The organism is Gimesia sp., assembly GCF_040219335.1.
GTDB lineage: Bacteria > Planctomycetota > Planctomycetia > Planctomycetales > Planctomycetaceae > Gimesia.
Window position 1 is genome coordinate 1 of the sequence record NZ_JAVJSQ010000037.1, and the last position, 57,671, is coordinate 57,671.

General features: G+C 53.6%; 49 protein-coding genes (1 of these 49 running past the window's edge). 29 read left to right on the forward strand and 20 right to left on the reverse strand.

The features are described from left to right. Positions 1-137 precede the first annotated feature (137 nt). Both RID21_RS27785 and RID21_RS27790 read right to left on the reverse strand, forming a co-directional pair. A complete protein-coding gene (locus RID21_RS27785) occupies positions 138-788 on the reverse strand; it encodes a hypothetical protein (protein WP_350194657.1) in 651 nt (216 codons plus the stop codon). Further along, positions 785-1,177, reverse strand: coding sequence for a BlaI/MecI/CopY family transcriptional regulator (locus RID21_RS27790; protein WP_145438348.1), 393 nt, complete (start codon positions 1,175-1,177; stop codon positions 785-787). Before RID21_RS27790 ends, RID21_RS27785 begins: the two co-directional genes overlap by 4 nt. A 212-nt stretch (positions 1,178-1,389) precedes the next feature. Between RID21_RS27790 and RID21_RS27795 the strand changes: the two genes are divergently transcribed. After that, a complete protein-coding gene (locus RID21_RS27795; protein ID WP_145438349.1) occupies positions 1,390-1,752 on the forward strand; it encodes a BlaI/MecI/CopY family transcriptional regulator in 363 nt (120 codons plus the stop codon). A gap of 14 nt (positions 1,753-1,766) precedes the next feature. Then, complete coding sequence (locus tag RID21_RS27800) at positions 1,767-5,465, forward strand: M56 family metallopeptidase (protein WP_350194659.1); 3,699 nt, start codon at positions 1,767-1,769, stop codon at positions 5,463-5,465. Here RID21_RS27800 and RID21_RS27805 read toward each other — a convergent pair. Then, positions 5,448-6,782, reverse strand: a complete 1,335-nt coding sequence (locus RID21_RS27805; protein WP_350194661.1) for a hypothetical protein — start codon at positions 6,780-6,782, stop codon at positions 5,448-5,450. The two genes, RID21_RS27800 and RID21_RS27805, sit on opposite strands and share 18 nt — an antisense overlap. A gap of 351 nt (positions 6,783-7,133) precedes the next feature. Between RID21_RS27805 and RID21_RS27810 the strand changes: the two genes are divergently transcribed. The 6 genes from RID21_RS27810 (at position 7,134) to RID21_RS27835 (ending at position 12,064) form a co-directional block, all read left to right on the forward strand. Further along, positions 7,134-7,508, forward strand: a complete 375-nt coding sequence (locus RID21_RS27810; RefSeq protein WP_350194663.1) for a hypothetical protein — start codon at positions 7,134-7,136, stop codon at positions 7,506-7,508. A gap of 91 nt (positions 7,509-7,599) precedes the next feature. Further along, on the forward strand, positions 7,600-8,322 hold the full coding sequence (locus tag RID21_RS27815) for a DUF434 domain-containing protein (protein ID WP_350194665.1): 723 nt from the start codon (positions 7,600-7,602) through the stop codon (positions 8,320-8,322). 109 nt (positions 8,323-8,431) lie between these two features. After that, positions 8,432-9,379 carry a DUF1559 family PulG-like putative transporter gene (locus tag RID21_RS27820; RefSeq protein WP_350194667.1) on the forward strand — a complete coding sequence of 316 codons (948 nt, stop codon included), beginning with the start codon at positions 8,432-8,434 and terminating at the stop codon, positions 9,377-9,379. 268 nt (positions 9,380-9,647) lie between these two features. Then, a complete protein-coding gene (locus RID21_RS27825) occupies positions 9,648-10,463 on the forward strand; it encodes an RDD family protein (protein ID WP_350194669.1) in 816 nt (271 codons plus the stop codon). 146 nt (positions 10,464-10,609) lie between these two features. Continuing rightward, positions 10,610-11,194 (forward strand): sigma-70 family RNA polymerase sigma factor, encoded by a 585-nt coding sequence (locus RID21_RS27830; RefSeq protein ID WP_350194671.1) that lies wholly within the window; start codon positions 10,610-10,612, stop codon positions 11,192-11,194. 102 nt (positions 11,195-11,296) lie between these two features. Next, a complete protein-coding gene (locus RID21_RS27835) occupies positions 11,297-12,064 on the forward strand; it encodes a phosphatase PAP2 family protein (protein WP_350194673.1) in 768 nt (255 codons plus the stop codon). Between the two features lie 11 nt (positions 12,065-12,075). Here the strand turns inward: RID21_RS27835 and RID21_RS27840 are convergent, their stop codons facing one another. Further along, positions 12,076-12,537, reverse strand: a complete 462-nt coding sequence (locus RID21_RS27840; RefSeq protein ID WP_145438359.1) for a nuclear transport factor 2 family protein — start codon at positions 12,535-12,537, stop codon at positions 12,076-12,078. A gap of 679 nt (positions 12,538-13,216) precedes the next feature. Here RID21_RS27840 and RID21_RS27845 point away from each other — a divergent pair. The 3 genes from RID21_RS27845 (at position 13,217) to RID21_RS27855 (ending at position 14,597) form a co-directional block, all read left to right on the forward strand. Continuing rightward, positions 13,217-13,747, forward strand: a complete 531-nt coding sequence (locus tag RID21_RS27845; RefSeq protein ID WP_350194675.1) for a hypothetical protein — start codon at positions 13,217-13,219, stop codon at positions 13,745-13,747. Positions 13,748-13,941: 194 nt separating this feature from the next. Continuing rightward, positions 13,942-14,259 carry a DMT family transporter gene (locus RID21_RS27850; RefSeq protein WP_155364467.1) on the forward strand — a complete coding sequence of 106 codons (318 nt, stop codon included), beginning with the start codon at positions 13,942-13,944 and terminating at the stop codon, positions 14,257-14,259. Positions 14,260-14,360: 101 nt separating this feature from the next. After that, positions 14,361-14,597, forward strand: a complete 237-nt coding sequence (locus RID21_RS27855) for a ribbon-helix-helix domain-containing protein (RefSeq protein WP_350194677.1) — start codon at positions 14,361-14,363, stop codon at positions 14,595-14,597. A 214-nt stretch (positions 14,598-14,811) separates the two neighbouring features. On the opposite strand, the gene RID21_RS27860 is transcribed toward RID21_RS27855, so the two are convergent. Then, positions 14,812-14,973, reverse strand: a complete 162-nt coding sequence (locus tag RID21_RS27860; RefSeq protein ID WP_350194679.1) for a hypothetical protein — start codon at positions 14,971-14,973, stop codon at positions 14,812-14,814. A 70-nt stretch (positions 14,974-15,043) separates the two neighbouring features. Continuing rightward, positions 15,044-15,595 (reverse strand): hypothetical protein, encoded by a 552-nt coding sequence (locus RID21_RS27865; RefSeq protein WP_145180060.1) that lies wholly within the window; start codon positions 15,593-15,595, stop codon positions 15,044-15,046. A gap of 1,389 nt (positions 15,596-16,984) precedes the next feature. Between RID21_RS27865 and RID21_RS27870 the strand changes: the two genes are divergently transcribed. From RID21_RS27870 to RID21_RS27885, 4 genes are all read left to right on the forward strand, one after another. Next, positions 16,985-20,692 carry a PVC-type heme-binding CxxCH protein gene (locus RID21_RS27870; protein WP_350194681.1) on the forward strand — a complete coding sequence of 1,236 codons (3,708 nt, stop codon included), beginning with the start codon at positions 16,985-16,987 and terminating at the stop codon, positions 20,690-20,692. A 61-nt stretch (positions 20,693-20,753) separates the two neighbouring features. Next, entirely contained in the window at positions 20,754-21,668 is a 915-nt protein-coding gene (locus RID21_RS27875; protein WP_350194683.1) for a hypothetical protein, read from the forward strand. Positions 21,669-22,047: 379 nt separating this feature from the next. Then, positions 22,048-23,862, forward strand: coding sequence for a GspE/PulE family protein (locus RID21_RS27880; protein ID WP_350194685.1), 1,815 nt, complete (start codon positions 22,048-22,050; stop codon positions 23,860-23,862). Positions 23,863-23,937: 75 nt separating this feature from the next. Then, positions 23,938-24,597 (forward strand): CvpA family protein, encoded by a 660-nt coding sequence (locus RID21_RS27885; RefSeq protein WP_350194687.1) that lies wholly within the window; start codon positions 23,938-23,940, stop codon positions 24,595-24,597. Between the two features lie 43 nt (positions 24,598-24,640). Here the strand turns inward: RID21_RS27885 and rdgB are convergent, their stop codons facing one another. Both rdgB and RID21_RS27895 read right to left on the reverse strand, forming a co-directional pair. Then, positions 24,641-25,261: an RdgB/HAM1 family non-canonical purine NTP pyrophosphatase gene (gene rdgB, locus RID21_RS27890; protein WP_350194689.1), complete on the reverse strand. Its 621-nt coding sequence runs from the start codon at positions 25,259-25,261 to the stop codon at positions 24,641-24,643. A gap of 173 nt (positions 25,262-25,434) precedes the next feature. Further along, on the reverse strand, positions 25,435-26,505 hold the full coding sequence (locus RID21_RS27895; protein WP_350194691.1) for a hypothetical protein: 1,071 nt from the start codon (positions 26,503-26,505) through the stop codon (positions 25,435-25,437). Between the two features lie 368 nt (positions 26,506-26,873). On the opposite strand from RID21_RS27895, the gene RID21_RS27900 reads away from it, so the two are divergent. Continuing rightward, positions 26,874-27,587 (forward strand): metallophosphoesterase family protein, encoded by a 714-nt coding sequence (locus RID21_RS27900; protein ID WP_350194693.1) that lies wholly within the window; start codon positions 26,874-26,876, stop codon positions 27,585-27,587. A gap of 4 nt (positions 27,588-27,591) precedes the next feature. Here RID21_RS27900 and RID21_RS27905 read toward each other — a convergent pair whose 3' ends face one another. After that, positions 27,592-29,016, reverse strand: a complete 1,425-nt coding sequence (locus RID21_RS27905) for a class II fumarate hydratase (protein ID WP_145180073.1) — start codon at positions 29,014-29,016, stop codon at positions 27,592-27,594. A gap of 139 nt (positions 29,017-29,155) precedes the next feature. Next, the gene (locus tag RID21_RS27910) at positions 29,156-32,158 is read right to left on the reverse strand and encodes a PVC-type heme-binding CxxCH protein (RefSeq protein WP_350194695.1); all 3,003 of its coding nucleotides are present in this window, start codon (positions 32,156-32,158) and stop codon (positions 29,156-29,158) included. 289 nt (positions 32,159-32,447) lie between these two features. Between RID21_RS27910 and RID21_RS27915 the strand changes: the two genes are divergently transcribed. Next, complete coding sequence (locus RID21_RS27915; RefSeq protein WP_350194697.1) at positions 32,448-33,374, forward strand: SMP-30/gluconolactonase/LRE family protein; 927 nt, start codon at positions 32,448-32,450, stop codon at positions 33,372-33,374. 75 nt (positions 33,375-33,449) lie between these two features. Here the strand turns inward: RID21_RS27915 and RID21_RS27920 are convergent, their stop codons facing one another. After that, entirely contained in the window at positions 33,450-34,604 is a 1,155-nt protein-coding gene (locus RID21_RS27920; RefSeq protein WP_145180079.1) for a type IV pilus twitching motility protein PilT, read from the reverse strand. A 77-nt stretch (positions 34,605-34,681) separates the two neighbouring features. On the opposite strand from RID21_RS27920, the gene RID21_RS27925 reads away from it, so the two are divergent. Continuing rightward, positions 34,682-34,858: a hypothetical protein gene (locus RID21_RS27925; protein ID WP_350194699.1), complete on the forward strand. Its 177-nt coding sequence runs from the start codon at positions 34,682-34,684 to the stop codon at positions 34,856-34,858. Here the strand turns inward: RID21_RS27925 and hisF are convergent. Continuing rightward, positions 34,845-35,639: an imidazole glycerol phosphate synthase subunit HisF gene (gene hisF / locus RID21_RS27930; RefSeq protein WP_350194701.1), complete on the reverse strand. Its 795-nt coding sequence runs from the start codon at positions 35,637-35,639 to the stop codon at positions 34,845-34,847. The two genes, RID21_RS27925 and hisF, sit on opposite strands and share 14 nt — an antisense overlap. Before the next feature lie 513 nt (positions 35,640-36,152). On the opposite strand from hisF, the gene RID21_RS27935 reads away from it, so the two are divergent. The 7 genes from RID21_RS27935 (at position 36,153) to RID21_RS27965 (ending at position 43,156) form a co-directional block, all read left to right on the forward strand. Beyond that, positions 36,153-37,211 (forward strand): DUF1559 domain-containing protein, encoded by a 1,059-nt coding sequence (locus RID21_RS27935; protein ID WP_350194703.1) that lies wholly within the window; start codon positions 36,153-36,155, stop codon positions 37,209-37,211. Between the two features lie 47 nt (positions 37,212-37,258). Next, the gene (locus tag RID21_RS27940; RefSeq protein ID WP_350194705.1) at positions 37,259-37,429 is read left to right on the forward strand and encodes a hypothetical protein; all 171 of its coding nucleotides are present in this window, start codon (positions 37,259-37,261) and stop codon (positions 37,427-37,429) included. 635 nt (positions 37,430-38,064) lie between these two features. Then, positions 38,065-39,048: a DUF1559 domain-containing protein gene (locus RID21_RS27945; RefSeq protein WP_350194707.1), complete on the forward strand. Its 984-nt coding sequence runs from the start codon at positions 38,065-38,067 to the stop codon at positions 39,046-39,048. A 336-nt stretch (positions 39,049-39,384) separates the two neighbouring features. Next, positions 39,385-40,362 carry a DUF1559 domain-containing protein gene (locus RID21_RS27950; protein ID WP_350194709.1) on the forward strand — a complete coding sequence of 326 codons (978 nt, stop codon included), beginning with the start codon at positions 39,385-39,387 and terminating at the stop codon, positions 40,360-40,362. A gap of 173 nt (positions 40,363-40,535) precedes the next feature. Then, positions 40,536-40,994, forward strand: a complete 459-nt coding sequence (locus RID21_RS27955) for a carboxypeptidase-like regulatory domain-containing protein (RefSeq protein ID WP_350194711.1) — start codon at positions 40,536-40,538, stop codon at positions 40,992-40,994. 575 nt (positions 40,995-41,569) lie between these two features. Further along, positions 41,570-42,574: a DUF1559 domain-containing protein gene (locus tag RID21_RS27960; protein ID WP_350194713.1), complete on the forward strand. Its 1,005-nt coding sequence runs from the start codon at positions 41,570-41,572 to the stop codon at positions 42,572-42,574. Positions 42,575-42,712: 138 nt separating this feature from the next. Next, positions 42,713-43,156 (forward strand): carboxypeptidase regulatory-like domain-containing protein, encoded by a 444-nt coding sequence (locus tag RID21_RS27965; RefSeq protein ID WP_145438374.1) that lies wholly within the window; start codon positions 42,713-42,715, stop codon positions 43,154-43,156. 358 nt (positions 43,157-43,514) lie between these two features. On the opposite strand, the gene RID21_RS27970 is transcribed toward RID21_RS27965, so the two are convergent. Continuing rightward, entirely contained in the window at positions 43,515-44,042 is a 528-nt protein-coding gene (locus RID21_RS27970; RefSeq protein WP_350194715.1) for a carboxypeptidase regulatory-like domain-containing protein, read from the reverse strand. Positions 44,043-44,177: 135 nt separating this feature from the next. Further along, a complete protein-coding gene (locus RID21_RS27975; protein WP_350194717.1) occupies positions 44,178-45,119 on the reverse strand; it encodes a DUF1559 family PulG-like putative transporter in 942 nt (313 codons plus the stop codon). A gap of 706 nt (positions 45,120-45,825) precedes the next feature. Between RID21_RS27975 and RID21_RS27980 the strand changes: the two genes are divergently transcribed. Further along, a complete protein-coding gene (locus RID21_RS27980; protein ID WP_350194719.1) occupies positions 45,826-46,992 on the forward strand; it encodes a sialidase family protein in 1,167 nt (388 codons plus the stop codon). 172 nt (positions 46,993-47,164) lie between these two features. Then, complete coding sequence (locus RID21_RS27985) at positions 47,165-48,511, forward strand: right-handed parallel beta-helix repeat-containing protein (protein WP_350194721.1); 1,347 nt, start codon at positions 47,165-47,167, stop codon at positions 48,509-48,511. Positions 48,512-48,553: 42 nt separating this feature from the next. Here the strand turns inward: RID21_RS27985 and RID21_RS27990 are convergent, their stop codons facing one another. Both RID21_RS27990 and RID21_RS27995 read right to left on the reverse strand, forming a co-directional pair. After that, on the reverse strand, positions 48,554-49,792 hold the full coding sequence (locus RID21_RS27990; protein WP_350194723.1) for an aminotransferase class I/II-fold pyridoxal phosphate-dependent enzyme: 1,239 nt from the start codon (positions 49,790-49,792) through the stop codon (positions 48,554-48,556). A 265-nt stretch (positions 49,793-50,057) separates the two neighbouring features. After that, positions 50,058-51,158, reverse strand: a complete 1,101-nt coding sequence (locus RID21_RS27995) for a peptidylprolyl isomerase (protein ID WP_350194725.1) — start codon at positions 51,156-51,158, stop codon at positions 50,058-50,060. Positions 51,159-51,741: 583 nt separating this feature from the next. Between RID21_RS27995 and RID21_RS28000 the strand changes: the two genes are divergently transcribed. Then, a complete protein-coding gene (locus RID21_RS28000) occupies positions 51,742-52,851 on the forward strand; it encodes an SPFH domain-containing protein (protein ID WP_350194727.1) in 1,110 nt (369 codons plus the stop codon). 89 nt (positions 52,852-52,940) lie between these two features. Continuing rightward, positions 52,941-54,110 (forward strand): glycosyltransferase family 4 protein, encoded by a 1,170-nt coding sequence (locus tag RID21_RS28005; protein ID WP_350194729.1) that lies wholly within the window; start codon positions 52,941-52,943, stop codon positions 54,108-54,110. A 7-nt stretch (positions 54,111-54,117) separates the two neighbouring features. Here the strand turns inward: RID21_RS28005 and RID21_RS28010 are convergent, their stop codons facing one another. The 4 genes in view from RID21_RS28010 to RID21_RS28025 are tightly spaced (at most 19 nt apart) and all read right to left on the reverse strand, a layout consistent with a single transcriptional unit that may run on beyond the window. After that, entirely contained in the window at positions 54,118-55,335 is a 1,218-nt protein-coding gene (locus RID21_RS28010; protein ID WP_350194731.1) for an FG-GAP repeat domain-containing protein, read from the reverse strand. Beyond that, positions 55,335-56,441 carry an NHL domain-containing protein gene (locus RID21_RS28015; RefSeq protein WP_350194733.1) on the reverse strand — a complete coding sequence of 369 codons (1,107 nt, stop codon included), beginning with the start codon at positions 56,439-56,441 and terminating at the stop codon, positions 55,335-55,337. Before RID21_RS28015 ends, RID21_RS28010 begins: the two co-directional genes overlap by 1 nt. Before the next feature lie 19 nt (positions 56,442-56,460). Next, positions 56,461-56,799 carry a hypothetical protein gene (locus tag RID21_RS28020; protein ID WP_350194735.1) on the reverse strand — a complete coding sequence of 113 codons (339 nt, stop codon included), beginning with the start codon at positions 56,797-56,799 and terminating at the stop codon, positions 56,461-56,463. Beyond that, positions 56,799-57,671 carry the 3' portion of a DUF1559 family PulG-like putative transporter gene (locus tag RID21_RS28025; protein WP_350194737.1) on the reverse strand. Its footprint extends 42 nt past the window's final position, so the window shows 873 of its 915 coding nt (coding positions 43-915); its start codon lies beyond the right edge, outside the window; its stop codon occupies positions 56,799-56,801. Before RID21_RS28025 ends, RID21_RS28020 begins: the two co-directional genes overlap by 1 nt.

The following is a 57,671-nucleotide window of genomic DNA, read 5'->3' on the forward strand; positions in this document are numbered from 1 at the left end:
CTGGGCTACAGAGCCCCGGTACCGGAAGCGAAGCTGTTCTGCTCGCCTGCTTCCGCTCCGCTCCAACAGGCGAGCAGAACAGCCATTGACACAAAAGAACACTGAGTCTTGTGACTGGTGTCATTCGTGGGGGCACGTCAAATCCGTTGAGATTCGAGTACACTGACCGGTTCCCGGAGCCCCGCCTGGCGAGACAGTCGCTTGACGAGCGATCGTGTGTCTGGTGTTGTGACAGGCAGTCCTTCCAACCGTAAACGCCGCAACTGGCGGAGTTGATACAGAATCAGCATTCCCCCTGAGAAACATGCTGTCAGAAAGATAAGACAGCAGACCGAGCGGATGATCCAGCCGTGCGCGGAACCCGAAGGTGACTGTCTGCTTGACGACTCCTGGGTTTTTGCATCCACTGCTGCGAGTGCGGGGGCCGCGGTCGCGTTATCGCGGGAACCTCTCGCATATTTCCCCTGAGTTTCAGGCATCAAAGCTGAGTTCAATAAGTCATCCCTGTCCCGCTGATGATCGGTCTCAGCGGGTGAACTGGATGCTTCCGTTACAGAGGTGATCGACCATTGCCAGCCGAAGTGGGGTAAGTAGTCGAGTGTGACGATCAGGCTGGAAAGCAGGGGGCCGAGCAGGGCGACTTTCAGGAACGTGACGCGGGTTTCCGTTCTGATGCGCGGCCCGTACTTGAAGGCCAATAAAACCAGGAGACCCAGGAGGGTGGAATGAATCAGGTATGTGACCAGGAACGAGAACAGCCCGTTGGCAGCGGTCAGGAATTCTGTCATGAGCGATCCCCTTTCTTTTTGGGTTTCGTTTTCTCATGTTTGGAGACCAGTCGTTTAATGCGGTCGAGTTCATCGGGGTCGACCTGATCGCTTTCCAGCAGATGGCTGACCAGTGCAGAGGGACTGCCGCCAAAGATGCGATCGACGAGTTCATCGACGAGCGAAGTACCAATGCCATCCTCGGTGATTGCCGGCTGATAGTAGAACACGCGTCCCTGGGCCCGATGCCTGACCAGCCCTTTCTGTTCCATCCGCGAGAGCACTGTCGCCACGGTGGAATAGGCCAGCGGCCGTTCCAGATCCAGTGATTCCTGAACGTCCATGACCGTGGCTTCGCCACGATCCCACAACACACGCATAATGGCTAATTGCCGTCCACCGAGTTTCACGGAATGCTCCTCAATCAGGTCTACTACAAAATCTACAAGTGTAATACTACAAATTGTAGATGAGAGGTCAAGCAGAAAATCGCCGCGGAAAAGATTTTTTGTGAGGCTTGATTTTTGTCTGATTGAGGGACGGCTGTCTATTTTCTAGCAAGAAAAAGCTTGCCAGCGCGATCAATGTGCAGTATTATCTGCACATTGGAGGGGGAAGTCCGATGTCGCGTTTTACACCAGGCGAACTTGCTGTGATGCAGATCCTGTGGGAACAGGGTGAGCTGAAGCCGAGCGAGTTGCAGCAGCATTTTCCGGAGCCGATCAAAAATCCGGCGCTGCGTTCCTACCTTGCGATCCTCGTCGAGAAGGGGCACATCTCACGTCGCAAGGTCGGTAAGGCTTACTATTACAAGGCGATCACGCGTCGCAAGGCGGCGTTTCGTTCGACGATTCGTCAGATTGTCGATGCTTACTGCGAAGGTTCCGCCAGGAAACTCATTCTGGATCTGATTCGCGCAGAGAAGCTGAGCCAGGACGAGTTACTGGAACTCAAACGGCTGGCAGATGATCCCCAGCAAAAATGATTCGGGAGGCGAAGATGTCATCCACCTTGAACTGGTTGATGGGCAGCAGTGATGCTTTACCAAATAGTGCCCTGCTGATTCTGATTCGATTGACGTTGATTCTGATGGTGGCCTGGCTCTGTCACTGTGCCTGCAGCCGCTGGAATCCCCGGCTGCGAATTTTACTCTGGCGGATGACGGCGGCCAGTCTGATAATCGTGACGGTCTTGAGTCTGTTTCCTTACCGATTGCAGCTGGCACTGCTGCCTGCGGCCTCCCCTGTTATGGAAGTGGATGAGGTCGTCGAACCTCCTGATCTGAATGTAACGGCTGCTGACATAGAGCTGACTGTGCCTTTGAGTGGTCCCTTATCCCGGGAGGTTGAACTCTCTGACACAGGATTAATACCGCTGAATGAACGGCCGCCGATCGAGGACACCGCCGCCACGCAGGCATCTATTGTTGAGAATGCGGGGACGCAGGAGACGGCTCTCACAGCAGGTTGGTTTCCCACTGGTTTGTCGGGTTATGCCTGCGTTATCTGGGGCCTCGGCGTGGTGCTGCTTACATTGAGCTGGTTGGGCGGCGTGCTCAGACTCGTGGCACTCTATCGACGTGCGACACCAGTGCCTGCCGCAATTCAGGATCAGGCCGATACGATTGCTGCACAGCTCGGGTATCTGAAATCGATTGATGTCCGTTGCAGTGAGGAAGTGCAAACTCCCTTTATCGTAGGGGCATGGCGACCCGGGGTATTAATACCGGTGCAACAATGCGCTGCTGCAGAACGCCAGGAATTACAGGCGTCTTTGGCACATGAGATCGCCCACTGCCGGGGGAATGACCTGCGCTGGCATCATCTTTTCACGCTGTTACAGATTCTGCTCTGGTTCCATCCGCTGATGTGGAGAACCCGCGTCGTGCATGCGGACGCCTGCGATGAACTGTGCGATTTAAAAGCCGCCGGCTACCTGGGTGACGACAAATTGTATGGGCGTCTGCTGGCGGGGCTGGCGTTACGCGTGGCAGAGCGAAACAGGAGTGCCGCCCTGGCGATGGCCCGTCGATCACAGGTGCGTAAACGAATTGAAGCCGTGAGTCGTAACCGGGCCAGCAGGGGATTGAACCGCTGGCAGGCGGGCAGCATGCTGACGACGGCGGTCGCGATGGTGGTTCTCCTGGGAGTGGTGCGCATCAGTCGCGCTCAGGAACAGCCGACGGAGGCTAAAGAACAACCACAGGCAGTGCAGGTCCAGGAGAGTGAGCAGGCTCAGGGTGTCAAAGAGACGCTCTCCGGAACCGGCGAACCGGGGGCGAGGGTGAAGCTTTATCGTTATCCCGAAGGGTATGCCAAGCCTGTCTTCCAGGGGGAGACAACCATTGATGACCGTGGTCACTTTAAATTTAAAGATGTGCAGATGCCTGGTGAGGGGGGCCGCCTGACCATGGTTGCCACCAAGGCTGGTTATTCGTCGGCGATGTGGTCGATGTGGCCAGAGTACCAACGACCTAAGTTATCCTTGCGCATGAAATCAGACACCGCTGCCTTGAGCGGTACAATAACTGATGAAAACGGAAATCCGGTTGCTGATGCGGTGGTCACGCTGCAGCCAGATCAGTATCCAATACCGGACTTCCTGATGGCCAAAACCGACAGCCAGGGGCGGTATACCATTAAGGACCTGGCTGCCTCGAATTCAGATAAGTCGAACACAAAGTCCCCGTCGAGCAAAAAAGGGTACACGGTCACGCGATGCTTGTTCCGGGTGCATCACGCAGATTATCCGATCACGATCGCGTCGTATTCGCAGCTTCCGCAAACCGTTGACGTTACATTGCATCCCCCGGCGATTGTGGAAGGGCAGGTGGTTGATCTGGTGACGGGAGAACCGCTGGCCGATGTTGAGGTTCATGCGCAAGGGATCGCCCGATATGGTGGTTTCACAACCAGGACGGATGCCAACGGAAACTACAAACTCCGCATGACGACCGATTATTACAATATCTGGGCCGTCGCACCGGAGCGGATGCCCCTGGCGATCAAAGCCCTGAAAGTGATGGAGGGACAGCGGCAGGCGGGCAGAGATATCCCGATGGCCCGGGGTGGCTATGTGACCGGGAAAGTGATTGATCCGGCGACGGACCAACCCATTGATGGCGACAAGCTGAAGATGCAAGTGGCCCATCATGGGCCGGCGCGACCGATGACCGGGGCTGCAGTCACTAGCACCAGAGTACAGGCGGATGGAACCTATCGTCTGCACGTGGCTCCGGGACGAAACTACATTTACCTGATGAACGGGAGCTCTACCCCGGGTTATCTGAATGTCGGCGATGGTCAGACCGTGCACCGTGATATTGTCATCGGTGAGCTGGCGGAGAAGCCGCAGGTTCCTGACCCGGACCTGATGTTACGGAGTAAGTTAATGAGAGCCGCGTTAGTGGATGATCAAAGACAATCCCCACCTGTCGCTACCGAGGAGGATGAGGCAAAGTTGCCTTCCAATAAATCCGTTGAAAAACTACTGGCGGAACTCAAGGAGATGAATTCAGGGTCGGACCGGTTCAGCGATGAGTGGGCCAATCAACTGCGGAAGATCGCGGTCCTCGGACCTGACGTGGTGCCGGAACTGGTTGCTGAACTGGATCAGACATCGGATGATATGATGCTCCGTTGTCTCGGTTTTATCTTGCGTGCGATTGGTGACAAACGCGCGGTTCCCGGCCTGATCCGGGCAATTCCCAAAACGTTAATTCGCCCCGGTTCCGATATGGGTTTGCAGATTCGGGAAACCGATGTCGCACTGCTCAAGTTCATGCAACAGCACGACCTGAGTCAGCAACACAGAGGCAGTGAATATGGATTTGGGCGGCCTGTCCGCGAAATCTTTGGTGCCCTGGAGTCGCTGACCGGTCAGAATTTTGGTGATCAGGAACTGAATCACATCTTTCTAAATGAGTACGATTTCCCCAGTCAGAAACAGGCCAAGGCGGCGCTGTTCCACCAGGTTGCCACACGTTGGGCGCAGTGGTGGGAGAAGCACGCACAGGAATTCACTGATGCCCCCGCGTTTTATCAAGTGAACCTGCCCCCGTTGCCTGCTCCGGCAGCGCCTGATTCCATTCCGTCCTCCGCGCTGTTGAAGACGGAGAGTGGCACGAGCGGCTGGGTGCTGCAGTCGATTCGTAGCGCACCGGAGGGGCTCGTGTTTTATGATCTCGATACCGGACGGGCGACCGCATTGCCGAAACGCTGGCGTGATCAGAAACTGTCAGACGAGCTGTTGAAGGAAATCCGGGAATGGGCAGCCGGGCAGGGTTACGATATGCTGGGGGACGAAATCAAAGGAGAAGAGGGGCAGACTCAGTTTGTTCTGCGGCCCATCGGTCTCCGGACATGGGAGTTGCCCAAGTCGCGGTGGAAAGAAACCTTGGACCAGACTTCCATCGATGCACTGCGGGCGGAAGGACGCGTCAACCAACAGGATCTGCTGGTGAGCTTCGATCCGGAGACCAGCAAAGCCAGACCGCTGGATACCGTCACGTTCTTCTACATCACGCGTGAAGGAACGCCGGGGATTCTGTATGTGGGGATCGAAGTCCAGGACGACAGTCTGAAGCCGGGTGGTTTTATGACTGGCGATAATGAGTTGAACCCGGTTGCCTTCCGGAAAGGACGTCGGTTTGGACTGAATCGTCTGGTGACGGGAGCGAATTTATTCCGCGGGAGGTGAGACTGGTTCTTCCTCTTCTTGCTGGACGACGATTTTCGGGCGGAGCAGCAGGAAGGTTCGCGTCTGATCGGCGCTGGTCTGCTTGAAGACTTTCGCGTCGGCCGCATTGTCTGAAACGGGGACTCCTGTCTGGTTGGTCTTCTGCGCGACGAGTTCGATGAGGACGGCTTTGCCATCGGGGACGGTCGTGACGTAGGTCTGCAGATTCGAATCGGCTGACTGTTGATCGCTGACCCGCAGGTTGAGGCGGACTTCACGACGATCTGCGGAAATCACCGGCTGCAGATAGAAGGGACGCTGCAATGGGTGCGGCTTACCTCCCGCCTCATACTCGGTTACATGGGCGGTGTAGCCGTTCAACAAAGCAACTTCAGGCGGCTGGATCAGATTGGTCCGGCTGTGATTTTGTGCCGCTTCCAGAAGCGACTTGACCTCTTCGTCGTTGAGCAGGACTCCCCCCAGCGGACCTTTGTTTTGTTGAGTACGGGCAGTCAGACTGTTGGCATCCAGATCGAGGCCCAGACGTTCCCAGGCTTTGTCCGGCAGGTTTTCCAGGATGCGGGTTTCTATGGAAACGTGAAAATCCCGCTGCCGGCGGAGTTCTGTGAGTAGTGTTTCGATTTCCTGGTGCGCCTCTTTCGACTGCCGGATGACGAGGCACATCGTGGGATCAAACGCGCGAATCGAACCTGTGCCACCGATCCGCTCCCAATCGACAGGTTGCACCGAGGCTTCAATGACTTCGATCAGCGAGTTGAAGTCGACCGAGTTTCTGTTGACGACCGGAATTGGTTCATCAGCGGAAACCGGACCGGTCATGGGAATGGGGATCACTAAATCGGCGACGGGATAGGTGCGTGTGGTGCGCTCACCCTGGGCCCGCGTCTTGCTGGTAATGACGAGAACTTCATCTTTGACGGTATACGCGAGATCCAGTGGTAACAGCATCAGGTTGAGCACGCTCTTTAACTGGATGCCTTCGACTTCGATGGTGACGGGATTCTCAGGGATTATGCCGACTTCATTCAGACCCCGAGTATCGACGAAAACGTTGATGCCGAGATCCCGGGAGAGCGTAAGCAGCACGTCGGCCAGCGGTTTCTTTTCGGCCTTCAGTGTAACGGACTTTTTGAGTGCCTTCCGGATCGTTAATTCGGAGGGAGTGGCATTCGCTGGTGGATTCAAAGCCTGTGGTTGTGTCGCGAAGGATGCCTGTTTAATCGGCTTGTCCTGCGACTGTTCTGCAGGATCGTTGGCGAGGGCAAAGCCCTGGATTAACAGGAGTGTCAGCAGGGTCAGCGTTAATTGATATCGCATGGTTCGATTCCTTTCGCGAGAGCGCGGCCCCGGGTCGAGGCGATTGATTCCGTTCCTCATCAGCTCGATGAGGCGACAATTTCGGGGCCCGCAGGGGCACTGTCAGCCGGGGTGGGGCAGTGGCGTTTGCTGACAATTGTCTACTACCAGAGTCGCGGCACTCTAACTCGTAACCCCGAAATCTGTCAAGACGAACCAGTGGGGTGGCAGCGGGCCGAGGCGCATTCACACTGAAATGCAGACTCATCCTTGAAAAACGGCGAAGAATAAACGTAAATACACTATGTGGTTGCGGGTATTCTATCCGTCGCTTTTACGCCGATTTGATTCCAGACAAAAACGAGGTCGACCATGGATGAGAAGTATTTTTCCCGTAAGGCGTGCTGGCATACGATGGAGGGGCAACTGGTGGTACACGACAGCTTCAGTGAGCATGCGCCGCGGATGATCACGATGGAACCCTGGTATGCGGTGGTATTCATGTCTGCCGATGGCGAACATACGGTCGATGAATTTGTGATACAAATGGCTGCCCAGTACGAAGCGGGGGAACCGGCGGGGCTGCGGGAGCAGATTCACGAAATCATGGGCACCTTGATCGAGGAAGGAATTTTACGTCTGCATGAGGAACCAGAACCGTTGCCAACCTACTTTGCGGAGGAGTACTTCGAGCAGGATGCGGAAATCCGAAACCAACAGATGCAGGCGGATGGTCTGATAGAGTAAGCTCTTTTCCTGAAAATCAGTTCCTGCAGAGCTATCTCATGAATCATGCAATCTACTACAGTCTGTCATAACAGAAGCCGGAGGAAAGACGATGCCTGACCGGCGGAATCATCGGGGCGCTCATCCCCAGGATCGGTTGCTGTTTGCGCGCGATGCGGAGCCTGATCTGTGCCGGGCGACGTCTGATCTGAACTGGCTGTTGACCGGTGGGTATGCTTCGGTCTCTGCGCTCAAACTGGTGGGGGATCGCTATGCGTTGAACGCGCGGCAGCGGCTGGCGGTGGGCCGCTGTGCCTGTAGTGAGGAGGACGCGAACCGGCGGCAGATGTATCAGGTCGAGACGCCGGACCTTGCGGGAGCGGAACTGTGGATTGACGGGTATAACGTGTTGACGTCGCTGGAGGCGGCGCTATCGGGCGGGGTCATTCTACTGGCCCGCGATGGCTGCCTGCGGGACATGGCCAGTATGCACGGCAGCTATCGTAAGGTAGCTGAGACGATCCCTGCGATTCAGATCCTGGGCGAACTGCTGGCAGAGTGGCAGGTGGCCGGTTGTCGCTGGCTGCTGGATCAGCCGGTCTCCAACAGTGGTCGTCTGAAGACGATGCTGCGGGAACTCAGTGAGGAGCGGGGCTGGAACTGGGAGATCGACCTCGTGCCTGACCCCGACCCTGTGTTGAGTGCCGCCGACCAGATCGTGGCTTCCGCGGACAGCCAGATTCTCAACCAGGCCGGGCGGTGGTTCAACCTGGCGCGGACCGCTGTCGAAGAGCGGGTACCCGAAGCGTGGGTGGTCGATCTATCGGGTTGCTGATTTTTTCGTATCGGGTCGGGTGCGGATCTGTTAGACTGGTGTTCGTACTTCTACTGCTGAGTTTTGGACCTGACTCTGTCCCAGAGTCTCCAGCGAGAAAGAGACCATCATGGCCAACTGGTATGTGAAACGTGGTGACCAGACAGCAGGACCCTTAACCCGGGAACGGCTGATTGAACTGGCGGCGCAGGGCAAAGTGCAGGAGTCGGATCTGGTGAGAGAAGGGGAGGCGGGTGAATTCCGACCTGCGGGTCAGATACCGGGGCTCTTGCCGGCGGAGACAGTCAGCAGTGGGGGCTTCGACTTTGAACAGACGAGTTCCGCTTCCGCCAGCCCGAAGAAAAACAACACAACGCTGATTCTGGTCCTCGCGATTCTGGGAGGCGGGGGCATTCTCGTCGTCCTGGTGCTGGTGGCTCTGCTGCTACCTGCCGTTGAGCAGGCGCGCGAAGCTGCCCGGCGGTCGACTTCCAAAAACCATCTGAAGCAGATCGGCCTGGCGATGCATAACTACCATGACACGTTCGGAGTGTTTACCCCGGGGGGGACAACCAACGTGGAAGGCAAGCCGAACCACAGCTGGCAGACGTTCATTCTGCCCTTTATGGATCAGGCGGTGTTGTACAATCGGATTGACATGGATCAACCCTGGACGACGCCGGAAAATCGGAAGCATTTTACCCAGGTCATTCCAGACTATCTGCATCCATCCGTTGAGGAAACCGTTTCTCCAGACGGGTTGGCGCTGTCGCATTACATCGGAAACGAACTGTTGCTGGAGACCAACGGGAACACACGGTTTCGTGATATCACCGATGGCGCCTCGACTACGATCATGGCGATTGAATCGGGAGAGGGCTTCAAGCCGTGGGGCGATCCGACCAATATCGATCATCCTGCCAATGTGATGCGAGAGGGGAGGAAGACGTCGATGGTGGGCGGTAATCATGTGCTGCTCTCCGACGGGGCGGTGCGATTTGTTTCGGAGAATATTGATCCGGAAGTGTTAAAAGCGATGAGTACCCCCAACGGTGGTGAAGCCATCGGTGAATTTTGAGCGAACGTCAGACAACCAGCAAAAGAAGAATGGGGCAGGTCTCAACTTAATGAGACCTGCCTTTTTTTATTTCAACGCTGTTACGAATGCCTGTTTGATAATCGCTGGTTCTGGCCTCTCCTTTTTTCGGAATTGTGCATTTCCGCCGCCAAGTTTGCGCCGTGCTGTCGCTTGAGAGGTTGAGCACTGTTCGTCAACTGACGTCAGTATTCCCTCTTTTGTCTTTGTCTGACACATGGTTTTGCAGTTTGAATAATGAGGTATCTCTATGAATTCCAGTGATTTATGTCAGAGGTTGCGCGTTTCGGAATCGCAGTTTCGCAAAATCTGCCAGCACCTGAAGATTGCGGCCGCCGATGATAATCAGAGGACCTTTACGCCCCGGGAGATTCAACGGCTGCAGCATTTTGTAGAGACGCGGCGGTCTGCGGCCGGGAAAAAGAATGCGACAAAGATCCAAAGCGGAACATCGACCCGCGATTCAACAACGCCCCCCAAACCGAAGTCATCTGAGAAACCACGGGTTGTTGAGCAGACCGCGTCAACGAAACCTGCCCCCGCTGAAAAGCCGGTTGAGAGCACCGCGTTACCAGCCCGGACCAGCACTGAGCCAGAGTCGAAGACGCCTGAAGTGGTTGCCGGTCTGCCGGAATCCGAGACGGCTCCGGTTCTGCTGCGGGCGATCGCTTATGTGATCGATGCGTTGCTGACGCTGATCCTGGGGCCGCTGGTGTTGATTCCGATCCTGGGGCAGATTCTGATCGGCCTGATGCTGTGCTGCTACTGGCTGTTCCGCGATGCGGCAGGCGCCAGCCCCGGGAAACTGCTGCTGGGATTACAGGTGTCAAATAACAGTGCCGACCCTGCAAGGGTCGGACCGCGAATCTTGCGAAACATTCCGTTGTGTATCGGGCCGTTCCTGTTTTGTATTCCGATAATCGGATTCGTGATTGGCGTGCCGGTCGCCATTCTGGTGGTGCTGACCGAAGTGGGGATGTTGCTGGTTACAGGGAGACGGATCGGCGATTTGCTGGGTGATACTTCGATCAAAACCGTTCCCAAGGTCAGACTGGTCAGTGAATAGCAGGCAGCCCGTCGACTGTTGACTGCTGGCTATGCAGTCTGGTTAAGAAATCGTTGAGAATCAGTTTTATTCCGGGGTGCAGATGTGCATAATGAGAGAGACTCTTCCAATTCTGTCTACCGATCGAGATCTCTCAGGATACGGGCATGCGCAACTCGGAATACCAGCGACTTCTCAACGAATCGCTACAGGGCAACCAGGAGGCGATCGGACAATTACTGGATCGCCACCGGCCCTATTTGAAAATCATCACGCAACGGGCGCTGGACGGTCGGCTGCAGGCACGCGTGGATGATTCGGATATCGTGCAGCAGACCTGTCTGTCGGCGCTACGGAACTTTCAGCAGTTCGACGGGAAAGAAGAGGCGCAGTTTGTTGCCTGGTTGCAGAAAATCCATGAACGGAATATTCAGGATACGATACGTCGACACGCGGGCGCAGAGAAGCGGGCCGTTGGTAATGAAGTCGCGGGCTCGCGTCTGGAGGGGCTGTTTCACCTGGAAACCCTGAGTCCCTCACAAAGGGTGATGCAGGCCGAGGATGCGGTGCGGCTGGCTGAAGTGCTGGCGTCGATTCCCGCAGACCAGGGGGAAGCGGTGCGGTTAAGGCACATTGAAGGCTGGTCGCTGGCGGATCTGGAGCAACACTTCGGTCGTTCGGAAACGGCGGTGGCCTCCCTGATCAAACGCGGACTCGAAAATTTACGCAAACGACTCAACGGGGATGCCTGAGTCCGTGAGAGAGTCGGCCCTCTACCGTCGATAGAAGAGGTGTAAGCATAGAGTTTTCTTCGTGCTTTCTGCTAAACTGAAATCATGTCTGAAACCGGATGGATGAAATTGTTCTCTCGGCGGCTGCTGAAATGGATCGAGTTTGCGATGAACTGGCTCAAAGGTCGCGAACCGGTGCTGCTGGTCTTTTTTCTGATCCTGGCCGGCTCTACCTGGGCGTTCATTGAGCTCACCGACGAGGTGCTGGAACAGGAGACCCAGGCGTTCGACAAGTGGGTCATCCGTTCCATGCGACGGGCCGACGATCCGTCGATTCCCATCGGGGCACCCTGGGTACAGGAGATGGGCCGCGATCTGACTGCGCTGGGGGGCGTGGCGACGCTGGTTTTCTTTACGACGGTTGTGGCAGGCTATCTCTGGATCGAAGGAAAAAAACGGGTGATTCTGTTATTGCTGTTCGCTTCCCTCGGAGGGCTGCTGCTCAGTTCTGCGCTCAAGCATTTCATCAGCCGTCCCCGCCCGGATGTGGTGCCGCATCTTTCGTATGTTTATACCAGCAGCTTCCCCAGTGGCCACTCGATGCTTTCCGCGGTGATCTATCTCACGCTGGGGGCACTGCTGGCGTCGGTGATCCAGCAGACCCGGGTGAAGATTTATGTGCTCTGCGTGGCGCTGCTGCTGACGCTGTTGATCGGGCTCAGTCGGATTTACCTCGGCGTGCATTACCCGACCGATGTGATTGCCGGCTGGACCGCGGGGCTGGCGTGGGCGCTGTTCTGCTGGATTCTTGCCCGCTGGTTACAACAGCGGCACCGGATTGAAGCTGCCAGCCCGACCTCGGAATCTGCTGCTGCCGACTCCGAGGTCTGACTGTCAGTCGATCAGGCGACATCCGGAATGCCTGCGTGCATCAGTGGCCGGGGACCGGAGGTGGGCCAGTGAAAACGGCGCTGGTCTGCGGGGATGGGGACGTCGTTGATGCTGGCTTCGCGGCGGCGCATGAGTCCTGCTTCGTCAAACTCCCAGAGTTCATTTCCGTAGGCGCGAAACCATTGGCCGTCTGCATCGTGATACTCGTACTGAAAGCGAACGCCGATGCGGTTTTCCGAATAGCTCCACAGCGATTTGACGAGCCGGTAATCGAGTTCCCGCTCCCATTTGCCAGCGAGGAATTCCCGGATCTGATCGCGTCCCTGCAGAAACTGATCGCGGTTCCGCCACTCGGAATCCGGGGAGTAGGCCAGGGAGACCGTTTCAGGGTCGCGGCTGTTCCAGGCATCTTCCGCAGCACGAACTTTGGCGGTAGCGGTGGCGAAATTGAACGGGGGTTTGATGGCAGTCATGTGTGTCTCCTGTGTTGGGTTGAAGCTGTTATAAACAGACAGGTCTGTATAATATGTCCTAAAAAAGAGAACGAGGCGGACCTCATTCGATGGCGTGTGACTCTGGTACCAGTTAGTTCGTATTTATTACGATTATCAGCGAAGACACCTGACCGGGGCGAATACCCTGCGGCTGATTTGTCTTTGCAGTTGTCACATGTCTGAATAATATAAGTATACAGATCTGTCTATTTCTGTCAAGGGGGTGAATTCGGGTTTCCTGTGGAGATTATTTTCGTGGAGCCCTGCTCATTGGGATTATGATTCTGTTCTGCTGGTTTTCTGAGCTTAGAACGCGTCCCCAGAGCCTGAATCTGTCCCCCTCTTTGCTTACCGTAACAAATATGCATAGAATTATTTCACTTGATCGGGGTTGATGATGAATCATTCAGAGTCGAATTTATTCTCAAGTGGATGTGTTGTTGAAAGTATGATGCTAACTCTGTATCGCGTCCAACTGACCGATGGACGCATTCTGGAGGCAGTTTTAGCTCCCGAGTTTCGACGTGCCGTTTCAAGAATCAGAAAACCTCTTAAGATCAACCCCGGTCAGAAAGTTGAAGTGGAACTGAGTCCCGATTGGGAAGAGGATAACCGCTGCCGAATAATCAAACTCATTGATTAAGAATCAAGAGCCCGGTTGCAACTGGGCCTGCCTCCTTTTCAGCAGAAACCAATGATTAGAACTCAAGAAGACCTGCTTCAGGTTATTGACCAGTTTTCATTCCCTGAAGTCTTCCGAGAGATCATTTCAGGTTCAATCCCGGAAGGATTGTCAGGTATTTGCGATCCCCCACTGGAATTTTCATATCCCATTTTTTTCAGACATCCAGAAGCATTTCCTGAGCCAGGGCAGTTATTGATTTTGTGGGACACGAATCAGTCCTCCATAACGGGGTTCTTAATGGATGATCAAATCTTTATCAAATCATACTTAGAGGACGGACCTGAAGTTGATTCCGTGATTGCTGATAATTATCAACAGTTTGCCTGTCATATTATTCGGCAGTATTTCAATTCTTTTTCAAGTGTTGAAACCGCTGGGCTGCTAGCTCAACGATTTGAATTTAAATACTGGGAGGAAATGCTGCAGGTTTATACTGAAGCGGCGCATCACCCCGTCAGTGAATTGACAGAACAACTCGATCTATTTTCAGCCTCGCTCAAATAAAACAGAGAACGGTTCTGCACACCTTGGGCTACACCGGCTTTGAGAGAAGTGGTTATCAAGATGACCGAAGAACTCTAGCCGCTTGTCCCGGCGGATGTGGGGCTTATAATGCCGGGAACACTCCCATTGCAGGACGACCTGCATGTTTTTCCCGTCGGCGGGGACGACCCTGCCATAGCAGTGACAGGTGCGTTATGGCATGGGTGATTCTTTTGGTGGCGGCGGTGCTGGAGATCGGCTGGGCGGTCGGGATGAAATACACGGACGGTTTCACACGGTTGTGGCCCAGCGTGCTGACCATTGGCATGATGGCGGCGAGCATGTTCCTGCTGGCCCTGGCGGTCCGCACGATTCCGGTGGGCACCGGTTACGCGGTCTGGACGGGGATCGGCGCATTAGGGACGGCGGTGCTGAGTGCCTTCCTGTTTGGTGAACCGGTCACGATCTGGCGCGGGCTCTGTCTGGTGTTGATCGTGGGTGGCGTGCTGGGGTTGAAGCTTTCGGCTTCGTGAGTGGCGGGAGGTATCCTGCAAGCAGAGATTCTCTTTTTGACATCTCAGCAAACTTCATGGTATGATCATGTGATCGCTACTTTCCCAGTCAGGAGACAGTCATGTCAACCGGTTATCCCCCAGAGATTCTCAAGTTCATCGAAGAAGAAATGGCCAGCGGTCATTATGAAGATGAAAGCGCCCTGGTTACAGAAGCGCTGGAGGTCTTTCGGGAGTTGAAGCAGAGACACGCCGAGCTGAAGCAGCAGATTCAGCAGTCTCTGGAAGCCGAGAGAGCAGGCCGGGTGATGCCCCTTGATATCGATGCAATCGTTTCAGAGCTGGAATCGTGTAGTTAACGCTGATTGGCTTTCGGTTTTCAGTGTTGTATCGTTTCAGATGTTCGCAAGAGTGCTCTGGGACCTCCTGTTCGCTGCGCTCACCCCGAATTGCATTCGGGGTTACCCGGTTAATTTGGATTTGACTTCTGATATCACTCCGGGTTTAAGTACCTCCAAACGCCTGGCCGTCTTCGCGGAGGTTTTGCAGTGCGCGGTCGACGATGCGGCGGAACTACTGTTCCAGTTCGTCGATATTGCGTTTGTCATCAGGGAGCATCATCCAGCACAACATCAGTGCCTGACGGACGGACTGGTCTACCTGCGCCGGGCTGAAGAGATCGCGCATTTTGTCGAACGATTCCTCGTCGTCGGGGTTGAATGCCTGAAAGACCATGGGGGTTCTTCCTACTAAATAGTTGAGGTGTAAAGTGCCGGCGCTGCTGTCACAGTTTGCAACCTGTGTTTTACTGTTCAGAAATGGGAGGAGTCTCCTGATCCAATAACTCCAGGGCTTTAGAACAATTGGGATATAAATTGACCAGATCTTTGATCAGTTCTCGAATGCTTTCCGTTTTGTCGGCTTTCTCCAGAATGTATTCCGGGATGATTTCGAGATAGTCAAAGGCGGTTGACATTCTCCTGTCACCAGCCATACCTGCATTGTTTTCCATCGAGACAAAAAATACGTGAAGCGCATACATGGCATGCCGGTATTTATCTTCTCTGATCATGGCATCCCTCTCGATCTGACCCAACTTCAATAAAGGTGGTTCCTCTTCGTCAAATGCGTCCAATGCCCTGGTGCTCATGCAGTCTACCTGTACGGCATTGATGATGAGCTGCCGAATGGCCTCTGTTTCATCTTGATTACTCGCTAGAAGAAGGGGGAGGTCTTCAAAAGTCTTCAAGAAATCCGCGAGTTCCCTGTGATTCGTTTGAGTCGCTTCCGATTTCATTTGAACGATTATTGTATGCAGCGCATACATAAGTTGCGGGAGTTTCTTACTGTCGAACATCGGTCACAGCCTCAGACATCAGAATCCTTGAGATGGGGTACGGGTTCTAAAGGAAGTTGCCATCTGCTTACAGCGTGTCGGCATCACCAGGAGAGTGCGCTTTCCTACAGCTTAACGATTTTCAGCTACGGGGGTGAGTTTCTTTTTTGTAAAATGGGGGGATTGGTTTTCTTGGAAGACGCTGAGTTGATCTACCACGAAAGACACGAAAGAGGATGGCGGATGGAATCCGGTATTGCCGGAGGCGACAGGAGGTCGATGTGTGGTGGCTGGCTGGTGATGCGTTGTGACTGGTTCGGTTCGTTGTTCATGAAGAGTTGTTGCTGAGATTGGGGGCATGCGTTGTGTCCTCCTGCTCGCTGCGCTCGGCTTGAATTGCATTCGGGCTCACCCGATTCTGTTCGTGGAATATCATAGAACATGTTTCTTCATTCGGATGTTTTATACCAAACTCGTTTCAACCGGGGCTAATGCCCTGCGGCTAATTTCTTTTCTGCTTTGACGCTGGTTAGCAATGGGACGATTCTGATTTTTAAGTATGGATATCGGCGGCTGGTGGCTGGCTGCTTATTTTTATTGGGGGTGGTGATGTTGATGTTGGATTTTGTTGAACGGCGTGTGGGGGTCAAGGGGAATGCTTGCTTTGAGTTTGTTGCGAGTTCCTCTGAGATGGGGGCGAGTGGTCTCTCAAATGCTGTGAGAGTGCTCCGAAATGATTTGAAATTATACGGGACATGTGGAACCGGTTCATTTTGTTTCAGTGAAAACCGGGGGAAATCGACGGCGATTCAGGTGCTGCTGTGTTACTGGTGGGCGGTGTTCCAGTGCTCGGATCATCCGCCTCGCGCGCAAAGCACAATTGCGACAATTTATGATTCGGGAGGCACGGATCAAGGGCAATCTTTTCAGTGAAAACAGGTGATGGTCAGTCGTGCACAAAGCGCACCAGTGATGATGGACGCGGGACGCGACCTGTCTCATGATGGCGGACGGGGTCCGGGAAAATTATCTCAAAAAAATCCGGAGTGGGTTCCCGGCGGGACGGCCGATTTTCTTAAGTTTGTATATATATGACATAAGTATCTTGATTACAGGATGTTAGTAGAGATGAATGACAGACCAGGGGGCTCAGGAGAGATTAATCGGCCCCAACTCGTTTCTGGGTTTCAGATTAGAACAAGTGCAGAGACTCAATTGACGGTCCCCTGCAGGGCTCGCTATTGTGGAAGAAAACGCCTGGATGTTGAGACGCGGGCGACCACTGCTCCGCGTCTGGCGTACTCGCTCTACTACAAAGTTTCTGAAATATCGGAAACGATTTCCCGCCTCGTATCGTAGTAAAACGGTACCACTCCCCACGAAGCTAATCAAACTGAAAAGGAAGATGGAATGCGACTTTGTCTGGTAATTGCCGCTCTGATTCTGTGCAATCTGCATTCGACAGTAAGGGCCGACAAACCTTTTGAACTCAAGAAAAACGAACGCATCGTGGCGGTCGGAAACGCGCTGGCAGAACGGATGAATCTGTTCGGGCAGTTCGAGACCCTGATGCAGACCCGGTACCCCGAGAAGGAAATCATCTTCCGGAACTTCGGCTGGCCTGCAGATGAAGTGGGAATTCAGCAGCGTCCGAGTAACTACACCACGATCGATGATCCGCTGGAAGTCTTCGGACCGGAAACGTTTTTCTGTTTCTTCGGTTTCAACGAATCGTTCGCCGGGGATTCGAAAGAGAGCCTGGACGCCTTCAAGCAGAACTACCGGAACTACATCGCCGAACAGACAAAGCGTTTCACCAAAGATGGCAAACAGCCGCGGTTTGTGCTGATCAGCCCGATTGCCTTTGAATCGACGGGCGATCCGCTGCAGCCTTCCGGTGAAGAAGAGAACAAGAATCTGGCCGCTTATACGGCTGCCATCAAAGAACTGGCGGAAGAAGACGGTCACCGTTTCGTCGACCTGTTTACGGAAACGAAAGCCAAATTCGGTGCAAAGCCGGGTAACCAGTATACGGTTAACGGAGCGCATGCGAATGAGCAGGGTTACCGGGTCATTGGCCAGCTGCTGGACGGCAGCCTGTTCGTGTCAGAGCATCCGCTGGGGATGGGGACGTCGAAGTTCAACGAGATCCTCAAATGGGTGAATGACAAATCGTGGTTCCACGCACAGGACTACCGGATGCTGAATGGCTGGTATGTCTATGGGGGCCGCCGTACCTGGGACATGGAAACCTTCCCGGGCGAATATCAGAAGATTCGTAAGATGGTCGCCGTGCGTGACCGCTATATCTGGGAGATGGCTGCGGGGGGTGAAGTACCCGATCAGCCGGACGATTCGAAGACGGGTGAAGTATTCATTCCCGAAACGATGTTCGGCAGCCGCGATGAACGCTTCCGCGAAATGCGCGAGCCGAAAGAGCTGAAGTATCCGACGCCGGAAGAGTCGATCGAGATGATGACCGTTCCCGAAGGGTTCAAGGTCGAGCTGTTCGCGTCGGAGCGGGAGTATCCCGAACTGGCGAATCCGAACCAGATTGCCTTCGATAACAAGGGCCGTCTGTGGGTTTCCTGCATGGCAAACTATCCACAGTGGATGCCCGGTGCAGGGAGACCCAGCGACCGTCTGCTGATTTTTGAAGATACCAACGGCGACGGTAAAGCCGATAATTGTACTACGTTCTACGACAAACTGATCTGCCCGACCGGATTTGAATTCTGGAACGGCGGCGTACTGGTAGTTGATGAGCCGCGAATTCTGTTCCTGAAAGACACCGATGGCGACGACAAGGCCGATGTGGTCCAGCAGATTGTCGACGGGATTGCGACCGACGACACGCACCATACGGTGGGTGCCTGGGAATATTCAAACGGCGGACTGTTACACATGCTGGAAGGTGTTTCGCTGTCGACGACGCTGGAAACACCATATGGTGCCTTCCGCAATAAAGATACCGCCGGCTGCTATACGCTGGATCCCCGTACGTTGAAATTCCGTCACTTCCGCACACCCGGCTACGGAAACCCGTGGTGTCTGGTGTTCGATCAGTGGGGTAACGGGATGGTTGGTGATGGAACCAACGCCAAGCAGCACTGGACGAGTCCGCTCTCCGGTCTGGAAGTCAACACGCGGCGTACGCTGGAGCCCAACTTCGATAACCAGGGAATGCGTCCCGCGGTAGGGAACGAATTCCTGATTTCGCGCCATCTGCCTGAAGACGTGCAGGGCCAGTTCATCTATGCCTGCGTGATCAACATGCACGGCATGCCGCGATTCAATCTTCGTGATCAGAAAGATGGTTCGGGTTTCGAAGGGGAACGTGTGGAAGACCTGCTGTCTTCGACCGACATGATTTTCCGTCCCGTCGATCCGAAGATCGGTCCGGATGGCGCGGTTTGGTTTGGGGACTGGTGTAACGCGTTGATTGGTCACATGCAGTACTCACAGCGTGACCCGAACCGCGATCACAAGCATGGCCGCGTTTATCGTCTGGTCAATACAAAGAAACCACTGCTCAAGCCGGTGACACAGGCCGATAAGTCGATTGAAGAACTGCTGGAGCAGTTGAACGCCTACGAACTGCGGACCCGTTATCGTGCCCGTCGCGAATTGTGGGACCGTGATCGGGATCAGGTCCTGGCGGCTGTGAACAAGTGGGTTGAAGGTGTGGATGATCCGAAGCAGCTCTGCGAAGCGATGTGGCTGCAGGAGAGCTTCCGGGCCGTGGATACCAAGCTGGTCGATCGGATTCTGGCGAGCGATGTTTACCAGGCACGTGCTGCCGCGATTCATACGCTGGTCAATGAAAAGGATCGTCAGCCCCAGTTGAAAGAATACCTGGCGAAAGCAGTTAACGACCCGAACCCGCGGGTACGACTGGAAGCCGTCCGTGGTCTGAGCTTCTTCGGAACCGTGGATGCGACTCAACTGGCACTGCAGGCTGCCAATCATGAGATGGATTACTGGATCGATTACACGCTGGAGCACACGCTGCATGCGTTGAAGCCGGCCTGGGAAGTGGCAGAATCGAAGCCCGATTTCCTGGAAGGTTCATCCACGGCCGCGAAGAAATATCTCGACCGTTATAAGAAGATGACCGGACCGGGCGGAGCGGCTGTGAAACCGCTGGAGATTGCCGGTTCCGAGGAAGCTTCGGAAAGCAAACGTAAAGCAGCGATTCGTGATCTGGCCAAGATGAGTGGCGGTAATTACGAGCGGGGCGAAGGCGTGTTCAAGCAGGTCTGCTCTGCCTGTCATATGGTGGGTGACCTCGGCAAGAAGTTCGGTCCGGACCTGAGCGACATTGGTCAGCGGGTGAGCAAGATCGAAATGATGACTTCGATCCTGATGCCCAATGATAAAATTTCCAAAGGTTTCGAGACAGTCGCGATTGTGACGATCGAAGGTGAAGTGCATACCGGCTTCATCCTGGCCGAAGACGAGAAAATGATTTCACTCGGTCTGGCGAAGGGGAAGAAGATCGACATTCTCAAAGACGACATCGAACTGCGTAAGCCGATGAAGTCGAGTTCAATGCCCGAGGGATTGATCAAGACGATTGCCCCGATCGAGTTTCTGGACCTGGTGGCCTATCTTTCCCGGCAGCGGCAGATCGCCGCGGTAGAGGATCAGGAGGGCTGGATCAGTGCGAAGCAGAAAACGGTCAAGCTGCGGAAGAAGAATGGCTTCAAAGAGATCTCCCGCGATGCTGCTCTCAAGTTTGGCGGTAAGTTCGGGAACAAGACCTGGAACAAGGACGCGTATCTGTTTCTGACCGATGTTCCTGCGGAGCGGTTTGATTTCGCGTTCCATTCCGATCTGGATTCCGAGTCGCCTTACGTCACGATTCGGCTGAAGGACGATTCTGAAATCCGTTCGATCTGGTTGAAGAACCGGAAGGGACTGCAGGAGCGGGCCGCAGGTCTGACGGTCTGGATCTCTTCTGACGGGACGAATTTCGAGAAGGTCTGGACGGCTGAAAAAGTGCAGCCCGAGTGGACCATCGATCTGCCCGAAGGGACACGTGCGAAATTCGTCCGCGTGGGCCTGGAAGGGGAAGGGACGCTCCACCTGCATCAGGGCGCGATTTTCGGTCGATAAGGCTGAAAAGGCGATATCAAACACGCTTTTTCGGAGCGATGGTAAAGGAGTGATTTTCTAAGTGGTTGCAGTCAATATCTTAAGACTGAGATTCAAACAACTGGGGGATTACTCCTTTTCTCTCGCATTCTGTCTCTTGCTGGTAGCGGGGTGTGCCGAAAACTCCTCTTCCTCATCGAAACCTGAGGAAGTAGTGGATGAAAAAAGTGGCACTCCCGCGAAAATCAGAGATTTCTGTCCAAGGGATAAGTCATACGATTTTCTTGAATATCGTATCGCAGGCGTACCTGACGAAGAAGTAGTCTGGTCAGGCGAAGAGATGGTGGAAGCAGTTCGCGGACTTTATTCACTGAATCTGACGAACACTGAGAGGTTGCCGCGATATGAGAGCGAGATGTCTGGAGAGGTGTTTTCCCGACTGACGGCGAGCGAAAATCTCAAAATGTACCAAGACCAAAGTTTGTCTCTCGATCAACGTTTGTCTGATGCATTGAAGCATTTGAAATCTGTGAATGAGATCATGGAACTTTATGTGATTGCGTTTGAAGAGCAGGCCGTCGGTGACAATGAAATGATCGAATTGTTTGGGGCACAATTGCGGGTGATGACTACAACCCTCGATCTATTAATCGAGTTCCTTGCCACCATCGACAAGGATGATCCTACCTATGATGTTCGAGTGCAAGGTATGGTACGAGCCAAGGAAGGTGCTTACGGAATGGTGGAAACACTTCTGGAATTATTAGAGGATTCTCAGGACTATCGGCCTGATGTCCGCAAGCGCCTGTTAGGGTATATGCAGGACAGTCTACCACTTCTGATACCGTTACTGACACAGGAGCAACAGGCTCACTTGCAGGAGCTCATGCACGCTTGTCAGAAGGATCCCCAATTACAAGAATTGCAGCCTGAACTGGGGGATTTGCTGAAGGCTCTTGAGGAGCCGAACGAGGTGATTCCGTCTGAGAAACGTTGATGGTTCAGCTCAAAATGCCTGTCTGGGGGGTAAATCTCTGCAGCATGACCTTTGAGAATGTCGGGGAATGTGAACAAAATGCATCTCAACTTTAAATTTCCCCCACGCTTGCGCTGAATTTTACCTTTTCTTTTTCGGGTGACTGCCGTTAGTATGTGTGGTATATACTTGTATTGCATGGAGGCGAAAAACAGACACATCTGATGGTAAAGCAGGGAAAAAACGGATCTCACTGTTAAAAAGTGGAGAATGTTGTTCCTTCCGCATTACTTTTTGACTAAATTCAAGTCCCTATCGTATCTCATTTTAGCATTATTTCAGGCCAGATATTCGGGTCTTTCCTGTCGCAGGATCAGTCCCGGTTTTGAGGTGCAACAGCGTGAAATCTTTCTGGGCATATTTATTGATTCTGTTGAGCGTGTTATGCGTCTCGGCAGAGTTGCAGGCTCAACCCGTTGTCGAGGGCGATAACGGGAACGATTCTGCAGCGCGGACACCTGCGAATACAGGGCAGGTAGGAAAGTATCCCCCGATCCCGATCCGGTTCTTCAGGGGCAACGGGCCTGCGACCTCCTCTCAGGGTTTCTATTTTAACTTCTGGAAGATGCTGTTCGTCTGCCTGCTGTTTCTGTTGTGGGCGAAAACATCTTACTGGGTGGACGATGACAGCAGGGCGTTGAAGTGTAACACGGAATTCTGGAGTTCGCTGATTCTGGTAGCCGGTGCGCTCGGATTTCTCCTGGTGTTCTGCATGCCGAATTTCATTGTCGGTTTTCTGGTTCTGGCAGCCGCCTATGCGGCGCCGCTGGGGTTCTATATCAATGAGCGGAATGCCAAAGTGCCTGCTTCCAGCAAAGTGATGACGCCCGATCATATTCGCAAGCTGACTTTACGTTACCTGGCACGGATGGGAATCCGCGTGGGGGGCAAGAAGACCCAGGAAGCCGCGATGGGCCCCGATATCCGTTTCATCGGGAAATCAGCGACGGGGCGGGGTGACGATCCCAGCAGTTCGCGTCGGGTGGAGAATTCGCGTGGGTTCCTGGCAGCGAAAGAGCTGATTCACGATGCGATCATGCGTCGCGCCACCGACGTGCACCTGGAGCCGAAAGAGGATGAATACGGCGTCCGTCTGCGTATCGACGGGGTGATGTATCCCACCGAAGGCTTTGACCGTTCGATCGGCGAAGCGGTACTGAATATTTTCAAAGTGCTTGGTGCCATGGACATCACGGAGAAACGTCGTCCCCAGGATGGTAGTTTCCGTGCGATCATGCCAGACCGGGAGATCGATTTTCGTCTTGCCAGCCAGGGGACCCGTTACGGCGAAAAGATGAGTCTGCGTATTTTGGACCAGACGAACTCAATCGCTTCACTTTCGGAACTGGGGCTGCGGAAACAGATCGTCGACAAGATGAGCTCAATTGTCAAGCAGCCGCACGGCCTGTTCCTCTGCTGTGGTCCTACCGGTGCCGGTAAATCGACGACCCTGTATGCCGCTTTGCACGAAATTGACCCTTACCAGCGAAATATCATTACGATTGAAGATCCGGTGGAGTACCGGATTGAGAATGTTTCGCAGATTGAAATCAACCAGAAAGCCGGCCAGACCTTTGCCGAGTCGCTACGGAGTATTCTGCGTCAGGACCCGGACGTGGTCATGATCGGCGAAATTCGAGATGCCGAAACCGCGCGGATTGCCTGTCAGGCTGCGAATACCGGTCACATGGTGTTCTCCACGGTTCACGCCAACGATACCTTTACTGCTTTGTACCGTCTGATCGACTTGGAAGTCGAGCCGTTCATGCTGGCCAGTTCGCTGTCGGCACTGCTGGCTCAGCGTCTGGCGCGACGTCTGTGTCCGGACTGTAAAGAGGCATATCAGCCCAATCCGGAGTTCCTGAAAAAGGCGAATCTGCCACCGGACAAGGTGAAAAGTTTTTATCGTCAGCCGAAGAATCCGGAGATTGTCTGTCCAACCTGCGGTGGTCTGGGCTACTTCGGACGTATCAGCGTGGTGGAGCTGCTGGAATTCAATGAGCGGATGCGGGATATGATTCGCGACGACGTCGGCATGTCCCAGTTGAAAGCACAGGCCCGTAAGAACGGGATGCTGTATATGAAAGAAGAAGGCCTGCGGCTGGTGGTCAAAGGCATTACCTCGATTGATGAATTACTGCGTGTCGTGAAGTGATCTTCGACGAGCAGAGGTTGATCCCGGGTTGAGTACCCGTTGAAACGCGATTCAGTTCAGTTTGGATTTAAAACCATGATTGATATTCTATTGCTGGCGATTCTGGGAATCGTAACCTGGTGTGTTGCCAGCGAAGGCGCCTGGGGAGCGGGGTTCATTTTTGTCTCCGTGCTGTTGTCCGGGCTGCTGGCAATGAATTTCTTTGAACCGCTGGCCACGTTCATGTCCGGCAATGTGATTGGCTCTGGTGCCTGGCAGCAGCGGTGGGACAGTATTGCGCTGATCGGGTTGTTTGTCGGATTCATATTCCTGTTCCGCGAGGTAACCGTGCGGATTGCGCCCGCGTATATGCAGGTCCATCCCCTGGTGCACGAGATTGGTCGCTGGGGTTTCGCAGCACTCACCGGTTACATCACGATGGCATTTCTGTTGACGGCTTTGCATACCACGGCGTTGCCGCGAGAATTTATCGGTTTTACTCCAGAACGTCAGAACCTGTTTGGAGTGGTTGCCCCCGACCGCCAGTGGCTGGGTTTCACGCAGTACGTATCTGAGAAGTCGATGCGGAACGGTGCTTTGGGGCACATCTTCGATGGTCCCGAGTACTCGCTGCCGAATCATCAGAATCGGGTCTGGCCTTCATTTCCGATTCGCTACGCTTCACGCCGGGCCAGTGGGACGGGGGCTGTTGCTCCACCGCCGGTCTCCAAAGATAAAGCAGATCGCTCCTTCTAGCCGGAGGCTTCAGGGCTGAGCGTGATCTGAACGGTGCGGGGACTTAATCATCCAGCTTGTGGAAGAGGTCGACCAGCTGCGGGATGAAGCGTTCAAAAGCTCGAGCGCGGTGACTGAGGTGCTGCTTGACGATGGGGGCCAGCTCGCCGAACGTTTTGTGCAGCTCGATGATCTCGAAATAAGGATCATAGCCGAAGCCGTTCTCGCCGCGTGCTTCGTCCGTCATTCGTCCCCGACAACGGGCTTCGACCTGCAGGCAGATCTCCCCCTGGGGATTAGAGAGGGCCACGTTACAGATGTAGGCGGCAGTCCGTTCGGGCAGGGGAACGTCTTTGAGTTCCTCCAGCATTTTGGCGTTGTTTTTTTCGTCGGTCGCATTCTCACCACTATAGCGGGCCGAATAGATTCCGGGAGCTCCGTCTAACGCGTCGATCATCAGGCCGCTGTCTTCGCCGATGGTCCATTCAGAGATTGCCTGTGCCGTCTCATATGCTTTCTTCGCAGCGTTCTCTGCGAAGGACTGGCCGTCTTCAACGACCTCTTTTGCCTGGGGGAAGTCGGCGACACTCTGAACTTCGATGCCGTGTGGTTTAAGCAGCTCGGCGATTTCGCCTGCTTTTTTCTGGTTACGACTGGCGAGCACGATGCGGGGGTAGTGAGACATGGGTGAGCTGGATTTCGCTGCTGGAACGGAATAAGAAAACGTTGTCCGGCTGATTCTGCCTGCGGTTCCTGGGAACCTCTGCGCAAAAAAGAAGCCTTCCCGATGTCTGGCACTTTAGCAGGCCTGACGGACAGAGGGAAGGCAACAGGATGAATCGATTGTCCGTTGTTTCGTTAGCGGGACTTGGGGGTCTGCATCAGCATCGGTTTGGGATCGAAGACCCAGGAAGCCGACGGTGGTGCAGAGGGGGTGCTGCCGGGAATCACGAAGTATTCCGCGGTCATGGTCTCCACACCGGTTTCCGGGTGCGGCTTCATTTTAGAGCCGAAGAGTTTGGCGTATTCCTTGATCCGGGGATCATCAGCAGAGTCAAACGAACCGACGGTCACAATGGAACGATACTTTTCGTGTAAAACGTAGGCATCGATATTTCGGGGGGCACCCGCAGGGAAGCCATAGCTTTTCGCGTTACGTAACGCTTTGGCCAGTGACCAGGCATTTTCAGCAGCCCGGTCCAGGGCGTTGCTGACTTTCAGAGTATCGTTCGCATTTTGAAAGCGGGAAGTCGCGGTCTGGGTGACGGAGTTCCCGTAGAACGAAGCCACGACCAGCGAATATTTACCCTGATTCTTCAGCAGCGAATATTCGATACCTGAGTTCAGTTTGGCGATCAGTGGATCCTGTTTCCGCTGAGCAACTTCCTGTGGAGAGAGCAGCGGATTGATCGTGAGGAACGCACCGCTTAACGGTCCGGGCTGGCCGGGAGTCTTTTTATAAACGCCGTTTTCGGTGATGACTTTAGGATGGAAGTTCTTGATGTACTTCAGAGTTTTCTGAGCGACATCGTCTTCGCTGTCGGAATAGTTACCCGCGATCACGGAGATCATGGCCCGCTGGGCAGCGTAGCTGCGGCGTTCTTCCCGACCGAGACGATCCAGCGTATTGAAACGCTGAATAACGGCTTCCTGGCTGAAGGTATAAGCGGGAATTCCCCGTTTACGCAGTTCGAAGACCAGCTCGTCGGCTGCTTCCTGGGCAGACAAACCTTTGGAACGCCTGCTCTCAGGAATATCACGCAGGCTGGCGACCATGATCATCCAGGGCCCGTGCCGTTTGGTGAGCTTGTACTTCTTGCCTTTCTCAGCTTCAATCCGGGCGTGCGCTTCCGGCATGATGGCTGTCGAACAGACAATGGCGGTGAGTAAAATGATCAGGCTTTTGCAAAGCAGTTGCGTGGTCCGCATATCAGTATCCCTTCTGAAAGCGTCCGAACCGGTTGGAATTTTAAGGCTAGCGGGCAGAGATTCCACTGCATCCTGAGCGCGAATCGGTACCCGTGTTACAGACTTTGGTCGTGAAGATGTTGAGATGACTCAGACATGTGCGGGGGAGTCTAGCACTTCTGCAAAATTGAGTCCAGAGCTGATTTCTCTCGTCTTTCAGGGGGCTGGTTCTTGAGAGAATCGGCGGGATTTCACTCACAAAGTCAGAAAAAGATTCCCCTGCCTGCCCGAAGAAACATATAATCTAAGTGTAAACAAGATAATAAGATAAGGTAGAGGGTAAGGGGCACAGAGCCTCACTGTGGCGGCGTCTTAGCAGGAAAGCAGACATGCGTGTACTCGTGATTTCGGACATTCATTCCAACTGGGCGGCTTTGTCTTCGCTTAAGGAAGAATTCGATTATTGTCTCTGTATCGGCGATCTTGTGGACTATGGTACGGACCCGGTACCGTGCATCGAATGGGTGAAGCAGCACGCGACCGCCTGTGTGCGGGGGAACCACGATCACGCCGTCGCCCAACGAGTGGAAGCCAAGGGTTCGACCGGATTTCGAAAGCTGGCCTGTTTCACGCGTCCGCTGCACTGGGACCTGCTGGATCGGGTACGGATGAAATACCTGGCGCGGCTGCCAATCTCACAGCAGATCACAATTGAAGGGGTGACTTTCTACCTGGTACACGGAACCCCCCGCGATCCTCTGGATGAATATCTGGGTGAAAACGAAGCGGGCTGGACATCTCGGCTGCAGGGAATCAATGCGAACTTTGTCTGCGTGGGGCACACCCATCTTCCGTTCCATCTCGATCTGGGAGACAAGCAGGTGATTAACCCGGGCAGCGTGGGACAGCCTCGCGACGGGGATCCGCGTTGTTCCTATGCGATCATTGAGGACGGTAAGGTGACTCTCAAGCGGCAGGAATACGATATCGAGGCCGCGATTCGTCAGATGGAAGCAGCCGGCCTCTCCGGAGAATCACTGGAACTGGGCGCCAGCGTTCTCCGGAATGGACGAATGACTGCAGAAGCGAGTCAGAAAGAGTGACCGCTTAAGCCTGAGGCTCGGTCATGCTCATCGGGTCGAGGGCTTCTTTCAGAGTCTCTGCGGGCAGGATTTCCTGCTCGGTGCAGAGCTCGCGAATTGTCTTGCCTGACTTGAAAGCTTCTTTGGCAAGCGCAGATGCTTTCTCGTAGCCGATGTGTGGGTTCAGGCTGGTCACCATCGACAGGCTGTTTTCCACGGCCGCGTTGCAGGCCTCTTCGTTGGCTTCCATGTTATCCAGACAGAGCTTCACGAATTCATTGCAGGAATTCGCCAGCAGGTGCACGCTTTCCAGAGCCGTGAAGCCCATGACGGGCATCATGATATTCAACTGGAACTGGCCGCCGGCGGCTCCCGACATGGTAATGGTCTGGTCATTGCCGATCACGCGGGTGGTGGCCTGCATCATGCTTTCGCACATGACCGGGTTAACCTTGCCCGGCATGATCGAGCTGCCCGGCTGCAGGTCGGGGATCTTGACTTCATAGAATCCGCAGCGCGGACCCGAGCCGAGCCAGCGAATGTTGTTGGAAACGTTGAACAGGGTAGTGGCGATGGTTTTCAGTTCGGCGTGGCATTCAACCAGACCGTCGCGCTGGGCATTGCCTTCGAAATGGTCGACAGCTTCGACGAAGGCGATCCCCGTCAGCTTCGCCAGTTCTTCGCTGACCCGTTTGCCGAATTCGGGATGCGTGTTGATTCCGGAACCAACCGCCGTTCCACCGACGGGCAGTTCATAGACAGCTTCCGCGGCTCGTTTGGCTCGACCGATGCTCAGTTCCAGCTGACGGGCGAAGCCGCCAAATTCCTGGCCGAGTCGCAGAGGTGTGGCGTCTGCCAGGTGAGTCCGTCCGATCTTGATGATCTGGTCCCAGGCTTTCGCTTTTTCTTTCAGGCTGGCAGCCATCTTTTCCAGACCGGGGATCAGCTGTTCGTGAATGCTGGTCGCGACGGCGACGTGAATGGCGGTCGGGAAGGTGTCGTTGGTGCTCTGACCCATATTCACGTGATCGTTGGGATGCACGGATTTGTCTGCAGCGAAGCGGTCTTCCCCCAGAATTTCAATCGCCCGGTTGCTGATCACTTCGTTGACGTTCATGTTGCTCGAGGTTCCCGAACCGGTCTGGTAGACGTCGATCGGGAACTGATCGTCGTATTTGCCTTCGGAGACTTCGGTGGCAGCTGAGACCAGGGCCTTGATCTGTTCGTCGTTGAGGGGATTCTTGCCTGTGCCTGAGAGTTTTCCCAGATCGCGATTCGCATGCGCGGCGGCCAGCTTGACCTTGCCCATGGCGTGGATCAGGCTGGGAGGCAATGTGTTCCCGGAGATCTGAAAATTCTCAACGGCCCGCTGCGTCTGTGCGCCATAATACGCTTCTGCGGGAACCTGCACTTCGCCCATTGAATCACGTTCGGTTCGAAACCCCGACATGGTTTGTTTCCTGTCACTAAGAGAGTGTAAATATTGTCTTCACGTAAAAAAGCCGGTGATCTGTCAGCAGAACACCGGCCTCAATTTTAGCAAGTTGTACCGTTTTCTCAATTGCCCCGCCACCTGGGCGGGAATTTGCTTACGGCAGCGGCTGGGAGCTGCGGAGGTAGCTGAACAGGTCCTGGATTTCCTGATCCGAGAGCTTGTCGAGCAGCCCCTCGGGCATCAGCGATTTTTTCTGCGGCAGCATTTCGTCGATGTTGTCGCGTTCGACGGTGATGCTCTGGCCGTCCGCACTGCGAATGACGATCACATTGTTGTCCTGGTCCGCCAGGAAGCCGTTCACTACCCGTCCGTCATCGGTGACAACCAGATACGTTTCGAAACCTTCCCGGATTTCATTGGACGGATTGACAATGTTGACCAGCATGCGGCCCACGTCGTCCCGTTTGAAGGAAGTCAAATCGGGGCCGATCTCACCGCCATCGCCGAACAGTTTATGGCATTTACCACAGTGCTTCTGGAAGAGCTTTTCACCGGCGTAGCGATCGGGTTCTGCCTGGCTGGCGAGCAGCATCTTCTGGTGTGCTGCGATCTGTTGCTGCATCTGTTCGGTGGTCGCACCCGCGATTGAGCCGAAGTGCTTCTGAATCAGATTGCTGATGCCATCATCACTGAAGACAGTCATCTTGCGGGCGGTTTCGACGGGAACTGTGGTCTTGTTAATCTTGCCGGCATCGATGGCCTGCAGGAAATCCTTCGCCCATGCTTTACGAATCGTAAGCAGGGTCTGGGCGGCACTCCGCAGATCGTCTGACATGTTAGGATAGAGGGCAGTTACCGTTTTGCCGATGGCGTCATCCGGGTACTGCTGCAGGGCACTGATGGCAGCGATCTGCATCTGCAGGTCACTTGAGTTGGAAATGATATCCAGCAGTACGGGAACGCAGGCAGGAACTTTGACTTCACCAAAGATCTGAATCAGGTCGAGTCGCTTCTGGTTGTCTGCTTTGGAATCTGCGACGATCTTCAGCGCTTTCTGGATGGCCTCTTTGTCACCCTGTCGCAGACCCAGGGAGATCGACTGTCCGCCATACTTCGACATGGCGGCGACCAGTTCTTTGGGGAAGCTGGCCGTGGAGCGTCCCTTCATGGCGGTTTCGAAGCCGGACATCAGGATTTCGGCGTGTGATTTTTCAGGAGCCAGCTCGAGTAGTTTCGCACAGACCAGTAGATCGTTGCGCGAGCCGGTTGCAGCGAAGCGGCGCATGATCCGCTCCAGGATGTATTTCTCCACGAGTGGCGACTGCCAGACTTCCGGTTTGGCGAAGTAAGCCAGCAGGGCGTCCCGGTCTTCGTTGACCCGTTTTTCCAGCGACCACCAGAGGATCAGCGGGATATGTACGTCGTCCAGATCTTCCGAGCGAGTGAGCAGGTTAAAGGCGATCGGCAGTCCCGGATCGGCGGGAAGCCGTTTCGATGAACTGGCCAGCTGGCTGCGGACCTGAACGTGAGGCTCGGTCAGTGCCAGGGCGATCAACTGTTGTCCGATTTCGGGAGAGACCCGGTGGTCATCGCAGAGCAGGCGAATCGTCCAGGCCCGGACGAAGGGATCTGAGTGTTTAAGTGACTTCGCTGCGACCGCTTCATCAAAGCCACCACTGAGGTTCAACGCCCAGAGTGCTTCCAGGGCAGACTGACCGTCGGTTTCGAACAGCTTCTGTTTCAAGGCGGGGATCACCGAGGCATCCTTGCGGTCGCCGAACAGGCGCAATGCCTGTTGACGGAACCAGCGGTTGGGATGATCGAGCACCGCGATCAGTTCTTGAGATGACTTCTTGCCCAGGTCAAACGGTGCCAGCGGCTTCGCATCTTTCGCCGTCAGCCGATAGATGCGGCCATCCCCTTTTTCGACCTGCCCCGAGTAATGCTGTCCGTGGGCAATCTGATGTTCGTACATGTCGCAGAAATAGATCGCACCGTCCGGGCCGAGTTTAATGTCGACGGGGCGGAAGCGTTTGTCGGTGGTCGCGACCGGACGTTGCAGGTCTTCGGTCTGGTAGGATGAACCGTCAGCAGTGACTGCGCTTTCTACCACGCGGCCCTGCAGAGGTTCGATGCCAAACAGGTGCCCCCAGTACTTTTTGGGCAGTGTCTCGGCTTCGTAGATAATGAAGTTATGCGTGAAGCGGGGAACCTTGGCGTGCTTCATGGCCTGAAAGTAGCCGAAGGCGTAAGGGTTCGAGAGGGGGCCGTGTTTGCCGAACCCTTTCTGGTAGTAGCTTCCCTGGGTGTAGTGGAAGCCGCGTGTGTTACCGCCGTTATGGCCGGAGTAGAGACGTCCCTTATCGTCGATCTCCACACCGAACGCATTGCCGCCACCTTCCGCGAAGATCTCGTAAATTTTCTTTTCGGGATGATAACGCCAGATCAGCTGGCCGAGCGTCTGGATGGCTTCGCTGTCCTTCTGCCCCGGCTTTTTCACTTTACCGGAGACGGTACTCCCCTGAGAGGAATAGAGCCAGCCGTCCGGTCCCCAACGGAGACTGTTGACGACCGAGTGGGTATCTTCCAGACCGAAACCTTCGAGGTGTACAACGGGATCGCCGTCCGGTACATCGTCATTGTTTTTATCCGGATAGAACAGCAGGTAAGGCGGGTTCAAGACCCAGACGCCGCCCCGGCCTTTAACGAACGAAGAGGCGATGTTCAAATCGTCGAGGAACACGGAATGCTTGTCGTACTTGCCGTCACCGTTGGTATCTTCATGAATGGTGATCTGGTCGTCTCCCTTGTCGCCATGTGGGGGAGGCAGGGGGACTTTGTCGTAGACGGCGCGGTGATGTTTATCTTTACTGAGAATCCGCAGTCCTTCGGGATAAGGGTACTGCAGATAGTTGATGACCCACATCCGTCCCCGTTCATCAAAGTTGAGGAAAATCGGTTGTTTGACATTTGGCTCGGCCAGCACCTGTTCGAGTTTGAGATCGTCCGGAACGGTGAACTGTTTCAGTGAGTCGGCGGGACTGAAAAATTCGCCTCCCGTATTATTAGGCGGCGGTGTTGGAGGGGCCGCCTGGCTGACGACGTAGAGAGAACCGGAGGCGAGGATGGTGAGCAGTAAGAACAATTGCAGTTTCATTGTTCCCGTTCCTTTGATTACAAATTTCGCGGATCCTGATTCACAGGGAATGAACAGGGCAGGAGTTCAGGTGAGAAGATTCCGGGATTTTTAAAGGAAATTCAGAATCTGACTATCAGTCTGAGGGGAGAACAGGCCAAAATCAAGTAAACCATGGTGATTCCCCGGGGATTCTCTGATTCTCACAAGGGAACGCCGGTCGTCATACTTTCATTACGACGAATCTCCCTGTTTGTTGAATCACGGTCCGTTCTTTTTTGAAAAACATTCGCACCAGGAACCTGCTGCCATGCTGAAATCTGTGACGTCGATACTGCTGTTGTGCCTGCTCGTCTGTGACACGCTCCCGCTTTCTGGAGCAGAGCCGAAAGAAGCACACCCGGTCCCCCGGACTGTGGCTCCCGGTGCCGAGTTAGAGGAAGAGTATGCTGCGAAAGCCTTCTTTGAGGGCCCCGTCTGGGATCCCGTGGGGAAGAAGTGGTACTTCACTTCGTTTGTGGACAAAGACACCAAGATCCTCCGTCTGGACGGGGAAGGGCAGGCGCGCATCTGGCTGGATAATACCAAAGGCATCAACGGCACCTATCTCTCCAACGAGGGAAACATGCTGGGAGCACAGGCCTACGGTCAGCATGTGATGAGCTACGGCTTTGGTGAATCGGGGCCGAGTGAGACAACCGTGATTGCCGCGAACCCGAAATGGAATCAGCCCAATGATGTCTGTCAGACTCCGAATGGAAATATCTATTTTACCGACCCGGATTTCAAGAACCGGAAAACGAGCGCTGTCTACGTCAGAACAATCGATGGTGCTGTGAAGAAAATCATTACCGAGATGCCGGTGCCGAACGGAATTATCGCGTCGAATGACGGCAAGACTTTGTATGTCGGCGACAGTCATGAGAAATTGTGGCGGAGCTATCCCATTCTGGAAGACGGCACCGTTGGTGAGGGCAAGGTCTTTTTCAATCCGGAGACCGCACGCCAGGATTCGCCCGACGGGATGAGCATCGATGCTGAGGGGAATCTGTATCTGTCTGGGCGGGGCGGTGTCTGGGTGGCGAGCCCTGAGGGGAAATCGCTGGGACTGATTCCCGTGCCTGTCTTCTGTTCGAACGTCAGCTTCGGTGGCGTGGATGGCAAGACTTTGCTGCTGACCTGTTCCAATAAGGTTTACAGCCTGAAAATGAACGTCCCGGGTGGCCAGTACCGTTGAGCTTGAAACAACACAGGGTGCTGCCTGGTGAGACAGCACCCTGTAGTCTGGTCTGATTGATGATGCAGCCGGCGATTACAGAATCGCGGCGCCTTTGACGTCGATCCCTTTGAGGGTCATCTTCAGTTCTTCCACGTTCGGTGAAATTTCGAACGCGTCGGCACGACTGATGAACTCGCGGTCGATGAAGCCTTTGAGGCTGTCGTTGAACTGCTGCATCCCTTCGTCTTTACCGATCCGGATGGCGGCGGCCAGCTTTTCGTCCTGCTCTTCCAGTACCAGCTTACGCACGGTCGGGTTGAAGGTCATGATTTCCACAATCGGCACACGACCCGGTTTATCGACGATGGTTTTCAACAGTTTCTGGGCCACGATGGCACGCATGTTGAAGGCCAGCGAGCCGCGGAGTGCTTTGTGCATGTCCTGCGGGAAGAGGTCGAGAATACGACCGATGCAGGAAGGAGCGTTGGAGGCGTGAATTGTTCCAAACACAAGGTGCCCCGTTTCGGCAGCATGGATCGCTGTCGAGAATGTTTCCATGTCACGCATTTCCCCCACCAGCATGATGTCGGGGTCCTGACGCACGGCGTGTTTCATCGCGATTTCGAAGTCTTTCACATCGATCCCGACTTCACGCTGGTTGATCAGACACTTATTCTGGGTATACACGAATTCGATCGGGTCTTCGATCGTCAGAATGTGTTTGCGGTAATGGTCGTTGACCCAGTTCAACATGGAGGCAATCGTCGTACTTTTACCACTACCCGTCACCCCGGCCAGCAGAACCATGCCCTGGTCGAACTTACACAGCGACTCCATCACGGGGGGCAGGAACAGCCCTTCAAAGTTGGGAATCGAGCGTTCAATTTTACGGGAGACCATGCCGGGAAAGCCAAGCTGAATAAACAGGTTCACACGGAAACGCCAGGCTTCGCCTTCATGCTCGACGACGTAGGAAAAGTCGGCTCCCCCTTCGTCGTGGAAGATTTTCTTATTGCGTTCATCCATCATTGGATCAAACAACGCCATCATTTGATCACGGTCGATCGGATCCATCTGCAGTTCGCGGAGAGTCCCCTTCACACGCAGGATGGGCGCTTTACCAACCTGCATGTGTAAGTCAGAACCGCCGTGCTTGATCAGCTGGCGGAAGACTTTATCAACTTCATTTTCAGCACGCCCGGTAATCGGGGAGATCTCTTTTGCTTTCGCAGGAACGGTTGTCGCCATTAACAAACTCCACTAATCTCATATTCGATTTCACTGCAAGAGCCTGCAGCATTGTTGACAGGAATGACTGTTCTGACATGTGGTCACGATTTCAGGCCAACGGGCCAAAAACAGTGGCTGGAGCAGAAGCCGCTATTACTATTTTGAAGACTCTCAAGGAACATGCAAGCTCCTTTTATCGTGATACCGGTAAATTTGTCACTCTGATCAGGCCAACGGTTGATCTGGAACGGCTGTCGGTTACGACCGCGTGAGTGAAACTTCGCTTTTGAAACGGATCGGAATTCCCCGTTCAGCCAGGTAGTGTTTGGTTTCGTCAACAGGATGGGTGCCATAATGGAAAATACTGGCGGCCAGCGCTGCACTGGCTTTCCCTTCGGTTAAGATTTGATATAAGTGTTCAGGGCAGCCAGCTCCACCACTGGCGACGACCGGGATGGAAACCGCTTCCGCAACGGCCTTGGTCATCGGTAAATCGTAGCCGTCTTTCGTGCCATCTGCGTCCATCGATGTGAGGACGATTTCTCCCGCACCCAGTTCTTCAACTTTTTTTGCCCACTCGATCGCTTCCAGTCCGGTGGGAACACGTCCGCCGTTAACGTGTACTTCCCAGAATTCCTTTCCGTCTTTCTGTACACGCTTGGGATCGATATTCACTACGATACACTGGCTGCCGAATCGCAGGGCCGCCTCGCGGATCAGGTCCGGATTTTTCACAGCCGAAGAATTGATGGAAACCTTATCACAGCCCGCATTCAGCAGGGCGCGAATGTCTTCCAGCGTGCGGATCCCCCCGCCTACGGTGAGTGGCATGAAGATAACTTCGGACGTGCGACGCACGATATCCAGGATGATCTCACGTTCTTCGTGGCTGGCGGTAATATCCAGGAAGACCAGTTCGTCGGCTCCCTGTTCTTCGTAGCGGGCAGCGACCTCGACCGGATCGCCGGCGTCCTGCAGATTAACGAAGTTGACCCCTTTGACGACCCGTCCCGCATGCACATCGAGACACGGAATAATGCGTTTAGCCAGCATGAAATTACCTGGAATGATTCAGACAGTTGAGGTGGGAACTGACAGGTTTTGTTCCCTTTGCAATGTAGATTAAACGACTGTGCCCCGTTTCGGTAGCCTGCAGAAGCGAATAAGCCACTGACTCATCAGTATCAGTTCTCTCTGAAACTGTCATCTCAATGTTACTGGTGGTGCTGATTCTCTGACTTTTTCCCACTCGTCCGCTTTCGGGTAATCGCTGTTTCACGCCACGATGGCAGCAGGTTTTCTAAACATACTATACAAACGACGGTTGTCTGAATTTGTATAGATAAGAGATTGACAGGCTGAGTTCACGGTCTCTAAACTAAACCTTATTAATCATTTGTATATTAATGTACTTATGGTTGATTTCGTTCGCCGCTGCGGCAGTATGCCCCCGCGACTTCCTTTCATGAGATCTTTCGATCCGAAGCCGAGGCCTGGTGAATTCAATCAGGTCTCAGTTGTTCGACCGTCCTTTCATTTTCTTTATCTAAAAAAAGGAGCAAAGACATGAGACGTCATCAATGGCAGAGACGAGGTTTTACCCTGATTGAGTTGCTGGTGGTGATTGCCATCATCGCGATCCTGATTGCCCTGTTGCTACCGGCAGTCCAGCAGGCGCGCGAGGCGGCACGCAGAAGCACCTGTAAAAACAATCTGAAACAGATGGGCCTGGCACTCCATAATTATCATGAAGCCTTTGGTTGTTTTCCTCCGGGACAGATTCGCGGCTGGAATGGTACTGTCGAACTGGGAAGTGGTGCTTCCTGGGGGGCCTTGATACTTCCCTACATGGATCAGGCACCGCTGTATAACAAACTCAATTTTAACATCGGAATCTATGAAGGAACCAACAAAACCGCGATCAACGCTGTTTCTGGTTTAAGTATTGTGCTGTGTCCCAGTGATACCGACCGGGCTCCGACACGCAGCATTCATTCTTCGAGTACGCCCAACTATATGAGCTCAATCCCGAGCACCAGTTATTTCGGCAGCATCGGGGGGTTCCAGAACGGAGACAGTACAGACCCCCGGCTTTCCGGAGGGTTTTTCACCTATGATCGGGCGCGGCCCACCAAGATTGCCTCCATCAGTGATGGGACCTCGAACACGATTGCTGTGGGTGAAAAGTCTTACCAGGTCTGGACTGGTGGCTCGTGGCTGGGCGTGCAGCACAACACCTACCAGACTTCCAGTCCGGGGAATGATACTGCCTGCTGTCAGGACTGGTACCTGGGAGCGGGGATCTATCCGATGACCAACCAGCTCACTCCTGGTCTGGGTAGCACGAACTGGCGGTATGGCAGTGTGCATACGGGCGGCGCACATTTCCTGATGGCTGATGGAGCCGTACGGTTCATTTCCGAAAACATTCAGCACATCGTTTCCACCCGCAGCGCTTCTACCTGTTCCACGAATAACTGTGGCTGTGAATGGAGCAATGACGCCAATGCTTGCGCGCCAGGTGCTCCGGGGGGCTGGAATGACAAAGCTTATCTCGGTAATCACTTTGGCATCTATCAGCGGCTGCATCATAGAAATGATGGATTGACCCTCGGCGATTTTTAATCAGGAACTGACTAACACGAGGAGTACCTGTTTCGAAAGGAGAAACCATGCATCTGAAAAAAATCAAACGCAGCTGGAATCTGATTCCCCTGAGTCTGTTCTGTCTCTGTCTGTCGCTTTCAGCGTGTGCTGACAAAACGACTGCAGAATACACCCAGCCTGATCCCGGACTGAATGCTGAAGAGTCCAGCGTCCAGATGGATCAGGGGGGCAAATAGCAGAATTCGATCTGCGGAGCGTTTCCGTTTTGCAGCAGATTCCGGAATGGCTCCTACAGTTATTATGATGATTTGTCGGGGAGAGTGAGATGATCATTTCACTCTCCCCGCTGCTTTACCATCACAGACTTTCTGGCCTCCATGCTGGTGATGTCATTCGCCATACACCCTCTCTCGATCTATCGTCTTTGTTCTCTCAGCGCAGACAAACTTTTCCGACTGCAGCGATCAGGGGTTTTGTCATGATCGACCGCGCAGTGATCAGCGTTAATTAGTATTCCATTCTAATTAGCAAGATATTACGTCGATCGGGATTGACTCACTTTCCATTCAGGGTAACCTGAAAGTAATTCGAATCTCAGATGACTGGTGAATAGTTGATTCGAAGACCATCCATAACCCACCTTCGGGGCGCTCCTGAACTATCGTTTCTACATAATACAGGACCGATGCCCTGACTACTAGTTCCTCCGCTACACATTGCATTCTCTATTCCTGCGCTGAAAGAAAATGCCTGCACGGAACGACCCAGAAACGAGTCACCCTATGCTGCATGACGCTCCAGGCAAAATCTTGATCATTGTCTGGCTGCGACTTCATACCATTTCTTGATAGATCCGAGACTGGAGACCGACATGAAACAACGCACAACCTTGCGCGGTTTTACTCTGATTGAACTTCTGGTGGTGATTGCCATCATCGCGATTCTGATTGCCTTGTTACTCCCCGCTGTTCAACAGGCCCGGGAAGCAGCCCGTCGCTCTACCTGTAAAAATAATCTGAAGCAGATCGGACTGGCTCTGCATAACTATCACGACACACACCAGCTCTTCCCGTATGCAACCGCGAACCCCGGTAACTGTATCCCAGCAGACCCGAATGCCACGATCACCAATCATACCGGCTGGCTCTACCTGCTCCCTTTCATGGATCAGGCAAACCTCTACAACCAGTTCAATTTCAGTGCTGCAACCGGGCAGCATAACAAAACCTCGAATACACTGGCCGGCGGTAGCTCGATCACTACCGGGAATGCCCAGCTGGGAACGAACATCATTCCGATTCTGCTTTGTCCCTCAGATGATGGCGGCTCGACCTATCCGGGGGCTGATACGAATTATGGCACCGGCGTAGCTAACTCGGCCCGCACCAGTTACGGGTTCAGTGTGACCACTGGTGAGTACTGGGGGGGGAACTGTACCTACTGGGTGAATGAAAGCAAAACCAACCGCACCATGTTTGGTGCGAATTCCAAGTGCAAAATCCGCGATATCAAAGATGGAACCAGCAACACCGTCGCGGTTGCCGAGACAACCCTGGATGTCGATGACGGCGAGTGTCAGATCTGGGCTGCCTCTTCACATGTGGGGATGGGGGTCATGCTGAAAGCCAGCCGGGGCATCAATGAATTTCGCTGCTGCACCTGGCGAACTCCCCCTAATGCTCAGTTTCAACCAGGACGCCTGGGAGAATGGGGAGAGCCGGGCAGTACCCATACCGGCGGAATGCACGTTCTGCTGGCGGATGGTGCAGTCCGGTTTATCAGCGAAAATATCGACACCAACACGCGCCTCAATCTGGCCAATATCTCCGATGGCAATCCCCTGGGAGAATTTTAAGAGTGATTAAAGCTGATTTCGACGGGCCGGTTGATTCCAATCCGGCCCGTCGTGATGCATAGGCCAAGTTACATGTGTTCTCATTTCTGACGCGGGTTACACAAATCTGGTTGACAGGGTGTTCTCCCGCACTTAATAATTACTAAATCTAAATATCAAAAGGTATTTCCCTTTCGGGTAATTAATTGAGATTTTAAATTTCCTTTATTTTTGATCGCTACATCAACACCTGACGAGTGTTTATTTAATTGCCTTCTTCAATTCGACTCCGAATTGTAGTCATCACATTTAGTCGTTTTTTTTCGTTCCTTTCTCTTATTTAACTGGAGACACCCTATGCGACAGCAATTATTCAAGCGGGGCTTCACCTTGATCGAACTGTTGGTGGTGATTGCCATCATCGCGATCCTGATTGCTCTGCTCTTGCCGGCGGTACAGCAGGCGCGTGAAGCAGCCCGCAGGTCAACCTGCAAAAACAACCTGAAGCAGATCGGTCTGGCACTGCACAACTACCATGACACCCATCGCGTGTTCCCCTATGCCACTGCTAATCCTGGTACCTGTACGACCGCAGGTGGAGCCACAATCACTAATCATGCCGGCTGGCTTTATCTGCTGCCTTTCATGGATCAGGCAAACCTGTATAACCAGTACAATTTCAGTGCCGCCACAGGATCGCGAAACGATGTCGGCGGGACGCTGGCAGGTGGAGGTGCGATCGCCAGCGGGAATGCGGTTCTTGGTACGAATGTCATTCCTATTCTGATCTGCCCTTCTGATGACGGCGGGGCTCAGTATGCTCCCGCCAGTACGGCCTACGGAACCGGAGTTGCCAATTCCGCACGCACCAGCTATGGCTTTAGTGTGACGAATGCCCACGACACGGGGGCCTGTAATCTCTGGACTCTGGAAGGTAAAACTTCACGTGCCATGTTCGGGATCAGCTCAAACTGTCAGGTTCGTGATGTCAAGGATGGTACCAGTAACACAGTCGCTGTCGTAGAGACCACTCTGGACGTCGATGACGGCGAATGCCAGTCCTGGGCCGCAGCTTCACACGTGGGGCTGGGAACAAATTTCAAGTCGAGCCGGGGTATTAATGAATTCCGTTGCTGCACCTGGAGAACACCGCCTATGCAACAGTTTCAGCCAGGCCGCCTTGGTGAATGGGGCGATCCTGGCAGTACCCATGTGGGCGGGTTGCATGTGTTGATGGGCGATGGTGCAGTTCGATTCGTCAGCGAAAACATCGACTCGACGACGCGTAATAATCTGGCGAATATCTCTGACGGAAACGTTCTGGGAGAATTCTAATAACAAATCCCAGAGTCAGACCTGGTCGTTCTCCTTCGTTCCGCAACCGGGCGAAGGGGGACTGGCTTTTTCTCCCTCTCCAGAGCGAAAATTAGATGAGCTGGATCTGAAGCAGCAGTGTGACTGAGTAACCAACTTCGAATTCCCATCTGACAAGATTGAAAGAAAGATGCATGTTGAAATTGAATAGACAGATTGCCGTTCTGCTGATGACTGTCGGCTTAGTGAGTGGTTGTGGTGGTCACACTTCAGAAGTTCCCGATGACCTTGTTCCTGTTACAGGAACCGTGAAACTGGATGGTGAACCGAAAGCAAATATTACGGTTATCTTTAATCCCGGAAAAAAAACCGCTGGAACGGGTGGGTATGGTGTGACCGATCAAGATGGTAAGTACACGCTGACTCATCGCAGCAATAAGCCTGGAGTAGAACCGGGAGAGTATGTTGTCACTTTCTCTATGATGGGCCTGCCCGACGGAAGCCCGATTCCTGAAGGGAAAGATGCGGCCGATGTGGGTGCAGTGCAGTTGCTGCCTGAGCAATACACGAATCCCAACCGTGAGATGAATCTGACCATCGCCACGGTGAAAGCGCCCTCCGCAACTCTGGATTACGAAATTAAATCAAAATAAAGTTCGCAATCAGAAATACCTCAGTTCCTAAAGGCCTGGGGTCAGTTTAGATTGAACAATGAATTTCAGGGAGGTTGGTTCCAACCTCCCATTTTTTATGGCTTTAGAAAATTATTTCTATGCACCAGCAGGCGTTATCGCCTGGGGTACTGGCTGTTCTGTATGCGAGCAGGCAAGGCTGGTTGACTTTGAGTCCAGGGGGATGCGTTTCACACTTCTGTCAACGAAATGTCGAAAAAGTTAACGAACCTCAGAAAAATGATTGACATATTGAAAGCCCCAATAACATAATAAGAATTATTAATCATCTCTTCATATCTAGTTTCAGAGATGAAATTCCCTTCTGACTTTAAAATCGTCTAATCATAAATTCGTTTTGTGTTGTTTCAGTATTCACTAAGTTCTTAGTGTCGGCACATACAATTTCATGCTGTGTGATTGTTGATTCGTCGTTCTTTTCAGCTTCTATTTCATGTCCAGAATCAGTTAGACAATTGCGCATTTTAAAATCTGTTTGAGCCCGCACTTAAGCGTATTTATACCTCATTTCTTTTTCTTTTTTCCGGAGGTGGAAAATGCTGCAGCTCAAAAAAAGGCGTGCGTTCACACTGATCGAATTGCTGGTCGTCATCGCGATTATCGCAATTCTGATCGCTCTCTTGTTACCTGCCGTGCAGCAGGCGCGTGAAGCAGCCCGTCGCTCAACCTGTAAGAACAATCTGAAACAGATTGGTCTCGCCTTGCACAACTACCATGATGCACACAAATGCTTTCCGTACTCAGTTTCACATGCCCACAGTATCACGTCGGGTTCTGCAAGCCATGCCTTTGGCCTGAACCATCGTGGCTGGTTGCTGGTCCTGCCTTACATTGATCAGGCGAACCTCTACAATCAGTTCAACTTCAGCCTGGCTGCCAGTACAGGGGCTCCCAGTGCGAAGCCTGTTCCGGGTAACCTGCTGCCGGGGTCTGCCGGTAATGCGAACGATCAGGTGATCTCGAAAATCATTCCCGCGTTCATGTGTCCTTCAGACGATAACGACACACACTATCGCTCTACCACCAGTGCTCACTACGCTATCGCTCCTGGTAGCTCCAGTGAGTATGCGGCTTACACAAATTACGATTTTAGTACTCGGAGAACATCCAGTTCTGCCAGTATCTGGAATACAGAAAGCCGCTCCTCACGCCGCATGTTCGGGATCGATGGTTGTTCTCAGATTCGTGATGTCAAAGACGGTATGAGTAACACGGTGGCCGTTGCTGAGACTCTGCGCTGGACCTACAACGGTGTTTCCCAGACCTGGGGTCATGCGAAATGGGTGGGCCACGGGGTCGACCTGACTTACTCACGTGGAATTAACTGGTGGCCCTGCTGCTCCTGGGACTCTCCCCCATTCGCTCGTCCTACCGGACCTGGTCGTCTGGGTGACTGGTCTACCGTGGGCAGTCTGCACACCGGTGGTGCTCATGTGCTGATGGGTGATGGAGCCGTTCGTTTCATCAGTGAAAACATCGACGCCACAACCCGCAACAACCTGGCTTACATCTCTGACGGTAACCCGATCGGAGAATTCTAATCTCTGCAGCGCCGATGCGCTGCTGGCATAACTGCAAGACCACGGGTGAGGTGATGTCGCCCGTGGTCTGTCTCTTCACGTCTGCTTTTACGGGTCTTTCATTCTTTTGATTTACTGACAGGACAGGATCTCAAGTCAATGCGTTACAATCGACTACTTTTGTGTTGTTTATTTCTCGGTCTGGTGGGCTGTGGTGGAGGCGGTAGCGAAAACACGCTGGAAGTCTACCCGGTCAGTGGAACAGTTACCGTTGATGGTGAAGCCGTCCAGGGGATCTCGGTCACCTTTTTCCCGGAAGGGACGACCAAAGGCAATGGTGGTTTCGGGGCGACAGATGCTTCCGGTCAGTTTACACTGAAAGACCGGGATCAACGTGACGGCGTTGCCGAGGGCACTTATCGCGTCCTGCTGACACGCCTGGTCAAGCCGGATGGCAGCCCCATTGGTGGCGAAGAGATGGCAGCCGACGTGGGTGCTGTCAATCAACTTCCCGAGGTTTACAACGATCCCAAAGGGTCACCTCTCACGGCGACCGTTGGGCAAACCAACGAACCATTCAAATTTGAAATCAAGGGTAAATAAGAAAGCTTTCCTGAATCACAGGCGGAACTATTACCGTCTGCAAAAAAAATGCACTGGTCCCTATTATGAACAGGGCAATCCCATTTGGGATTGCCCTGTTTCTGTTTCTATCGATCTCTATCAACCGAAAGTAAAGATGAGTTCATTGCTTTTCGGGAGTTGCCGGAGAGTTTTCGGAGTTCGATACGTGATCGTTAGAGGCACATGTCAACTTCATGTAGACCATATTGAAATGGACGAAGCTGATTTCAGAAGGCGAGGCTAGGAGAATCAGATTGAACTGAATGAAGAGAGCCAGCAGTGACCGGAACTGCAGCTAACTATTGAGGTTCCGAAAGTGTATTCTCAGAAACGGCAACTAATCGATCGACAGATCAAAGTCGATGACATTGTCCCCATCAGTGACATCTGCCTGGAGCTCCGTCTTGGTATTGTACCTGGCGGGGATCACTTCTTTGCCGGTTTTTTTCGGCTTGGGGCGGGCGCGTCTCATGGTGACATCGGCTTCAGATTCGGCCGGAGGGGTGGAAATATCAATAGTATCAGCTGAATCCATACTGGCGAAATCAGTGTCAGCATTGACTCCCTCCATTTCTCCCAGGGGTTGTCCCGTGGTGATCCTGACGGAATGTTTGCCCACGATAGCGCCGGGCGAATTTCCCAGATAAGTCAGGTCGTAATTTCCATTGCTGTCCGTTCTTCCTGTCGAAGGATTACCCTCTGCCGGCTTGAACACCACGATGGCATCAGCCAGGGGCTCTCCATTCATTGTGATCAGCCCGGTCACTTTGCCTAGTTCTACATCAGATCCACCAGAGCATCCCATGCAGCAGGTTAAGATAAGCAACAGGCAGGGTTTTAGTGACATCCTTAGAATGCAGGTCATGTTGTCTTCCCTCGTAAGTTCGCTGAAAGTCTTATACTTGTGTTGGGGCGTAATGGTGAAAAAAAGAAGTCCCGGTTTTACCCTCAGGTAAAACCGGGCGCTGGATCGTCTTTCATTACATCGTCAGTGAAACGCTTAGAATTCCCCAATCACATTTTTGTCGTTGATGCCTGCCAGATAGACGAGCAGATTTCCATCAATGTTTTCACTGATAAATCTGACACCGCCATCTCCCAGAAGGAAGTGACAACCACCTTCATGAGAACTGCTCAATGTCCAGGCGTAACGCAGACCATCGTTGTTGTTGATCCCGTTGATCAGATAAATTGTAGATGGGTCTGGTGTTGCAGAAGAACCCTGCCAGGTACGCACCAGGGCGGTATGCCAGGGCCAGTTGCCATAATTGCCTGCACTGGCATTCGTAGTGACTACAGAAGTCCCCATCCAGACCCCTCCTGATCCCCGGTCTTCCGTGGTGCGTTCGCCAACCATAATGACGTTACTGGGACCATCCGTAAAATCACGCAGGCGTCGGGCTGTATGATTGTTGAATGCGCCGTTATAGCATCGTCCTGTGCCGCTGGTGGGGTTGATGTCGCAGGGAGAGTAAATTCCCGGATAGTTGCTCTTGCCGTAGGAACCAATGTTGGTATTGATACCGTTATCCATCGGGTCAGAAGGGCAGTTGAGGGGGGGGATCGATGTCTTGACCAACGTGGGTTGCAGTAATGTTCCTGAGGAATCACGCCAGGCGGCATCGAAGTTGATCTTGTTGTACAAGGGGGTCTGGTCCATGAATGGGAGTAGCATTACGGTCCAGGCCAGATAGCTTTCCGTGGGGATGTCATCCGCCGCGGTACGACGACTTTCGACGTGCATCTGTGGGAAGATACGGTGTGTGTCGTGGTAGTTATGCAGCGCCAGTCCAATCTGCTTGAGATTGTTTTTACAGGTCGAGCGACGGGCAGCTTCACGGGCCTGTTGAACTGCAGGGAGCAGTAGTGCGATCAGGATCGCGATAACAACCAGCAATTCAATCAGGGTAAAACCTCGTTTCCTTTGTGTGAGCCGTTTCATCTTTACCTCCGGAGATTAAGTGGATTAAGAGAAATATAGGACTTCTCTTACTCTTATCCGGAGCTCATCCAGTCTCAGAGTGATGCGAAAATCAGCGCACACAACGCGACATACGAAAGAAAGGAAATCAACCTATGCGAACGCAATTTTCAGACAGGAATTAAGAGCGACTTGAGAGTTCAGACAAGAGTAAAGAATAATATATTACGCCACATTAACTGCCAGAATTGACAGGAAAAGTCTCACTGTATAAGGAGCGATTGCCCTGATGAATGGAATATAGGTCCGTTCATTAAAGAACAGATTAAAAATTTGTCAACAATTTTTTGAAAATTCAAAAACACTCATTCCATATCGAGACTGCTATCTTATGTGATTACATGCGTTTATAAATCGTCGATTTTTTTTGAGGTTTTCTCCTCAGCGGTAAGGATGTGCCGGATTGCATTTTATCTTGCATGTTTCTCATCGACATTCAAAGCAGACACGGAGTGCAATCCATTGAGAACACAAATGTCTCTACAGGATTGATCACGAGCGATCGGTCATTTGTCTGGAAAACTACAAATTCAAAAGCACTCCGCTTGAACAGGCAATCTGCTTCGAGTCCAATCGAAGATAGTAAAACAGACGCCGGTAAAAAATTAACAACATTGAATAATGTCTGGCCGAAAAAATAAACAACGATTAGAAAGCAGGGATAACAATGAGTAGTCGCACAGTGATCTGGAAGTTTGTAATGGCAGGTCTGTTACCGATCTCATTTTTGAGTGCTACTGAGCAATCAGCTGATTCGCTTGTGAAGCAAGGCAAAGCCACACGTGCGCTGCAGCTGCCTCCTGCGAAGGACAATCCCCGTAACAGTGAAGGGGACTTCATCACCCTCAAAGATGGTCGCATTCTGTTTGTCTACACCCATTTTACCGATGGGGCCGCCGATCACTCTTCCGCTTTCCTGGCCGGACGTTACTCCTCTGATGGCGGCAAGACCTGGACCAAACAGGATAAAACGATCATGCCGAACGACGCGCAGCAGAACATCATGTCTGTTTCACTGCTGCGGCTGCAGGATGGTACGATCGCGCTGTTCTATCTGCGGAAGAACTCCATTCATGATCTCCGACCGGTGATGCGGATCAGCCGCGATGAAGGAGCTACCTGGAGTGAAGCGACCGAAATCATTCCTGTATCAGAAGTCGGTTACTATGTCATGAATAATGATCGGGTGATTCAGTTAAAGAATGGTCGACTGGTACTGCCTTTAGCGTTGCACCAGAATCTGTCTGGTTCGAACCGCTTCAATCCCAATGCCCGTTTTCTCTGTTACTATTCTGATGACCTGGGGAAGAGCTGGCACCGCGGCCAGGCAGCTGAAGTCGAGACGCAACCTGGCAAGAAACAGCCCTACATGCAGGAACCGGGAATCGTTCAGCTTAAAGACGGAACGGTCATGGGGTTCTGCCGGACGAATGGTGGCAGTCAGTACATCGCCACATCGAAAGATGGTGGTAAAACATTCTCCACACTCAAACCTTCGCAGATCATTTCTCCTGTATCACCCGCGTCGATTGAGCGTATCCCCTCTACCGGGGATCTGTTGCTGGTCTGGAACAACCATCAGGACATTCAACCGGCATTGCGCGGGAAACGGACTCCCCTGACAATCGCCATCTCAAAGGATGAGGGGCAGACCTGGGAACTCGTCCAGAATGTGGAAGACAATCCAAACGGGTGGTATTGCTATACCGCGATAGAATTTACAAAGGATGGCGTGCTGCTCGGACATTGTGCTGGAGACCGAACAAAGAACAACGGTCTGGCAGAATCACAGATTACCTTGATTCCCCTCTCGGCGATTTACGGAAAAGATTAACGGTGCTTAGCAGGGCCAGTTGTCTGAAAGTGACAGGCGGCTGGCCGATAGCGCAAGCACACTCAGGCGATTCCTGATTTAGGTCGAATTTCTCTTGAACTGACAGGCTGCTTACGGGAGACTGATTGTTTAAGAGTGTTTATTAATTCCCTGTATCGTTTCGGAGTTCATCATGCCTGCATCGTCCGTATCCCGCCGTCAGTTTCTCGGAGCCGCACTCGCTACTGGACTGGGGTCAGCTGCGACTGGAAAGCTGGTCGCAGGTCAGAAGCCAGCGGTAAACGATCCGCGGGCCACCGACGGTGATCAACGGTTTGAACCGAACTGGGACGAGCAGCTGTCGATCTCTGTGGGAACCGACAAAGGAGATATCGTAGGCAGCAGCGATAAAGCGTTGCAGGCCGCGATTGACTATATCGCCGGCAAAGGGGGCGGTACGGTTCAGATTCTGCCCGGCACGTTCACCTTGCGTAATGCCCTGCATCTCCCTTCTCATATCCGTCTGCTGGGAAGTGGCCCCGAGACGATCATCACCAAAGGTCCCTCGGAAACGGTGGCGATTTCTGAAGACTCGGACTGGTACGATCAAGAGATCACACTGGAGAAGTCGGCCGGTTTCCAGGTAGGCGATGGTGTCGTACTGGTGACAAAGAATCCGAGCACCGGCGGACAGGATGTTATTAAACGCACACTCGTGGCTCGCTCGGGAAATCGTTTCAAGTTGAATGATGGGCTGCGGAAAAATGTCTGGCTTTCCGGGAAGCCGACGGTTGCTTCGCTGTTCCCGCTGCTGACCAGCGAATATACCCGCGACGTTGTGATCGAAAATCTGACGCTGGATGGCAATCGGAAAAACAATACCAACCTCAACGGCAACTACGGGGGTTGCATCTTTCTGCAGGATTGCAATCGCTACTCAATTCGGAATGTCACCGCGCGCAACTACAACGGGGACGGCATCAGTTTCCAGATCTGTCACGATGTGAAAGTCGAAAACTGCCACAGTCATGATCATGAGGGACTGGGCGTGCATCCGGGCTCCGGTTCACAGCGCCCCCTGATTCAGAATAACCGCTTCGAGAACAATCATATTGGACTGTTCTGGTGCTGGGGTGTGAAATACGGATTGGCCGAAAAGAATCAGCTCACGGGAAATGATATCGGCATCTCAATCGGTCACAACGATACCGATAATGTGATGCGTGAGAATATTGTCGCCGACAGCAAGCAGGTGGGAATTCTGTTCCGCAACGACGCCCGCGGCAAGAACTTCTGGGCGAACCGGAATACCGTGGTCAAAAATCAGATCCTCAACAGCGGTGCCGCGAATGGAGTGGCCATCGATATCACGGGCCGGACTTCGGATCTGGTCATCAAAGAAAATCTGATCCGTGAACAACGACAGCCGATGCAGCGGACCGGAATTCGCATTGGTCCGGAGGCAGGCAAAATTGAGCTGGCTGATAACAAGATAGAGGGCTTCATGAAGTCGATTGACGATCAACGTCAGGCGACCTGAGCACTCTGATCCCCGCTGGAACCAGAGTGCGCGGCCCGTTGTTTACTTGTTGGCGGCGATTTCTTCCGACTTCATGACTTTGCCGATCTGCTTGACGGCCTGTCGCAGTCGCTGAGAATTCTCGACGATGGCCATCCGCAGGTAGCCTTCGCCGTCTTCACCGAATCCACGTCCGGGGCTGACAGCGACGCCTCCCTCGTCCAGCAGTTTCATGGCGAAATCGATCGAGCCCATCTGTGCCCAGGGTTCCGGAATCTTGGCCCAGACGAACATACCAGCCTTGGGGCGGTCAATTTCCCAGCCCAGGCGTTCCAGGCCATCACAAAAGATGTTCCGTCGCTGCTGGTATTCGGCGGCGATACTGTCGACGGCAGCTTCACAGTGCCGCATCGCGACGATGGCGGCAATCTGAACCGGTTGAAACAGGCCGTAATCGTAGTAGCCTTTAATGGTGGAGAGTGCCCGCACCATTTCAGAGTTGCCTGAGCAGAAGCCGATACGCCAGCCGGCCATGCTGAAGCCTTTACTCATGGTCGTAAATTCGACGCCGACTTCCGATGCACCGGGAGTCGCGAGGAAGCTGGGGGCCTTGTAGCCATCGAAGCAGATGTCGGCGTAGGCGAAGTCGCTGATCACCATGAACGAGTACTTGCGGGCCAGGCGAACCAGCTCGACATAGAAATCCTGTTCAATGACGGTTGCACTCGGATTGTGGGGGAAATTGACCACAACGACCTTGGGCTTGGGATACAGGTGTTCGCAAGTATAAGCGATGTTTGAGAGGAACTGGTCTGGCTCGCGGACGTCGAGTTCAATCACGTTACCTGCAGCCAGCATCACGGCATACACGTGGACCGGGAACGAGGGAGAGGGAACGATGGCAGTGTCTCCGGGGCCCATCAGTGCCAGACAAAGGTGGCTGAAGCCCTCTTTAGATCCGATACAGGTCACGACTTCGGAGTCGGGATCGAGTCGGACACCATATTTTTTCCAGTAACGGGCCGTCACTTCTTTTCTCAGGTTGGCAATCCCGTTGGCGACCGAATAGCGGTGGTTCCGCGGATCAGCGAGTGCTTCGGACATTTTCTCAACGATCAGCGGATCCGGCGGGTCTGTGGGATTCCCCATACCCAGATCGATGACATCGATTCCCGCCACCCTTTTCTGGTATTTCAGCTTGTTGATTTTTCCGAAAAGGTATGGGGGTAAACGCTTTACTCGTTCAGCAACCGGGATGGTAAAACCGTCATCTGAAGAGGGAACTTCGGATTCGCCACGCATAATGAAAACACTACCTGTAATACATGGAATATTTGTCTACTGTCATCCAGGGGCTGTCTGTTCCATTCGCTTCCACCGGAGGCGATGGCCCTGGCCTGACCTCTGCCATTTTACGCGATTGTCCTGAAAAATGCGCCTGCGGAATATGAGTAATTTTTCACAGAACGCAGCAGGACACGAAAAAACGCGTGTCAGTAAGGCAGGACTGACACGCGCCGGGGTGAACTGGTTCTCTTACAGGAGAATATTCAGGCCGAATCCACTCTTAGCGAGTCGGACGGTTCAGTCCCTGTGTGGGGCTGGGAATGGCCTGCTGTACCGGAGACTGTCCGAAGTTGGTCCCTGATGTCTGGGATACACCACCGGTCACGGTGTTGGTGATGTAGTTGTCGACACGGGTTTCTTCTTTCAGCTTGGCGAAGACCCGGGCAACAGCTTCCTGAGTCTGTTCTTCAGTCAGCTGTTCGATCAGCTGGCTTTTGACTTCCTCGATGTTGGTGACAACCGGATCGGTGTGTCCTTCGCACATCAGGATGGCATACCGGCTGGGACCGATCTGAATGATTCCGGAGATTTCGCCTTCTTTCAGTTTGAAGGCTGCTTTCCAGAGACTTTCATTGTCGGAGTACTGTGGGATCGGCTGGATAGCACCACCCAGGGCACGGCTGTTAGGTTCGATGGAGAAATCGCGGGCTTTGCGTTCAAAGTCGGCAGGGTTCCGTTTCACGTCATCCCAGACTTTCTGAGCGCGGTGCAGGTTGTCCATCATGATCATGCGGGCTTTGACCCGGGGACCGTAATCGCGAACGAAGGCTTTTTGGACTTCAGCCTGTGTCAGGTGAGTCTGCTGTCCAGCCAGTTTCCGCAGGGCCAGCATCGGCCAGATAACATTACGGCGATACTGATTGGGATTCATTTTCCGTTCTGCCTGCAGCATGTCGTACCAGGTTTTGGTATCCAGGTTGAAACGCTTGGCGATTTTCTCGACTTCAGCGTGGACTTCAGCCTGTTCAACGGTCACGCCGGCTTTTTGACAAGCCTGTTCGATGACGGCACGGTTAATTACGTTTTCCAGAACTTCCGGACCATACAGGGCGATACATTCGCGGGCCAGTTCATCTTCAGTGATAACGACACTGCCGACTTTCGCAACGGGCTGGCTGCGAACGGCGGGCTGGTTACCTGAGAGGCGTACTTTGCCAGCGGATTTGTCTTCTCCGGCAGAACCGGTTTTGGCGTTGAAGGTCTGGAAAAAGAGGACGCCAGCGAGAAGAACCAGTCCGGTACCGGCTGCGAAAAAGATGATTTTCCGTTTTGATTTAGTCTTGGTCTGGGTCGCATGCGGGTTTGGGGTTGGTTCGCCCATTGCTTAAAATCTCCATTTTTGTATCCGACGCGAGTGGATCATGTGATTGCCTGAGTTCACCCCCACCGGCTCTCCTGGCCGGGTTCCAGGATCCTTTGGGTCTGCGGATCGCGAGGAAACGTTTGCGGAGTCATCAATCACGTTGATACTGATTCGTCAGAAGATTTACGAAACTTCCTTGTCTCAAGCTCTACCATAAGAGCGCGGCGGAAATGTAAAACTTTCAACGAAACAGGTCAACAGCAATTTATTGGAGCGGAAAAGCAGTTGTTTTTTCACCTTTTTCACCAGAATTATCGCTGTTTTTTGAGCCGAAAGTCACCGGTTTGCGTTTTTCTGCACAGGCACTGCTGGAGTCGATTCCAGTCTCATAATCAGGGCGAGAACAACATCGGGCAGGATTTTTGCTCGGTGAAGCGCCTGATTCGAGAATATTCAGTCGGTCAGCGATTTCTTTGATTGCGGGCCAAGTTGACAGAGGGGTACAATCAGTTGAGCGGCACATTCGTGGCCCGCGATTCTCATTGACCTTTCAACCGATCAGATAAATTAAACAGCGAGAGAGCAGACAGGGGAGATCGATATGGGATTCTGGATGGATAAATTACGGGGAGAGCTGGTCGATATCATCGAGTGGATCGATGATTCCAAGCATACCCTGACCTGGCGTTTTCCCCGGTATCAGAATGAAATCAAAAATGGGGCCGAACTGATCGTACGACCGGGGCAGATGGCCCTGTTTGTGCATCGCGGACAGGTGGCCGACGTCTTCGAGCCAGGCCATTACCAGCTCACCACAGACAACCTGCCGATTCTGGCAACGCTGCAGGGCTGGAAGCATGGCTTCAACAGCCCGTTTCGATCCGAAGTCTACTTTGTCAACACGACCCAGGTCACAGATCTGAAGTGGGGAACTCCCAATCCGATCATGCTGCGTGATCCGGAATTCGGCCCCATCCGCCTGCGGGCATTCGGGAATTATTCGCTCAAGGCCAACGATCCCCGGATTCTGGTCAAGGAACTGGTGGGCACCGATTCCGAGTTTCATTCCAACGAAATCAATGAGCTCCTGCGGTCGATCATCATCAGTTCCTTCGCTGATCTGCTGGGAGAGTCGAAATACGCGGCACTGGATCTGGCTTCCAAATACACCGAAATTTCGCTCGAGTTGAAAAAGCTGGTCAACGAACGCATCGACGATGAATACGGGCTGGAAGTGCCCCAGATGCTGATCGTGAATATCTCCCTGCCCGAAAGCGTCGAGAAGGCGCTCGATACGCGAACCAGCATGGGAGTCATCGGCGATATGAACCAGTTCCAGCAGTACCAGATGGGGCAGGCGATGCTCTCTGCTGCAGAGAACCCCGCCGGAGGCGGCGCTGCAGACGGTATGGGACTGGGCATGGGCTTTGCGATGGCCAACCGGATGATGCAGCCCGGAGGAGCGGGCGCACCCGGACCAATGTCGCCACCCCCTCCACCGCCGGCAGCCTGGCATATCGCCGCGAACGGGCAGTCTCAAGGGCCATTTGCGCTGGAAGTCATTTCGGACGGAATCGCCAAAGGACAGATTACTGCTAATACCCAGGTCTGGTCGGCCGGCATGTCGGGCTGGTTACCGGCGGGACAGGTTCCCCAACTGGCGGCACTCTTCCAGGCAGCCACACCTCCTCCACCGCCGCCAGCCAGTTAGTAGAGAAGGTGCAGTCAGCAGGCCATGCATTGTAGATCCCACAGGCACGGGAATGATTCCGAGCCGCGAGACCGGAGGCGGGTGTTCGCGTGAGAGTAGCACACATTATCACGCGAATGATCATCGGCGGTGCGCAGCAGAATACGCTTTACACAGTGGAAGATCAGTATCGGGATTACGGCGACGAGGTTTCGCTGATCACCGGACCGACCACCGGTCCGGAAGGTACACTGATCCCACGAGCCGAGCAGGCGGGCTTTGATTTACAGATCATCCCGCATCTCTTGCGCAGCATCAGTCCGCTGAATGACTGGCGGGCTTATCGGGAATTGATCGCCGCGTTGCGTGAGTATCAGCCGGACCTGGTCCATACACACAGTTCGAAAGCAGGCATCCTGGGACGCGCTGCCGCCTGGCACCTGAAGCTGCCCTGCGTGCATACGATTCATGGCGCCGCCTTTCACTTCGGTCAGTCCCCTTTGAATTATCACGCTTACATTGCTGCAGAGAAGTGGGCGGCCCGTCGCTGCGATCGATTGATCAGCGTCTGTGATGCGATGACCGACCAGTATGTCGCCGCCGGTATTACAACGCCTGAACTATGCGATACCGTTTACAGTGGGATGGAAGTCGAACCGTTTCTCACTCCTCCGCGTCTACCAGAAGAGGTCAGGCGGGAATTGGGAATTGAACCCGAACATATTGTGATCGGCAAGGTCGCGCGGCTGTTCCATCTAAAGGGGCACAAGTACCTGATTGAAGCGGCCCGGCAGGTGGTCGATGCGCAGCCGCAGGTTCGGTTTCTATTGGTCGGGGATGGAATCTTGCGATCAGAATTCGAACAGCGTATCGCCGAACTGGGGCTGACCGAGAACTTTATCTTCGCCGGTCTGGTTCCCCCGGAACGGGTTCCTGAGCTGATTCATGCGATGGATATCGTGGTGCATACCAGCGTCTGGGAAGGACTGGCGCGGGTGTTGCCTCAGGGGCTGATTGCCGGTAAGCCGGTGGTCTCTTATGACGTGGACGGGGCGCGGGAAGTGGTGATTCCGGAACAGACCGGCTACCTGTTACCTGCAGAATCGATTGAGCCGCTGGCCCAGGCGTTAACGGAACTGGCTGCAGATCCTGAGAAACGCGTCCGCTTCGGACAGACGGGACGGGAGCGATTCACGGATCAGTTCCGTCACGAGACGATGACCCGCCGATTGCGTGAAATCTATCAGCGGGTCCTCGATGATCGTGAGCAAAAGAAGTAGTTGGCGACTACTTCTGAATCAGCACATTGACACCTTTTTTGTTAGACAGCACGATATCGGGCCGTCCGTCGCCGTTGAGGTCGGACATGGAGAACTGGGTGCCGACACCGGTGTCATTTCCAGCTTCAATTTTGTGCGGAATGAACTGAGGAGCTTTGTTCTTTTCACGCTTGATCTCATACCAGTACATTACGACCGGCTCCTTACCACCCGGATCTTTGCCGTTATGTGCGAAGAAGCGTTTTCCGGTCACCATATCTTTCTGGCCATCACCATTCATGTCGATGAAATGCATGGCGTGGGTCTGTGAATAGCTTTTGTCGATCAGGTGCGCCTTGAACTTGGGTGAGTCACCACCGTCCAGGTTTTCGAACCACCAGACGCCGAACGCATGGGCAGAGCTGCCGATGATGTCGTTGTCGCCATCCATGTCGAGGTCCTGCACGTACAGGTCAGCCATCTTTTCCGGGGCTTCTCCGGTCGCGGTAAGATTGAAGGGATGGAATTCCCAGAGGCCTTCGCCCAGTGTCTCCGGGGCTTCCCACCAGCCGTGAGGGATGAGCACATCCTGGCGACCGTCGTTGTTGAAATCACCGACACCCAGACCGTGGTAGTATTTGAAGGTTCCGTTGACCATCGGGTCGCCGGGTTTGCTGATCGGAATGAAATCCCACTTTTTGGTCGCCTGGTCGGGGGAGGGAATCTCGATGTAGCCCATCTGTTTTTCCGGCTGTGAACCGAAGATGAGTTCGGGTTTTCCATCGCCTGTGAGGTCGGTGAACTTGGGGGTTTCATTACAGATACTGTGCCAGATCAGGTGTTCTTTCCAGTGACCGGGTTTGTTCTTCGGGTTTTCGTACCAGTAGAACTCCTTGCCGGGAAAGCTGACGTAGATGAAGTCGGTCCAGCCATCCTGGTTGATGTCATAGGCGAAGTTGCAGAAGCTGTCGCTGTAGCCGACGCCCGCAACGAATTTACCGGGCTTGCGGACTTCATGCATTTTCCAGTCGGGGGCTTCATACCAGACATCACCGGCGATGACATCCATCTTACCGTCTTTGTTGACGTCAGCCGCGGCAGAGCCTTCCGAACGGAATGCCGCATCGAGTTCCTGACGCTGCCAGGTTTCCCCGGCTGACAGACCGGTCGTGCCTGTCAACACGACCAGCAGGGCGGCGACAGAAACGTAATTCCAATGACGATAGACTGGCTGAAGCATGTGCATTATTGTTTTCCCGTTGTTAACTTGCGAACGCGATAAGTTTCACTGTCACCAATATAGACATTGCCTTGAGGGCCGACATAAACGCCGTGTGGACGCGCCATGCGGCAGTTGGCGGGATCTCCATCTGGGCCATCTCCCCGTTTGCCGTCGCCGGCAGCGGTTTCAATCGTTCCATCTTTTTTACGAATGACGCGGATGGTGTGACTCTCTGTATCCGCCAGGTAGATATCTCCATTGGGGGCGACAGAAATTCCTTTGGGACCAGAGAGGGTGGCTTTTTTCGCCGGTCCGCCGTGTCCCGTATATCCTTTTTTACCAGTGCCTGCAATGTGATGTAAAGTCCCATTGTCCAGATCGATGCGGTAAACCATATTCCCTTCCCGCAACGCGAGATACAGTGAACCTTTGCCTTTCCCGTCTGCAAAAAAGTCCAGTGCGCGAGGACCATTCAGCGGTGTGCCTGAGACCGGTGCTCCATCGGGAGTCGGCTTGCGTGCTCCCGTTCCGGAGAACGTGGACACAATGCCTGTCTTCAGGTCGACGCGACGAATGCGATGATTGCCGATGTCGCAGATATACAGGTTGTCATTGTTATCCAGGGCGATCGAATGGGGGCGGGAGAAGGTGGCTTTGGTGGCAGGGCCTCCATCGCCTGAGAAACCTTTTTCACCTGTTCCAGCAACGGTCGAGATTTTGCCGGTTTTTGCATCAACGCGACGGACAATGTTGTTGACCATTTCCACGAAGTACATGTTGCCCGCTTTGTCAAAACGCACTTCATAGGGCTCATTCAGTTTGGCTTCCAGGGCGGGGCCGCCGTCTCCGCTGTAGCCTTTCTTGGTTGAACCGGCGACGGTTGAGATCTTGCCTGTCTCTTCGTCGATGCGGCGGATGACATGCCCTTTGATTTCACAGACATAGAGAGCCCCGTCCGGACCAAGCGTCAGTCCGTAGGGTTCTCCCACCTGTGCTTTGACTGCGGGGCCACCATCGCCCGAGTGTCCGAGCTTGCCGGTTCCGGCGATGGTTTTGATGGTCTGAGCAGACAGCGGTGCTGCGGCGACGCAGAACAGCACGAGCAGTGGAATGAGGTGCAATCGTTTCATGGTGTCGTTTCCTGGATGTTTAATTTGAAGCGCCCGGCAGGTCATCAAACGGACGCTCCGGGTCATCGTGTTTGAAAACAAGATATCGACCGGCATTCGGGTTCTGTTGCAACAGTTCTGCCGGCGGGATCAGGGCCTGCTGTCGGGTCTGTTTATCCACGACCACAACTTTTGTGCCCTCAGGGTGCTGTCCCTTTTTAAAAAACTGTTCCATCAGCATATTGTCCGGTTTCCCTGCCGGGTCCACAATGACCACGTACTCTGCAGAAGGCTGAGGCACAAAGGGACGCTCTTCTGCACACCCGGTGATCAGCAGGCAGAGTGCCAGCAGAGAAAACAGGCGACGCGGGATACGCATTACTGGACGCCTCCCATGTCTGCCTCCAGCTTATCTTTATTGGTAAACAATACATTACTGTCCATGGGACCGAACCAGCCGATCTGGAATTTCTTGGGATCCCCGCCGTAGGCCGAAGTACCTGTACCCGACATGACAGTTGAGGTCACGCGGCCATCGGCCCAGCCGATGTTGGCAACGGTTCCCGTATGTCGGAAATGAATTGAAGGATCGGGCCGCCAGGGAGCTTCTTCGAAAGTGGGGGTCCAGTTATCAACGAAGAAGGGTGGTTCAATGAAACTGTATTCGATGATATGCAGATCCGGGAATCCCTGGGCCAGTGCAGAATCGGCGAAGGCGACGGTGCGGGCCAGGCTGCCGATTTCCCGCATGTTGGTGGCGATCATATTGCAGGTGGGATAAGTATATTTCCAGGATGTTCCTCCCAGATAAGCCTGGTTATAACCATAACCTCCGGTGCCCCCTTCGAAGGCATTGGAAACGGTTCCGTGAGCAGCAAAGTTCCCGAAGGTGGGGCATTTTTTGATTTCTGCATTCTGTTCGAGGAACGGAGCCAATGGTCCGAGATGTGCTTGGAATTTAGATGTGGCGTCAGTTGTTGTCCGTTCGCCGTGCCAGCGTTTTTTACCACCGAAACCGACATGTTGATCGGGTGCCGCCCGGGGCCAGTAACCGCTGTTGGAATCCGCATACATATGACAGGCCAGTACGATCTGACGCAGATTGTTTTTACATTGGGCCATGCGGGCCGCTTCGCGCGCCTGCTGGACGGCGGGCAGGAGCAGGGCCACCAGAACAGCGATGATGGCAATCACGACTAAGAGCTCAATCAGAGTAAAGCCGCGTTTGTGTGCGTGCAGCGCAGATTGAGG

Coding starts and splice junctions, on each gene's coding strand:
- RID21_RS27985 (WP_350194721.1), top strand. CDS start 47,165: ATGCCTGCATCGTCCGTATCCCGCCGTCAGTTTCTCGGAGCCGCACTC.
- RID21_RS27960 (WP_350194713.1), top strand. CDS start 41,570: ATGCTGCAGCTCAAAAAAAGGCGTGCGTTCACACTGATCGAATTGCTG.
- RID21_RS27940 (WP_350194705.1), top strand. CDS start 37,259: ATGCATCTGAAAAAAATCAAACGCAGCTGGAATCTGATTCCCCTGAGT.
- RID21_RS27850 (WP_155364467.1), top strand. CDS start 13,942: ATGGCATGGGTGATTCTTTTGGTGGCGGCGGTGCTGGAGATCGGCTGG.
- RID21_RS27815 (WP_350194665.1), top strand. CDS start 7,600: ATGCCTGACCGGCGGAATCATCGGGGCGCTCATCCCCAGGATCGGTTG.
- rdgB (WP_350194689.1), bottom strand. CDS start 25,261: ATGTCTCACTACCCCCGCATCGTGCTCGCCAGTCGTAACCAGAAAAAA.
- RID21_RS27920 (WP_145180079.1), bottom strand. CDS start 34,604: ATGGCGACAACCGTTCCTGCGAAAGCAAAAGAGATCTCCCCGATTACC.
- RID21_RS28015 (WP_350194733.1), bottom strand. CDS start 56,441: ATGAAACGATTGCACCTCATTCCACTGCTCGTGCTGTTCTGCGTCGCC.
- RID21_RS28020 (WP_350194735.1), bottom strand. CDS start 56,799: ATGCGTATCCCGCGTCGCCTGTTTTCTCTGCTGGCACTCTGCCTGCTG.
- RID21_RS27840 (WP_145438359.1), bottom strand. CDS start 12,537: ATGACTGCCATCAAACCCCCGTTCAATTTCGCCACCGCTACCGCCAAA.
- hisF (WP_350194701.1), bottom strand. CDS start 35,639: ATGCTGGCTAAACGCATTATTCCGTGTCTCGATGTGCATGCGGGACGG.
- RID21_RS27925 (WP_350194699.1), top strand. CDS start 34,682: ATGTGGTCACGATTTCAGGCCAACGGGCCAAAAACAGTGGCTGGAGCA.
- RID21_RS27885 (WP_350194687.1), top strand. CDS start 23,938: ATGATTGATATTCTATTGCTGGCGATTCTGGGAATCGTAACCTGGTGT.
- RID21_RS27950 (WP_350194709.1), top strand. CDS start 39,385: ATGCGACAGCAATTATTCAAGCGGGGCTTCACCTTGATCGAACTGTTG.
- RID21_RS27900 (WP_350194693.1), top strand. CDS start 26,874: ATGCGTGTACTCGTGATTTCGGACATTCATTCCAACTGGGCGGCTTTG.
- RID21_RS27870 (WP_350194681.1), top strand. CDS start 16,985: ATGCGACTTTGTCTGGTAATTGCCGCTCTGATTCTGTGCAATCTGCAT.
- RID21_RS27795 (WP_145438349.1), top strand. CDS start 1,390: ATGTCGCGTTTTACACCAGGCGAACTTGCTGTGATGCAGATCCTGTGG.
- RID21_RS27785 (WP_350194657.1), bottom strand. CDS start 788: ATGACAGAATTCCTGACCGCTGCCAACGGGCTGTTCTCGTTCCTGGTC.
- RID21_RS27970 (WP_350194715.1), bottom strand. CDS start 44,042: ATGACCTGCATTCTAAGGATGTCACTAAAACCCTGCCTGTTGCTTATC.
- RID21_RS27955 (WP_350194711.1), top strand. CDS start 40,536: ATGTTGAAATTGAATAGACAGATTGCCGTTCTGCTGATGACTGTCGGC.
- RID21_RS27965 (WP_145438374.1), top strand. CDS start 42,713: ATGCGTTACAATCGACTACTTTTGTGTTGTTTATTTCTCGGTCTGGTG.
- RID21_RS27865 (WP_145180060.1), bottom strand. CDS start 15,595: ATGTTCGACAGTAAGAAACTCCCGCAACTTATGTATGCGCTGCATACA.
- RID21_RS27935 (WP_350194703.1), top strand. CDS start 36,153: ATGAGACGTCATCAATGGCAGAGACGAGGTTTTACCCTGATTGAGTTG.
- RID21_RS27895 (WP_350194691.1), bottom strand. CDS start 26,505: ATGCGGACCACGCAACTGCTTTGCAAAAGCCTGATCATTTTACTCACC.
- RID21_RS27980 (WP_350194719.1), top strand. CDS start 45,826: ATGAGTAGTCGCACAGTGATCTGGAAGTTTGTAATGGCAGGTCTGTTA.
- RID21_RS28010 (WP_350194731.1), bottom strand. CDS start 55,335: ATGCACATGCTTCAGCCAGTCTATCGTCATTGGAATTACGTTTCTGTC.
- RID21_RS27810 (WP_350194663.1), top strand. CDS start 7,134: ATGGATGAGAAGTATTTTTCCCGTAAGGCGTGCTGGCATACGATGGAG.
- RID21_RS27910 (WP_350194695.1), bottom strand. CDS start 32,158: ATGAAACTGCAATTGTTCTTACTGCTCACCATCCTCGCCTCCGGTTCT.
- RID21_RS27800 (WP_350194659.1), top strand. CDS start 1,767: ATGTCATCCACCTTGAACTGGTTGATGGGCAGCAGTGATGCTTTACCA.
- RID21_RS27830 (WP_350194671.1), top strand. CDS start 10,610: ATGCGCAACTCGGAATACCAGCGACTTCTCAACGAATCGCTACAGGGC.
- RID21_RS27820 (WP_350194667.1), top strand. CDS start 8,432: ATGGCCAACTGGTATGTGAAACGTGGTGACCAGACAGCAGGACCCTTA.
- RID21_RS27905 (WP_145180073.1), bottom strand. CDS start 29,016: ATGTCGGGGTTTCGAACCGAACGTGATTCAATGGGCGAAGTGCAGGTT.
- RID21_RS27975 (WP_350194717.1), bottom strand. CDS start 45,119: ATGAAACGGCTCACACAAAGGAAACGAGGTTTTACCCTGATTGAATTG.
- RID21_RS27835 (WP_350194673.1), top strand. CDS start 11,297: ATGAAATTGTTCTCTCGGCGGCTGCTGAAATGGATCGAGTTTGCGATG.
- RID21_RS27945 (WP_350194707.1), top strand. CDS start 38,065: ATGAAACAACGCACAACCTTGCGCGGTTTTACTCTGATTGAACTTCTG.
- RID21_RS28000 (WP_350194727.1), top strand. CDS start 51,742: ATGGGATTCTGGATGGATAAATTACGGGGAGAGCTGGTCGATATCATC.
- RID21_RS27995 (WP_350194725.1), bottom strand. CDS start 51,158: ATGGGCGAACCAACCCCAAACCCGCATGCGACCCAGACCAAGACTAAA.
- RID21_RS27805 (WP_350194661.1), bottom strand. CDS start 6,782: ATGCGATATCAATTAACGCTGACCCTGCTGACACTCCTGTTAATCCAG.
- RID21_RS27855 (WP_350194677.1), top strand. CDS start 14,361: ATGTCAACCGGTTATCCCCCAGAGATTCTCAAGTTCATCGAAGAAGAA.
- RID21_RS27915 (WP_350194697.1), top strand. CDS start 32,448: ATGCTGAAATCTGTGACGTCGATACTGCTGTTGTGCCTGCTCGTCTGT.
- RID21_RS27990 (WP_350194723.1), bottom strand. CDS start 49,792: ATGCGTGGCGAATCCGAAGTTCCCTCTTCAGATGACGGTTTTACCATC.
- RID21_RS27825 (WP_350194669.1), top strand. CDS start 9,648: ATGAATTCCAGTGATTTATGTCAGAGGTTGCGCGTTTCGGAATCGCAG.
- RID21_RS27860 (WP_350194679.1), bottom strand. CDS start 14,973: ATGGTCTTTCAGGCATTCAACCCCGACGACGAGGAATCGTTCGACAAA.